The 57,671-nt window shown below is 70.6% G+C and carries 43 protein-coding genes and 1 tRNA gene (1 of these 44 cut by a window edge); 36 read left to right on the top strand and 8 right to left on the bottom strand.

The window, feature by feature from the left end; all coding sequences use genetic code 11:
• From ACFZBB_RS02195 to clpX, 3 genes are all read left to right on the top strand, one after another.
• Nucleotides 1–321, top strand: partial view of an ATP-dependent Clp protease proteolytic subunit gene (locus ACFZBB_RS02195; RefSeq protein WP_355349570.1) — the 3' portion only. The gene continues 282 nt to the left of window position 1, outside the view; the window shows 321 of its 603 coding nt (coding positions 283–603); its start codon lies beyond the left edge, outside the window; its stop codon occupies nt 319–321.
• Nucleotides 322–390: 69 nt separating this feature from the next.
• Nucleotides 391–1,065, top strand: coding sequence for an ATP-dependent Clp protease proteolytic subunit (locus ACFZBB_RS02190; protein ID WP_223187111.1), 675 nt, complete (start codon nt 391–393; stop codon nt 1,063–1,065).
• A gap of 165 nt (nt 1,066–1,230) precedes the next feature.
• A complete protein-coding gene (clpX, locus tag ACFZBB_RS02185; protein WP_188282316.1) occupies nt 1,231–2,514 on the top strand; it encodes an ATP-dependent Clp protease ATP-binding subunit ClpX in 1,284 nt (427 codons plus the stop codon).
• 127 nt (nt 2,515–2,641) lie between these two features.
• Here the strand turns inward: clpX and ACFZBB_RS02180 are convergent, their stop codons facing one another.
• Nucleotides 2,642–3,622 (bottom strand): hypothetical protein, encoded by a 981-nt coding sequence (locus ACFZBB_RS02180; protein WP_391116889.1) that lies wholly within the window; start codon nt 3,620–3,622, stop codon nt 2,642–2,644.
• A gap of 118 nt (nt 3,623–3,740) precedes the next feature.
• Between ACFZBB_RS02180 and ACFZBB_RS02175 the strand changes: the two genes are divergently transcribed.
• The 11 genes from ACFZBB_RS02175 (at nt 3,741) to ACFZBB_RS02125 (ending at nt 19,316) form a co-directional block, all read left to right on the top strand.
• Nucleotides 3,741–6,374 (top strand): valine--tRNA ligase, encoded by a 2,634-nt coding sequence (locus ACFZBB_RS02175; protein WP_391116887.1) that lies wholly within the window; start codon nt 3,741–3,743, stop codon nt 6,372–6,374.
• 114 nt (nt 6,375–6,488) lie between these two features.
• Nucleotides 6,489–8,051 (top strand): glutamate ligase domain-containing protein, encoded by a 1,563-nt coding sequence (locus ACFZBB_RS02170; RefSeq protein ID WP_391116885.1) that lies wholly within the window; start codon nt 6,489–6,491, stop codon nt 8,049–8,051.
• 13 nt (nt 8,052–8,064) lie between these two features.
• A complete protein-coding gene (locus ACFZBB_RS02165) occupies nt 8,065–8,436 on the top strand; it encodes a DUF4233 domain-containing protein (protein WP_391116883.1) in 372 nt (123 codons plus the stop codon).
• Nucleotides 8,437–8,629: 193 nt separating this feature from the next.
• Nucleotides 8,630–9,043: a nucleoside-diphosphate kinase gene (gene ndk, locus ACFZBB_RS02160; protein ID WP_188282321.1), complete on the top strand. Its 414-nt coding sequence runs from the start codon at nt 8,630–8,632 to the stop codon at nt 9,041–9,043.
• A gap of 264 nt (nt 9,044–9,307) precedes the next feature.
• Nucleotides 9,308–10,330 carry a rod shape-determining protein MreB gene (locus tag ACFZBB_RS02155; RefSeq protein ID WP_391117490.1) on the top strand — a complete coding sequence of 341 codons (1,023 nt, stop codon included), beginning with the start codon at nt 9,308–9,310 and terminating at the stop codon, nt 10,328–10,330.
• A 124-nt stretch (nt 10,331–10,454) separates the two neighbouring features.
• On the top strand, nt 10,455–11,441 hold the full coding sequence (mreC, locus tag ACFZBB_RS02150) for a rod shape-determining protein MreC (protein ID WP_391116881.1): 987 nt from the start codon (nt 10,455–10,457) through the stop codon (nt 11,439–11,441).
• Nucleotides 11,442–11,447: 6 nt separating this feature from the next.
• Entirely contained in the window at nt 11,448–12,104 is a 657-nt protein-coding gene (mreD, locus tag ACFZBB_RS02145; protein WP_391116879.1) for a rod shape-determining protein MreD, read from the top strand.
• Entirely contained in the window at nt 12,101–14,311 is a 2,211-nt protein-coding gene (gene mrdA, locus ACFZBB_RS02140) for a penicillin-binding protein 2 (RefSeq protein ID WP_391116876.1), read from the top strand. Before mreD ends, mrdA begins: the two co-directional genes overlap by 4 nt.
• The gene (gene rodA / locus ACFZBB_RS02135; protein WP_391116874.1) at nt 14,308–15,507 is read left to right on the top strand and encodes a rod shape-determining protein RodA; all 1,200 of its coding nucleotides are present in this window, start codon (nt 14,308–14,310) and stop codon (nt 15,505–15,507) included. The genes mrdA and rodA overlap by 4 nt, the downstream gene beginning before the upstream one ends.
• Nucleotides 15,508–15,600: 93 nt before the next feature.
• Nucleotides 15,601–17,160 carry a CHAD domain-containing protein gene (locus ACFZBB_RS02130; RefSeq protein WP_391116872.1) on the top strand — a complete coding sequence of 520 codons (1,560 nt, stop codon included), beginning with the start codon at nt 15,601–15,603 and terminating at the stop codon, nt 17,158–17,160.
• A 230-nt stretch (nt 17,161–17,390) separates the two neighbouring features.
• Nucleotides 17,391–19,316 (top strand): TIGR03960 family B12-binding radical SAM protein, encoded by a 1,926-nt coding sequence (locus ACFZBB_RS02125; RefSeq protein ID WP_391116869.1) that lies wholly within the window; start codon nt 17,391–17,393, stop codon nt 19,314–19,316.
• Between the two features lie 101 nt (nt 19,317–19,417).
• Here the strand turns inward: ACFZBB_RS02125 and ACFZBB_RS02120 are convergent, their stop codons facing one another.
• The gene (locus tag ACFZBB_RS02120; RefSeq protein WP_391116867.1) at nt 19,418–22,819 is read right to left on the bottom strand and encodes a CARDB domain-containing protein; all 3,402 of its coding nucleotides are present in this window, start codon (nt 22,817–22,819) and stop codon (nt 19,418–19,420) included.
• 531 nt (nt 22,820–23,350) lie between these two features.
• Between ACFZBB_RS02120 and ACFZBB_RS02115 the strand changes: the two genes are divergently transcribed.
• The 6 genes from ACFZBB_RS02115 to obgE all read left to right on the top strand — a co-directional run bounded on the left by ACFZBB_RS02115 (nt 23,351) and on the right by obgE (nt 32,654).
• Nucleotides 23,351–24,622, top strand: a complete 1,272-nt coding sequence (locus ACFZBB_RS02115) for a hypothetical protein (RefSeq protein WP_391116865.1) — start codon at nt 23,351–23,353, stop codon at nt 24,620–24,622.
• Nucleotides 24,623–24,839: 217 nt separating this feature from the next.
• Nucleotides 24,840–25,622 (top strand): TIGR03936 family radical SAM-associated protein, encoded by a 783-nt coding sequence (locus ACFZBB_RS02110; protein WP_355349564.1) that lies wholly within the window; start codon nt 24,840–24,842, stop codon nt 25,620–25,622.
• Nucleotides 25,623–25,838: 216 nt separating this feature from the next.
• Nucleotides 25,839–30,005 (top strand): Rne/Rng family ribonuclease, encoded by a 4,167-nt coding sequence (locus ACFZBB_RS02105; RefSeq protein WP_391116863.1) that lies wholly within the window; start codon nt 25,839–25,841, stop codon nt 30,003–30,005.
• Between the two features lie 448 nt (nt 30,006–30,453).
• A complete protein-coding gene (rplU, locus tag ACFZBB_RS02100) occupies nt 30,454–30,774 on the top strand; it encodes a 50S ribosomal protein L21 (protein WP_355348975.1) in 321 nt (106 codons plus the stop codon).
• Between the two features lie 14 nt (nt 30,775–30,788).
• Nucleotides 30,789–31,043 (top strand): 50S ribosomal protein L27, encoded by a 255-nt coding sequence (gene rpmA / locus ACFZBB_RS02095; RefSeq protein WP_031514533.1) that lies wholly within the window; start codon nt 30,789–30,791, stop codon nt 31,041–31,043.
• A 168-nt stretch (nt 31,044–31,211) separates the two neighbouring features.
• Nucleotides 31,212–32,654 (top strand): GTPase ObgE, encoded by a 1,443-nt coding sequence (gene obgE / locus ACFZBB_RS02090; protein ID WP_355348971.1) that lies wholly within the window; start codon nt 31,212–31,214, stop codon nt 32,652–32,654.
• A 42-nt stretch (nt 32,655–32,696) separates the two neighbouring features.
• On the opposite strand, the gene ACFZBB_RS02085 is transcribed toward obgE, so the two are convergent.
• Entirely contained in the window at nt 32,697–33,140 is a 444-nt protein-coding gene (locus ACFZBB_RS02085) for a GtrA family protein (protein WP_355348968.1), read from the bottom strand.
• Nucleotides 33,137–34,132: a glycosyltransferase gene (locus ACFZBB_RS02080; protein ID WP_391116860.1), complete on the bottom strand. Its 996-nt coding sequence runs from the start codon at nt 34,130–34,132 to the stop codon at nt 33,137–33,139. Before ACFZBB_RS02080 ends, ACFZBB_RS02085 begins: the two co-directional genes overlap by 4 nt.
• 428 nt (nt 34,133–34,560) lie before the next feature.
• Here ACFZBB_RS02080 and ACFZBB_RS02075 point away from each other — a divergent pair, with 428 nt between their 5' ends.
• On the top strand, nt 34,561–36,306 hold the full coding sequence (locus tag ACFZBB_RS02075) for a stealth conserved region 3 domain-containing protein (protein WP_391116858.1): 1,746 nt from the start codon (nt 34,561–34,563) through the stop codon (nt 36,304–36,306).
• Between the two features lie 38 nt (nt 36,307–36,344).
• Here the strand turns inward: ACFZBB_RS02075 and ACFZBB_RS02070 are convergent, their stop codons facing one another.
• Nucleotides 36,345–39,167, bottom strand: a complete 2,823-nt coding sequence (locus ACFZBB_RS02070; RefSeq protein ID WP_391116855.1) for a stealth conserved region 3 domain-containing protein — start codon at nt 39,165–39,167, stop codon at nt 36,345–36,347.
• Nucleotides 39,164–40,156: a hypothetical protein gene (locus ACFZBB_RS02065; protein WP_391116853.1), complete on the bottom strand. Its 993-nt coding sequence runs from the start codon at nt 40,154–40,156 to the stop codon at nt 39,164–39,166. The genes ACFZBB_RS02070 and ACFZBB_RS02065 overlap by 4 nt, the downstream gene beginning before the upstream one ends.
• A gap of 334 nt (nt 40,157–40,490) precedes the next feature.
• On the opposite strand from ACFZBB_RS02065, the gene galE (ACFZBB_RS02060) reads away from it, so the two are divergent.
• Nucleotides 40,491–41,462: a UDP-glucose 4-epimerase GalE gene (gene galE / locus ACFZBB_RS02060; protein ID WP_391116851.1), complete on the top strand. Its 972-nt coding sequence runs from the start codon at nt 40,491–40,493 to the stop codon at nt 41,460–41,462.
• A 313-nt stretch (nt 41,463–41,775) separates the two neighbouring features.
• Nucleotides 41,776–43,938, top strand: coding sequence for a PIG-L family deacetylase (locus ACFZBB_RS02055; protein WP_391116849.1), 2,163 nt, complete (start codon nt 41,776–41,778; stop codon nt 43,936–43,938).
• A gap of 98 nt (nt 43,939–44,036) precedes the next feature.
• On the opposite strand, the gene ACFZBB_RS02050 is transcribed toward ACFZBB_RS02055, so the two are convergent.
• Entirely contained in the window at nt 44,037–45,731 is a 1,695-nt protein-coding gene (locus ACFZBB_RS02050; RefSeq protein WP_391116847.1) for an FG-GAP-like repeat-containing protein, read from the bottom strand.
• Nucleotides 45,732–45,891: 160 nt separating this feature from the next.
• On the opposite strand from ACFZBB_RS02050, the gene galE (ACFZBB_RS02045) reads away from it, so the two are divergent.
• The 6 genes from galE (ACFZBB_RS02045) to ACFZBB_RS02020 all read left to right on the top strand — a co-directional run bounded on the left by galE (ACFZBB_RS02045) (nt 45,892) and on the right by ACFZBB_RS02020 (nt 52,029).
• Entirely contained in the window at nt 45,892–46,866 is a 975-nt protein-coding gene (gene galE / locus ACFZBB_RS02045; RefSeq protein WP_391116844.1) for a UDP-glucose 4-epimerase GalE, read from the top strand.
• 141 nt (nt 46,867–47,007) lie between these two features.
• On the top strand, nt 47,008–48,147 hold the full coding sequence (gene proB / locus ACFZBB_RS02040) for a glutamate 5-kinase (protein WP_391117488.1): 1,140 nt from the start codon (nt 47,008–47,010) through the stop codon (nt 48,145–48,147).
• A 183-nt stretch (nt 48,148–48,330) separates the two neighbouring features.
• Nucleotides 48,331–48,801, top strand: coding sequence for a hypothetical protein (locus ACFZBB_RS02035; RefSeq protein ID WP_355348939.1), 471 nt, complete (start codon nt 48,331–48,333; stop codon nt 48,799–48,801).
• A 69-nt stretch (nt 48,802–48,870) separates the two neighbouring features.
• A complete protein-coding gene (locus ACFZBB_RS02030; RefSeq protein ID WP_391116842.1) occupies nt 48,871–50,166 on the top strand; it encodes a glutamate-5-semialdehyde dehydrogenase in 1,296 nt (431 codons plus the stop codon).
• Nucleotides 50,167–50,259: 93 nt separating this feature from the next.
• Nucleotides 50,260–50,694 (top strand): hypothetical protein, encoded by a 435-nt coding sequence (locus ACFZBB_RS02025; RefSeq protein ID WP_188283116.1) that lies wholly within the window; start codon nt 50,260–50,262, stop codon nt 50,692–50,694.
• A gap of 66 nt (nt 50,695–50,760) precedes the next feature.
• Nucleotides 50,761–52,029 carry a hypothetical protein gene (locus ACFZBB_RS02020; RefSeq protein WP_391116840.1) on the top strand — a complete coding sequence of 423 codons (1,269 nt, stop codon included), beginning with the start codon at nt 50,761–50,763 and terminating at the stop codon, nt 52,027–52,029.
• Here ACFZBB_RS02020 and ACFZBB_RS02015 read toward each other — a convergent pair.
• Entirely contained in the window at nt 51,923–53,056 is a 1,134-nt protein-coding gene (locus ACFZBB_RS02015; protein ID WP_391116838.1) for a M48 family metalloprotease, read from the bottom strand. The genes ACFZBB_RS02020 and ACFZBB_RS02015 overlap by 107 nt on opposite strands.
• 144 nt (nt 53,057–53,200) lie before the next feature.
• On the opposite strand from ACFZBB_RS02015, the gene ACFZBB_RS02010 reads away from it, so the two are divergent.
• From ACFZBB_RS02010 to ACFZBB_RS01980, 7 genes are all read left to right on the top strand, one after another.
• On the top strand, nt 53,201–53,347 hold the full coding sequence (locus ACFZBB_RS02010) for a hypothetical protein (RefSeq protein ID WP_391116836.1): 147 nt from the start codon (nt 53,201–53,203) through the stop codon (nt 53,345–53,347).
• A gap of 2 nt (nt 53,348–53,349) precedes the next feature.
• Nucleotides 53,350–53,952 carry a nicotinate-nucleotide adenylyltransferase gene (gene nadD, locus ACFZBB_RS02005; protein ID WP_391116834.1) on the top strand — a complete coding sequence of 201 codons (603 nt, stop codon included), beginning with the start codon at nt 53,350–53,352 and terminating at the stop codon, nt 53,950–53,952.
• Nucleotides 53,953–53,983: 31 nt separating this feature from the next.
• Nucleotides 53,984–55,945 (top strand): LytR C-terminal domain-containing protein, encoded by a 1,962-nt coding sequence (locus ACFZBB_RS02000; protein WP_391116831.1) that lies wholly within the window; start codon nt 53,984–53,986, stop codon nt 55,943–55,945.
• Nucleotides 55,946–56,134: 189 nt separating this feature from the next.
• Nucleotides 56,135–56,569: a ribosome silencing factor gene (rsfS, locus tag ACFZBB_RS01995; protein ID WP_355348921.1), complete on the top strand. Its 435-nt coding sequence runs from the start codon at nt 56,135–56,137 to the stop codon at nt 56,567–56,569.
• Nucleotides 56,566–57,219, top strand: a complete 654-nt coding sequence (locus ACFZBB_RS01990; RefSeq protein ID WP_391117486.1) for a histidine phosphatase family protein — start codon at nt 56,566–56,568, stop codon at nt 57,217–57,219. The genes rsfS and ACFZBB_RS01990 overlap by 4 nt, the downstream gene beginning before the upstream one ends.
• 148 nt (nt 57,220–57,367) lie before the next feature.
• Nucleotides 57,368–57,440, top strand: a tRNA-Ala gene (locus tag ACFZBB_RS01985).
• A gap of 49 nt (nt 57,441–57,489) precedes the next feature.
• Nucleotides 57,490–57,671: hypothetical protein (locus ACFZBB_RS01980; protein ID WP_391116829.1), on the top strand; the 182-nt coding region annotated here is incomplete at its 3' end.

The following is a 57,671-nucleotide window of genomic DNA, read 5'->3' as shown; positions in this document are numbered from 1 at the left end:
ATGGGCCAGTTCCTGCTGACCGCGGGCACCCCCGGCAAGCGCTTCGCCCTGCCGAACACCCGCATCCTGATGCACCAGCCCTCCGCGGGTCTCGGCGGCTCCGCCACCGACATCAAGATCCAGGCCGAGCAGTTGCTGCACACCAAGCGCCGCATGGCCGAGCTGATCGCCCAGCACTCCGGGCAGAGCTTCGACCAGATCACCAAGGACTCCGACCGCGACCGCTGGTTCTCCGCCGAGGAGGCCAAGGAGTACGGCCTGCTGGACGGCGTCATGCTGTCCGCCACGGAGGTCCCGGGCGGTGGCGGCACCGGCGCCTGATCCGTTCAGGAACCCCAGCCGACAGCACCCAGCTTCCGCATCATCACCAGGACGGTGGACGTGAACAGCATGAACTTCCCCGGCAGCGGCCTGTACGAGCGCACCGAGGCCGAGCGGCCCGGTGTGTTCGGTGCCGAGGCCCGCTACATCATTCCGCGCTTCGTCGAGCGCACCTCGCAGGGCGTGCGCGAGTACGACCCGTACGCGAAGCTCTTCGAGGAGCGCGTGATCTTCCTCGGCGTGCAGATCGACGACGCGTCGGCCAACGACGTCATGGCGCAGCTCCTGTGCCTGGAGTCCATGGACCCCGACCGGGACATCTCGGTCTACATCAACAGCCCCGGCGGCTCCTTCACCGCGCTGACGGCGATCTACGACACGATGCAGTTCGTGAAGCCGGACATCCAGACGGTCTGCATGGGCCAGGCGGCGTCCGCCGCCGCGGTCCTGCTGGCCGCCGGCAGCCCCGGCAAGCGGATGGCGCTGCCGAACGCGCGGGTGCTGATCCACCAGCCGTACAGCGAGACCGGCCGCGGGCAGGTCTCCGACCTGGAGATCGCCGCCAACGAGATCATCCGGATGCGGCAGCAGCTCGAAGAGATGCTGGCCAAGCACTCCACGACGCCGATCGAGCAGATCCGCGACGACATCGAGCGGGACAAGATCCTTACCGCCGAGGAGTCGCTGGCCTACGGGCTGGTCGACCAGATCGTCTCGACCCGCAAGACCTCTGTGACGGTCTGAACACAGTCGGACAACGGACCGGGCGCGCGGGTGGCCCTCCTTGGACTCCACTGAGTGAGTACGTCCAAGGGGGGCCCACACGGGGGTCGCGGCAAGGTACCGTCGATGAGAGAAGCACCAGGCTCCGTTGATCTCGGCGGATCCCAGGCGAAGGGGAAACACCTCGTGGCACGCATCGGTGACGGCGGCGACCTGCTGAAGTGCTCATTCTGCGGAAAGAGCCAGAAGCAGGTGAAGAAGCTCATCGCAGGCCCTGGTGTGTACATCTGCGACGAGTGCATCGATCTCTGCAACGAGATCATCGAGGAGGAGCTGGCCGAGTCCTCCGAGGTGCGCTGGGAGGACCTGCCCAAGCCGCGGGAGATCTACGAGTTCCTCGAGGGCTACGTGGTCGGGCAGACGCCCGCGAAGAAGGCCCTGTCGGTCGCGGTGTACAACCACTACAAGCGGGTCCAGGCGGGTGAGAACGCCGGCCGCGGGCACGACGACGCGATCGAGCTGGCGAAGTCCAACATCCTGCTGCTCGGCCCGACGGGCTCCGGCAAGACGCTGCTGGCCCAGACGCTGGCCCGCATGCTCAACGTGCCGTTCGCCATCGCGGACGCGACCGCCCTCACCGAGGCCGGTTACGTGGGCGAGGACGTCGAGAACATCCTGCTGAAGCTGATCCAGGCGGCGGACTACGACGTCAAGAAGGCCGAGACCGGGATCATCTACATCGACGAGATCGACAAGGTCGCCCGCAAGAGCGAGAATCCGTCGATCACCCGCGATGTGTCCGGCGAGGGCGTGCAGCAGGCGCTGCTGAAGATCCTGGAGGGCACGACGGCCTCGGTGCCGCCGCAGGGCGGGCGCAAGCACCCGCACCAGGAGTTCATCCAGATCGACACCACGAACGTGCTGTTCATCGTGGGCGGTGCCTTCTCCGGTCTGGAGAAGATCATCGAGTCCCGCGCGGGCGCCAAGGGCATCGGCTTCGGTGCGACCATCCGCTCCAAGCGCGAGCTGGACATGGCCGACCAGTTCTCCGAGATCATGCCCGAGGACCTGGTCAAGTTCGGCATGATCCCCGAATTCATCGGACGGCTGCCCGTCATCACCAGCGTGCACAACCTCGACCGCGAGGCGCTCCTCCAGATTCTGGTCGAGCCGCGCAACGCGCTGGTGAAGCAGTACCAAAAACTCTTCGAACTCGACGGTGTGGAGCTGGAGTTCGAGCACGGCGCGCTGGAATCCATCGCGGACCAGGCGATCCTGCGGCAGACCGGCGCCCGCGGTCTGCGGGCCATCATGGAGGAAGTCCTCCAGTCGGTGATGTACGAGGTGCCGTCCCGCAAGGACGTGGCCCGGGTCGTCATCACGGCCGATGTCGTGCACTCCAACGTCAACCCGACGCTGGTGCCGCGTGAGCCGCGCATCGTCGGCAAGGGCGAGCAGAAGAGCGCGTAGCGCCACAGTACGAGCACACGCGAAGGGGGCGCCCGGTGGATCCGGGCGCCCCCTTTCGTCTGAGCGGAACGGCTCCGCGGAACGGCTGACCGCGGAACGCTCACGCCGAACGCGTCGGCGTACGGCGTCAGTTGAGCGGAACGCGCACGTCCCTGCGGACCTTCGCGGTGAGCGCCGCCGCCTCGTCGATCGGCATGCCGCTGCCGACACCGGTGGTGGCCGTCGCCAGGTCGACCGGCAGGGTGTAGCCGACGGTGCTGTAGTCGGCCCACAGGCAGATCGGTGTGGTGAACGACTTGCTGCCCTCGGTGTACTTGGTGTTCTGGCACGACATGACGGCGTCGTCCATGCCCGCGGGCTGCACCTTCTGCGGGCTGCCGACCAGTTCGGTCTTGCCGCCGCCGGATTCCTTGTCCTCGGCGGCCTGCTTCTTCAGGTCGGCGAACATGCCGTCGACCACCTTCTGCGGGTCCGCGACCTTGCCGTAGACACCGCTGAACTCCAGCAGCTTGCCGGTGAGTTCGGACCCGTTGGTGTAGCCCGAGCTGACCTGCTGGGGGTCGGTGACGCCGAGCGTCTTGAGCAGCGTGACGTCCTTGGCGTCGAAGCCGTCGCCGGTGCCCGCGTCCTTCGACTTCTTGTACGTCTCCGCGACGGTCTCGGGCGTGATGAGCTTGTACTGCTTGCCGTCGTTCTTGACGGTGCTCTTGCCGCCGCCGCCCTTGCCGCCGTTGGCGCTGTTGTCGCCGTCACTGCCCTTGGTGAGGAAGAAGACCCCGGCGCCGATCGCGACCAGCGCCACCACGGCGCCGATGATGATCCCGGTGCGCTTCCCGCCACCGCCCTGCGGCGGCACGGGCGGCTGGCCGCCGTAGCCGTACCCCGGCTGCTGCGGCGGCTGCCCGTACGGCGCCTGCTGCGGCGGGCCCTGCTGGGGGTAGCCGTAACCGGGCTGCCCCTGGGGCTGGCCGTACGGCTGCTGCGGCGGCTGGCCGTAACCACCTTGCTGCGGCGGCTGGCCGTAGCCGCCCTGCTGCGGCTGCTGCCCGTAGCCGCCCTGCTGGGGCTGCTGCCCGTACGGGTTCGGCGGCGGCTGGTTGTCACTCATGTCAGGTGGTCCCCTCGTTTACGACCGTCGGACCATCCTCGCCGATCCTTTATCGGGTTCTTACAGCGGGGGCGAAACGGATTCGTAACGGGATGGTCCGCCACCGTAGAATCGTGCCGTGACCGACAACTCTCAGCAGAGCCCCGACCGCGGGCCGCACAGCACCCCCGAACTGCCGACGACCTACACGCCGGCCGAGGTAGAGGGGGCGCTGTACGAGCGCTGGGTAGAACGCGGCTACTTCGAGGCGGACGCGAAGAGCGACAAGCCCGCGTACACCATCGTCATCCCGCCGCCGAACGTCACGGGCACGCTCCACCTGGGTCACGCCTTCCAGCACACGCTGATGGACGCCCTCACCCGCCGCAAGCGGATGCAGGGTTACGAGTCGCTGTGGCTGCCCGGCATGGACCACGCGGGCATCGCCACCCAGAACAAGGTCGAGCAGCAGCTCGCCGACGAGGGCAAGTCCCGGCACGACATCGGCCGCGAGGCGTTCGTCGACCGCGTCTGGCAGTGGAAAGAGGAGTACGGCGGCCGGATCCTCGGCCAGATGCGCCGCCTCGGCGACGGCGTGGACTGGTCCCGTGAGCGCTTCACCATGGACGAGGGCCTGTCCAAGGCCGTCCAGACCATCTTCAAGAAGCTGTACGACGACGAGCTGATCTACCGGGCCGAGCGGATCATCAACTGGTGTCCGCGCTGTATGACGGCGATCTCGGACATCGAGGTCGACTACCAGGACGACGACGGCGAGTTGGTCTCGCTGAAGTACGGCGAGGGCGACGAGACGGTCGTCGTGGCGACCACCCGCGTCGAGACGATGCTCGGCGACACCGCTGTCGCCGTCCACCCGGACGACGAGCGGTACCGGCACCTGGTCGGCAAGCGGATCAAGCTGCCGCTCACCGACCGGACGATCCCGGTCGTCGCCGACACGCACGTCGACCCGGAGTTCGGCACCGGCGCCGTCAAGGTGACGCCCGCGCACGACCCGAACGACTTCGCGATCGGCCAGCGGCACGGCCTGGAGTCGCTGACGGTCATGGACGAGCGCGCGGTCATCACCGCGCCCGGCCCCTTCCAGGGCCTGGACCGCTTCGAGGCGCGGTCCGCGATCGTCGAGGCGCTGCGCGAACAGGGCCGGATCGTCGCGGAGAAGCGTCCTTACGTCCACTCCGTCGGCCACTGCTCGCGCTGCAAGACCACCATCGAGCCGCGGCTGTCCCTCCAGTGGTGGGTCAAGGTCGAGCCGCTGGCGAAGGCGTCCGGCGACGCGGTCCGCGACGGCCGGGTCAAGATCCACCCGCCGGAGCTGAACAAGCGGTACTTCGACTGGGTCGACAACATGCACGACTGGTGCATCTCGCGCCAGTTGTGGTGGGGCCACCGCATCCCCGTCTGGTACGGGCCGAACGGCCAGCAGATCTGCGTCGGACCGGACGACGAGGTGCCGTCCGGCGAGGGCTGGACGCAGGACTCCGACGTCCTGGACACCTGGTTCTCGTCCGCCCTGTGGCCGTTCTCCACGCTGGGCTGGCCCGAACAGACGCCGGATCTGGAGAAGTTCTATCCGACCGACGTCCTGCTCACCGGGCACGACATCATCTTCTTCTGGGTCGCCCGGATGATGATGTTCGGCCTGTACGCGATGGACGGCACCCCGCCGTTCCACACCATCGCGCTGACCGGCCTGGTCCGCGACGAGTTCGGCAAGAAGATGTCCAAGTCCAACCCCAACTCGGTGGACCCGCTGGACTGGATGGACAAGTACGGCTCGGACGCCGTCCGTTTCACCCTGGCCCGCGGCGCCAACCCCGGCGCGGACGTGCCGATCGGCGAGGACTGGGTCCAGGCGTCCCGCAACTTCGCCAACAAGATCTGGAACGCCACGCGCTTCGCGCTGATGAACGGCGCCACGGTCCAGGGCCCGCTGCCCGCGCCCGAGGAGCTGTCGGCCACCGACCGGTGGATCCTGTCCCGGCTGAACACGGTCGTCGCCGAGGTCAACGGCCTGTACGACGACTACCAGTTCGCGAAGCTCAGCGACAGCCTCTACCACTTCGCGTGGGACGAGGTCTTCGACTGGTACGTGGAGCTGTCCAAGACGGTCTTCTTCGCGGGCGGCGACGGCGCCCGGGTCTCCGGGCGGGTCCTGGGCGAGGTCCTGGACGTGATGCTGCGGCTGCTGCACCCGATCGTCCCCTTCGTCACCGAGACGCTGTGGACGACGCTGACCGGCGGCGAGTCGCTGGTCGTCGCGGACTGGCCGAGCGACAGCGGCTTCCGGGACGCGGCGGCCGAGGCGGAGATCGCCGAGGTCCAGCGGGTGGTCACCGAGGTCCGTCGCTTCCGCTCCGACCAGGGGCTCCAGCCCGGCCAGAAGGTCCCGGCGCTGCTGACCCTGGACGGGACGCTGCTCGCGCCGCACGAGGACGCCATCCGCCAGGTGCTCCGGCTCCAGCCCGCGGGCGAGGACTTCCACGCCACCGCGACGCTGCCGGTCGCGGGCGCCACGGTCGCGCTCGACCTGTCCGGCACGATCGACGTTCCGGCCGAGCGCAAGCGGCTCACCAAGGATCTCGGCCTGGCCGAGAAGGAGAAGGCCGACGCCGAGAAGAAGCTGGGCAACGAGGCGTTCCTCGGCAAGGCGCCCGAGTCGGTGGTGGCCAAGATCCGTACGCGGCTGGCGACCGCAGAGGCCGACATCGCCCGGATCACCGCGCAGATCGCGGCCCTCCCCCCGGCCTGACCGCACCGAGGGCCGCCCGCCCCGAAGGGCCACCGTGTGCCACGGGCCCGGACCGCGCACCCGCGGTCCGGGCCCGTGGCCGTTTCCGCTCGCGGGCTCCGTAGACTGGGCGCTGTGAGCGAGCACCCGCACAACGGCGACGGCCCCGAAGACGACGCGTACGAAATCCAGGACACCGCCTACGACGTGGACGACGACGTCGAGGACGCGGACGGGGCGGCCGACGGTACCCTCCGCGAGGCCGACCTGGCCGTCATCGAGGCGGGCAGCCGTACGCTGCGGGCCGGTGTGAGCCCGGTCGCGGCCGAGGACGACGTACCGGCGAGGCCCGCGGACCCCGCCGTCGACCGGGAGCTGCGCACGGTCGAGGAGGAACTGCTCGGCCGCTGGCCCGAGACGAAGCTGGAGCCCTCGCTCGACCGGATCACGGCGCTGATGGACGTCCTCGGCGACCCGCAGCGCGCCTACCCGGCGATCCACATCACCGGCACCAACGGCAAGACCAGCACCGCCCGGATGATCGAACGGCTGCTGCTCTCCTTCGACCTGCGCACCGGCCGCTACACCAGCCCGCACGTGCAGTCCGTCACCGAGCGGATCAGCCTGGACGGCGCGCCGATCTCCGCCGAGCGGTTCATCGAGACCTACCGCGACATCCAGCCCTTCGTCGGCATGGTGGACGACGCGCAGCCGCACCGGCTGTCGTTCTTCGAGGTGCTCACCGGGATGGCGTACGCGGCCTTCGCGGACGCGCCGGTCGATGTCGCGGTGGTCGAGGTCGGCATGGGCGGCGGCTGGGACGCCACCAACGTGGTGGACGGCCAGGTCGCCGTGGTCACCCCGATCGCGCTCGACCACACCGACCGGCTGGGCTCCACGCCCGGCGAGATCGCGGTGGAGAAGAGCGGCATCATCAAGAAGGACGCCACCGCCGTCCTGGCCCAGCAGCCCGCCGACGCGGCGCAGACGCTGCTCAAGCGGGCCGTGGAGGCGGACGCGACGGTCGCCCGCGAGGGCATGGAGTTCGGCGTCGTGCACCGCGAGGTCGCCGTCGGCGGGCAACTGCTGACGCTGCGCGGCCTGGGCGGCGAGTACGAACAGGTCTTCCTGCCGCTGCACGGCGAGCACCAGGCGCACAACGCGGCGGTCGCGCTGGCCGCCGTCGAGGCGTTCTTCGGCATCGGCAGCACCCAGTCGCGCACCCTCGACATGGACACCGTGCGGGCCGCGTTCGCCTCGGTCACCTCGCCCGGCCGCCTGGAAGTGGTGCGCCGCAGCCCCACCGTGGTGCTGGACGCGGCGCACAATCCGGCGGGCGCCGCCGCGGCGGCGGCGGCGGTCGGTGAGGCGTTCGGCTTCACGCACCTGGTCGGTGTGGTCGGGCCGAGCGGCGACAAGGACGTACGCGGGCTGCTGGAAGCGTTCGAGCCGGTCTTCTCCGAGGTGGTCGTGACCCGTAACTCGACGCACCGCGCGATGGACGTGGACGAATTGGCGGCGCTGGCCGTCGAGGTGTTCGGGGACGACCGGGTGCAGGTCGAGCCGAGGCTGGACGACGCGCTGGAGGCGGCGATCACGCTCGCCGAGGACGAGGGCGAGTTCTCCGGGGCCGGAGTGCTGGTCACCGGTTCCGTCATCACCGTGGGAGAGGCCCGGCTGCTGCTGGGCCGCAAGTGAAGGGGGCGGGACGATGCGGACGCTGTGCGCGAGCACGCTGATCGGCGAGTTCTTCGTCATCGGCTTCGCCGGTCTGGTCGCGATGAAACATCCCGACCTGTCGATGGGCACCGTCTGGACGGTGTGCGGGATCGCCATGGCGCTGTGCGTGCTGCTGTGCGGGATGCTCACCCGGCCGGGCGCGCTGACCGTCGGCTGGGTGCTCCAGGCCGCGCTGGTGGTCAGCGGGTACTGGGTCGGCACGATGTTCTTCCTCGGCGTGATCTTCGCCGGTCTGTGGTGGGCGGCGATCCACTACGGGCGCAAGGTGGACGTCCTGAAGGCCCGGCACGCGGCGCAGGCCGAGGCGCAGGCACAAGACCGTGCGCAGGCCCAGGAGGCGTGACCCCAGCGACACCGTCCGTCCCGCCCGTCCCGGCCCGGTGTCCGCCGGGCGCCGCCCGCCCTTGTAGGCTCGTCATACTTCGCACCCCGCCGGCCGGAGCCCATACGGCCGCGCCCCCCGCGGCCGCACCCCGCCGGCCGTACGCCGCACCCGTACACCGAACCCGTAGACCGCACACAGCAGGAGCCGTCCCGTGTCGCAGCGCACCCTTGTCCTTCTCAAGCCGGACACCGTCCGCCGCGGCCTGATCGGCGAGGTCGTCGGCCGCATCGAACGCAAGGCGGGCTGGACCGTCGCCGCGCTCGAACTGCGCACCCTGGACCGCGGCACGCTGGAGCAGCACTACGCCGAGCACGTCGGCCGTCCGTTCTACGAGCCGCTGATGGACTTCATGGCATCGGGCCCCGCGGTCGCGATGGTCGTCGAGGGCGAGCGGGTCATCGAGGGCGTCCGCGCGCTGGCCGGCCCGACCGACCCGATCGCCGCCGCGCCGGGCTCCATTCGGGGGGACTTCGGGACGATTGTCCGGGAGAATCTGATCCACGCCTCGGACTCCGAGGAGTCCGCCGAGCGCGAGATCAAGATCTTCTTCCCCGGTCTGGCCTAATCCCGGGACCCGGCTGTTCGGGTACGGAGTACCGTTGCTGACGCCCCGTCGGACCAGGCGCCCGGGGGAATCCCGCCGCCCCAGGCATATGCCGTCGGCGATCGGGAACCAAACACCCCGACACGGCGTCACCATTACAGAGGTCCGCTGTGTGTTCTGATGACAATGACGTCGGAACCCCGACCCCGTGCCCCGCCGGGCGCGACTACGATGGAATCTCCGCTCAAGCTCGGGAAGGCCAGACGTATCCACATGGCGAACAACATGTCGTTCATCGGCCGTGACATGGCAGTCGACCTCGGGACGGCCAACACGCTGGTGTACGTCAGGGGCCGCGGGATCGTCCTGAACGAGCCGTCGGTCGTGGCCGTCAACACCAACACCGGCGGCATCCTCGCGGTCGGTTCCGAGGCCAAGAAGATGATCGGCCGCACCCCCGGCAACATCGTCGCGGTGCGCCCCCTGAAGGACGGCGTCATCGCCGACTTCGAGATCACCGAGCGCATGCTGCGCTACTTCATCCTCAAGATCCACAAGCGGCGGTACCTGGCCCGCCCGCGGGTGGTCGTCTGCGTGCCCTCCGGTATCACCGGAGTCGAGCGACGCGCCGTCATCGAGGCGTCCACGCAGGCCGGCGCCCGTACCGTGCACATCATCGAGGAGCCGATGGCGGCGGCGATCGGCGCCGGGCTCCCGGTGCACGAGGCCACCGGCAACATGGTGGTGGACATCGGCGGCGGCACCACCGAGGTCGCGGTGATCAGCCTCGGCGGCATCGTCACCGCCCAGTCCATCCGTGTCGCGGGCGACGAGCTGGACAACGCGATCATCCAGCACATCAAGAAGGAGTACAGCCTCCTGCTCGGTGAGCGGACCGCGGAGCAGATCAAGCTCACCATCGGTTCCGCCTTCGCCTCCAAGGACGACGACGAGCACACCGAGATCCGCGGCCGTGACCTGGTCAGCGGCCTGCCCAAGACCGTGGTGATCTCCGCGGCCGAGGTGCGCAAGGCCATCGAGGAGCCGGTCAACGCGATCGTCGACGCGGTGAAGACCACCCTGGACAAGTGCCCGCCCGAGCTGTCCGGCGACATCATGGACCGCGGGATCGTGCTGGCCGGCGGCGGCGCGCTGCTGCGCGGCCTGGACGAGCGGCTGCGGCACGAGACGGGAATGCCCATTCACATCGCCGAGTCGCCGCTGGACTGCGTGGCGTTGGGCGCGGGCAAGTGCGTCGAGGAATTCGAGGCACTCCAGCAGGTGCTCGACTCCTCTCCACGCAGATGAGGCACGGGCAGCACACGGGCTCACCGGTCGCCCGCAGCGACGGCGGGAACCCGCCCCACAAGCTCTGACCGGCCGCGGTGCACAGCGGCGGCAGGTCCGATGAGGAAGGCACGGACTGGCGCCCGTGAGGGACACACGAGAGAGCCGGCTTCTGCTGGTGCTGCTGGTGGTGATCGCGTTCGCGCTGATCACCGTGGACATCAGGGGCGGTGAGGACTCACCGCTCGACCGGCCACGGCAGGCGGCGCAGTCCGTCTTCGGCCCCGTCGAGAACTCCGTGTCAGGCGTTGTCGACCCGGTGGGCAACGCCATAGACGCGGTCCGCGACTCCGGCGGCCGCAACAGCACCATCAGCCGCCTGCAACACGAGAACGAGGCGCTCAAGCAGCAGCTCGGCAGCAAGGACGTCACCCGTAACCGGGCGGCGGAGCTGGACAAGCTGCTGAAGACCGCGGGTACCGGGCAGTACGCCATCAAGGGCGCGCAGGTCATCGCGATAGGAGCCGCCCAGGGATTCTCCTGGACGGTCACCATCGACGCGGGCAGCAAGGACGGCGTCACCCGCGACATGACGGTCATCGACGGTGACGGTCTGGTCGGCCGGGTCACCACCGTGGGACCCTCCACCTCCACGGTGCTGCTGGCCAACGACCCGGACTTCACCGTGGGCACCCGCATGGAGGGCTCCATGGAGCTGGGCTTCGCCACCGGCCAGGGCAACCAGCCGATGCGCGTGCAGCTCCTCAACGGCAAGGCCACGGTGCACAACGGCGACCGGCTGGTCACCTTCGGCTCCGAGGCGGGCAAGCCGTTCGTGCCGGGTGTGCCGGTCGGCAAGGTCGTCGGCGTCGACCCCTCGGGCGGCAACCTCACCAAGACCGTCCAGGTGCAGCCGTTCGTCGGCTTCACCCGGCTGGACATCGTCGGTGTCGTCGTCCAGGGCCCGCGCACCGACCCGCGCGACAGCGTGCTGCCGCCTAAGCCGGCCCCGTCGCCCAAGCCGAAGCCCAAGTCCACGCCCAAGCCCGGCTCGACCCCGACCGGCGGTGCCACCCCCGGCACCACGGCCGGCACCACGGAAAATACGACAAGCAACGGCAAGAGGGGCTGAGACACCGTGCGCCTCAACCGGATCGTGCTCTCCACCGTCCTCGTGGTGATCGCCATGGTCGCCCAGGTCAGCGTGCTGGCCCGGCTCCACCTGCCCGGCGCGGTCCCCGACCTGCTGCTGCTGACCGTGCTCGGCCTGGCCATCGCCTACGGCCACGTCGGCGGCTGCCTGATCGGCTTCGGCGCGGGACTGCTCGCCGACCTCGCGCCACCGGCCGACCACGCGGTCGGCCGCTACGCGCTGGTGCTGTGCGTCATCGGCTACCTGGCCGGACTCGCCAAGCCCGAGAGCGGCCAACTGCGCACGGCAGCCGGACCCATGCTCGTCGTGATCGGCGCGGCCGTCGGCACCACGCTGCTGTACGCGGGCGTCGGCAGTCTCGTCGGCGACACCGCGGGCGCCCATGTGGGCCTGCCCAAGCTGGTGTTCACCGCGACCATCTACGACCTGCTGCTCGCGCCCTTCGTGGTGCCGCTCGTGATGGCCCTGGCCAGACGCTTCGACCACGATCCGCTCACCGAGGACCCGACGGGCGGCTTCGGCGGCAGCGCGCTGCGCACCCGGCCCACCCGTACCAGGACCGGTTCCGGGATCAGCCCGCAGCGCGGCCTGTTCGGCCGGGCCAAGACGATGGCCTCGATGCCCAGGGGGGCCAGAAGGTGAGCAACATCCCGGAGACCGGGCGCACCTCCCGGGTCACGATCCGCCTGGTCATCCTCCAGATCCTCGTGGTGTCGCTGCTGCTCACCCTCGGCGGACGCCTGTGGTACCTCCAGATCCGCAACGGCCAGGAGTACGACCAGAAGGCCGCGAACAACCACATCCAGCAGGTCGTCACCCCGGCCGTCCGCGGCTCGATCCTCGACGACCGCGGTGTGCCGCTCGCCGACAACCAGACGCGCCTGGTGGTCTCCGCCTCCCGCACCGACCTGCTCAAGCAGCGCGACGACGGCCTGGCCGTACTGACCCGGCTCGCCGGTGTCCTCGGGCTGACCCCCAAGGACGTCACCGACAAGGTGCGCCTGTGCGACGCGAAGACGCCCAAGCCGTGCTGGAACGGCTCGCCGTACCAGCCGATCCCGATCACCGACGAGGCCACCACCCAGCAGGCGCTCCAGATCATGGAGCGGCGCGAGGACTTCCCCGGCGTCACCGCCGAGCCCACCGCCGTACGCCGCTACCCCGGTCCTTCCAAGGCGAACACCGCGCAGGTGCTCGGCTATCTGTCGCCGGTCACCGACGCGGAGCTGACCGCCTCGGAGAAGACCGACGCGCCGCTCCAGCGCTCCGACCAGATCGGCCGCTCCGGCCTGGAGAGCGTCTACGACGCGCAGTTGCGCGGCAAGGCGGGCGTGACCCGCTACGAGGTCGACAACCTCGGCCGGGTGATCGGCAAGGCGGGCGACACCCCGGCGCAGCCCGGCGCGAACCTGGTGACCAGCATCGACTCCAAGGTCCAGGCGCTCACCGAGAAGGAACTCGCGCAGGCCATGGCCGACGCGCGCACGACGTACGACAGCATCACCCACCAGAACTACAAGGCCGACTCCGGTGCGGCCGTCGTCCTGGACAACAGCACCGGCCAGGTCATCGCCATGGCCAGCGCCCCCACCTACGACCCCAACGAGTGGGTCGGCGGGATCTCCGCCAAGGACTACAAGGCGCTCAATGAGACCGAGTCCAACTTCCCGCTGCTCAACCGCGCCACGCAGGGCCAGTCGGCGCCCGGCTCCACCTTCAAGGTGGTGTCCACCTCGGCGGCCGTCAACGCCGGTTACGACATCAACGGCGGCTACCCCTGCACCTCGTCGATGACCATCGGCAACCAGGTCTTCAAGAACTTCGAGAACGAGAGCTTCGGCGACATCTCGCTCGGCCGCGCCCTGGAGGTCTCCTGCGACACCGTGTTCTACGGCATCGCGTACGACCAGTGGCAGAAGGACGGCGGCACCGACCCCAAGCACCCCAAGGACTGGTTCTACAAGACCGCCCACCAGTTCGGCCTCGGTGCCAAGACCGGCATCGACCTGCCGGGCGAGGTCACCGGCCGCGTCCCCGACCGTCAGTGGAAGCAGAGCTACTACGACGCGATGAAGGACTACTGGTGCAAGCTCAAGAAGACCAGTAAGAAGAACGACCTGGCCACCGCCATCGCGCGGGAGAACTGCACCGACGGTTACGTGCTGCGTGCCGGTGACTCCGTCAACTACGCGATCGGCCAGGGCGACACGCTCGTCACGCCGATCCAGATGGCCCGGATCTACGCGGCGCTCGCCAACGGCGGCACGCTGTACCAGCCGACCATAGGGAAGGCCGTGGTCAGCGCGGACGGCAAGACCGTCACGCCGATCAAGCCGAAGGTGGCGGGCAAGCTGCCCGACTCCAAGTCGACGCTGAAGTACATCAACAAGGCCACCGCGGGCGTCGTCACGGACGGTACGGCCAACTGGAAGTTCGCCGGCTGGCCGCAGGACAAGATCACGCTGCACGCCAAGACCGGTACCGCCGAGGTCTCCGGCAAGCAGACGACCTCGTGGCTGACCACGTACACCAAGGACTACACGATCGTGATGACGATCTCGCAGGCCGGTACCGGCTCCGGCGCCTCGGGCACCGCGGTCCGCCGGATCTACGAGGCGATGTACGGCATCGAGAAGGACGGCCCGAAGATCGACGCGAGCAAGGGCATCATGCCCAAGCCGGTCGCCGCGCTGCCGAAGATCTCCGGTGACGGCGTCGTCGTGCCCGCCTCCGACACCACCTTGACGCCGTCGCAGCACGGCACGCCGGGCGACCCGGGCCCGGTGCTCGCGGCCCTCACCCCGACCCGCACCGAGAAGCTGCTGCAAGGCAGGAAATCCTGGTCATGAGTGCCACCAACAGCTACTCGATCCGCCGCTTCACCCCCGAGCGGTCCACGCTGGGCAAGCTCCTCGCCCGCGACTCGATAGCGCGCCGGATGGACTGGGTGCTGCTCTTCGCGTCGCTCGCGCTGACCGCCATCGGCACGATGCTGGTGTACTCCGCGACCCGCAACCGCACCAACCTCACCCACGGCGACCAGTACTACTTCCTGATGCGGCACCTGATGAACGCCGGGATCGGCGCGGGTCTCGCGATCGGTGTCGTCGTCATAGGGCACCGCAGGATGCGCGGCATCGTGCCGTTCTACTACGTGCTGGCGATCCTCGGCATCCTCGCGGTGCTCAGCCCGCTCGGCTCGACCGTCAACGGCGCGCACTCGTGGATCGTGATCGGCGGCGGCTTCTCGCTCCAGCCGTCGGAATTCGTGAAGGTCGCGATCATCCTCGGCATGGCGATGGTGCTGTCCGCGCGGGTGGACGCGGGCGACCGCGAGCATCCGGACCACAGGACCGTGCTCCAGTCGCTGGGCCTGGCCGCGCTGCCGATCCTGATCATCATGATGATGCCGGACCTCGGCTCGGTGATGGTGATGGCGGCGATCGTGCTCGGGGTGCTGCTCTCCTCCGGCGCGTCCAACCGGTGGGTGTTCGGCCTGATCGCCGCCGGGATCGGCGGCGCCCTCGCCGTCTGGCAGCTCGGCATCCTCGACAAGTACCAGATCGACCGCTTCGCGGCCTTCGCCAACCCCGCCCTGGACCCGGCGGGCGTCGGCTACAACACCAGCCAGGCGCGGATCGCCATCGGTTCCGGCGGTCTGCTCGGCAAGGGCCTGTTCCACGGCAGCCAGACCACCGGCCAGTTCGTGCCCGAGCAGCAGACGGACTTCGTCTTCTCGGTCGCGGGCGAGGAACTGGGCTTCCTCGGCGCCGCCCTGATCATCGCGCTGATCGGCCTCATCCTGTGGCGGGCCTGCGCCATCGCCCGCAATGCCACCGACCTGTACGGCACGATCGTCGCCGCCGGAGTCGTCGCCTGGTTCGCCTTCCAGTCCTTCGAGAACATCGGCATGACGCTGGGCATCATGCCGGTCGCGGGTATCCCCTTGCCCTTTGTGTCGTACGGCGGATCATCGATGTTCGCCAACTGTGTGGCCATAGGTCTGTTGCAGTCCGTACGGATGCAGCGGCCGATGTCGGCGTGACGCGCGGGCCCGGCCGGTCGGAAGGGGTCCGCGGATCCCGTCCCGGCCGGCCGCGCCGTTGCTCGCGGGCGGGGCGCCCGGTTACCGTCGAGCATGGGTCAGCGAGTGCGCGAGACCGAACGCAAGTACGAGGCCGGTGACGGCCCCGGCCGCCCCCTGACGCCTCCCGACCTCGAAGGACTGCCGTCCGTCGCCGGAATCCGGCGCCTGGACCCCGTCCTCCTCGACGCCGTCTACTACGACACCGCCGGCCTCGCGCTGGCCGCCCACCGCACCACGCTCCGCCGCCGTACCGGGGGCGAGGACGCGGGCTGGCACCTGAAACTGCCCACCGGCGAGCCCGACACCCGCACCGAGGTCCGCGTCCCGCTGGGCGCCGCCGACGACGCCCCGCCCGAGGAGCTGCGCACCGAGGTCGCCGCGCTGCTCAGGGGCCGCCCGCTGAACCCGGTGGTCCGGCTGCGCACAACCCGGCACCGGACCCTGCTGCTGGACGCGGAGGGCGGCGCGCTCGCCGAGATCGCCCACGACGAGGTCACGGCGTACGTGTACGCGGCAGTCGAGTACGAGACCGGTGCGTACGAGACCGGCGCCGACGCGGGCGCGGGCGCGGACGGCCCGAGCTGGACCGAGACCGAGGTCGAGCTGATGCGCGGCCCGCCCGCCCTGCTGGACGCCGTCGAGGAACGGCTGACGGCGGCGGGGCAGCGCCGCTCGGCCTCCCGCTCCAAACTGGCCCGCGCGCTCGGCGACCGGCTCGCCGAACCGCCCGCGCCGCCCGGCACCCCCGCCACCGCGGGCGAGGTCGCCACCGGGTACCTGCGCGAACAGCTCACCGCGATCCTCGCGCTCGACCCGCTGGTGCGGCGCGACCAGGAGGACGCCGTGCACCGGATGCGGGTCGCCACCCGCAGGGCCCGCAGCGCCCTCAAGAGCTTCCGCAGGGAACTGGACCGCGGTGCCACCGACCCGCTCGGCGCGGAGCTGAAGTGGCTGGCCGCCGTCCTCGGCACCGAACGCGACCGCGAGGTGCTCGCGGACCGCGTGGACGGGCTGCTCGCCGAGGCCGACCCCGCGCTGGTCACCGCGGCCGTACGCGACCGGCTGCGGGGCCTGGCCGCCGACAGCCACGCGCGGTCCCACGCGGCCCTGGTCCGGGTGCTGAAAGGGACCCGCTACTTCGCGCTGCTTGACAGCCTGGAGGCGCTGCTCGTGCTGCCGCCGTTCCTGGTGTCGGCCGCCGCGCCCGCCCACGAGGCCGCCACCGCCGCCGTGGGCCGCGACCACCTGCGGCTGCGGCGGCAGATCCAGGCCGCGCTGGCGCTGCCGCCCGGCGGCGACCGCGACATCGCGCTGCACGAGGCCCGCAAATCCGCCAAGCGCGCCCGCTACTGCGGCGAGGCCGCGCAGCCGGTGGTCGGCAAGCGGGCCGCCGCCCACACCGGCCGGATGAAGTCCGTCCAGCAGCTCCTCGGCGAGCACCAGGACAGCGTGATGTGCCGGGCCGCGCTCGGCCGTACCGCGCGGGAGGCGCGGGCGGCTGGGGAGCCCACCGAGGCGTACACGGCGCTGATCGCGGCCGAGCGGGCCAGAGCGGCGGCCGTGGAGGCGGAACTGCCGGATGTCTGGCGGTCGGCGGACCGCGACATCTGAGCCGGGGCCTGGGTGCGGCGGGGCCGCCGTACAGAGGCCGGGCCTGGGTGCGGCGGGGCCGCCGTACAGGGGCGCGATGGGGGCGCCGTATATGGGCGGGGCCTGGGCGCGGTGGGGCCGTGACAGATGAGCGGGACCGGGCCGCCGTGAGACACGGGTACCCTTGAGGGTCACCCAGCCCCCACGCCGCCGGCCGGGGGAGTCCCAGCCGTCTGATGAGAGTCGCCGAGATGCCTGTCGAGTCGGTCTTCCCGCGCCTGGAAGCACTTCTCCCGCACGTCCAGAAGCCGATCCAGTACGTCGGCGGCGAGCTGAACTCCACCGTCAAGGAGTGGGACAGCACCGACGTCCGCTGGGTGTTGATGTACCCGGACGCGTACGAGGTGGGCCTGCCCAACCAGGGCGTCATGATCCTCTACGAGGTGCTCAACGAGCGCGAGGGCGTCCTGGCCGAGCGCACGTACAGCGTGTGGCCCGACCTGGAAGCGCTGATGCGCGAGCACGATGTGCCGCAGTTCACGGTCGACGCGCACCGCCCGGTCCGCGCCTTCGACGTCTTCGGCCTCAGCTTCTCCACGGAGCTGGGCTACACCAACATGCTCACCGCGCTCGACCTGTCGGGCATCCCGCTGCTCGCCGCCGACCGCACGCTGGACGACCCGATCGTGCTGGCGGGCGGCCACGCCGCGTTCAACCCCGAGCCGATCGCCGACTTCATCGACGCGGCCGTCATCGGCGACGGCGAGCAGGCCGTCCTGGAGATGACCGAGGTCATCCGCGCGTGGAAGGCCGAGGGCCACCCCGGCGGCCGGGACGAGGTGCTGCTGCGGCTGGCGAGGACCGGCGGGGTGTACGTGCCGCGCTTCTACGACGTGGAGTATCTGGCCGACGGCCGGATCTCCCGCGTCGTGCCCAACCGCAGCGGCGTGCCGTGGCGGGTGTCCAAGCACACCGTGATGGACCTCGACGAGTGGCCGTACCCCAAGCAGCCGCTGGTGCCGCTGGCCGAGACCGTGCACGAGCGGATGTCGGTGGAGATCTTCCGCGGCTGCACGCGCGGCTGCCGCTTCTGCCAGGCGGGCATGATCACCCGCCCGGTGCGCGAGCGGTCCATCACCGGGATCGGCGAGATGGTCGAGAAGGGCCTGAAGGCCACCGGCTTCGAGGAGGTCGGCCTGCTCTCGCTGTCCTCCGCCGACCACACCGAGATCGCCGAGGTCGCCAAGGGCCTCGCCGACCGGTACGAGGACGACAAGATCGGCCTGTCCCTGCCGTCCACCCGCGTCGACGCCTTCAACATCGACCTGGCCAACGAGCTGACCCGCAACGGCCGCCGCTCCGGTCTGACCTTCGCCCCCGAGGGCGGCTCCGAGCGGATCCGCAAGGTCATCAACAAGATGGTCTCGGAAGAGGACCTGATCCGTACCGTGGCCACCGCGTACGGCAACGGCTGGCGGCAGGTGAAGCTCTACTTCATGTGCGGGCTGCCCACCGAGACCGACGAGGACGTCCTCCAGATCGCCGACATGGCGAAGAAGGTCATCGCCAAGGGCCGCGAGGTCACCGGGCAGAACGACATCCGCTGCACCGTCTCCATCGGCGGGTTCGTGCCCAAGCCGCACACCCCCTTCCAGTGGGCCCCGCAGCTCGGCGTGGAAGAGACCGACGCCCGGCTGGAGAAGCTGCGCGACGCGATCCGCGGCGACAAGAAGTACGGCCGCAACATCGGCTTCCGCTACCACGACGGCAAGCCCGGCATCATCGAGGGCCTGCTCTCCCGCGGCGACCGCCGGGTGTCGGCCGTCATCCGGGCCGTCTACGAGGACGGCGGCCGGTTCGACGGCTGGCGCGAGCACTTCAGCTACGACCGCTGGCTGCGCGCCGCCGAGGCCGAACTGCCCGCCTTCGGCGTCGACCTGTCCTGGTACACCACCCGCGAGCGCACCGCCGAGGAGGTCCTGCCCTGGGACCACCTGGACTCCGGCCTCGACAAGGACTGGCTGTGGGAGGACTGGCAGGACGCCCTGGACGAGACCGAGGTCGACGACTGCCGCTGGACGCCGTGCTTCGACTGCGGTGTCTGCCCGCAGATGGACACCCACATCCAGGTCGGTCCGACGGGGCAGAAGCTGCTGCCGCTGTCGGTCGTGAAGTGACGGTCGGCGCCGCCGCGAGGTAGCGCGGCACGGCCCGTGGCCCCGCACGCAGGACGCGTGCGGGGCCACGGGTTTTTTTCTCGGGGGGCGAGAGCCTTCGGTTACGAGCCGTTGATCACGTACTGCGATCCGGGCTCGATGAGGACGTTGCCGTTGGCGGAGTTGGTGATGGTGACGTGGGACAGATTGGCGCTGCCCCGCGCGCCGCCCTGGGCGCGGATCCCGGCGCCGTTGTTGGACTTGTCGATGGTGACGTTGCTGATGGTGACGCCCGGCATGGCGCCGCCGCCGTTCTTGAACTGGATCCCGTCGTAGGTGGAGTCGGCGATGTCGGTGTCCCGGATGGTGACGCCGGTGATGTCACTGGTGGAGGCGAACAGGGTGATGGCCCCGAACTTCTGCGCCTCGCCCCAGAAGACGCCGCCGCCGCGCTGGATGCCGTTGTTGGCGATCAGCGTCTGACCGGAGAACGGCAGCGGGTCGTGGTCGGTGGCCAGCATGATCGCCGGGTAGTTCATCGTGTCGTAGACGAGGTTGTTCTCGATGGTGTTGCCGTAACCGCCGTAGATCGCCAGGCCGTTGGCGCGCCAGGGCAACTGGATGGTGTTGTTCACGAAGTGGTTGTCGTGCGCGATGTCGACGGACTGGTCCTTGACGTACTTGTTGGCCCAGACCGCGAGCGAGTCGTCGCCCGTGGTGCGGAAGGAGGAGTTGAAGACCTTCGAATTACGGGTGCCGTTGGTGAAGTTGATGCCGTCGGCGTAGGTGTCGCGGATGCGCATCCCGCTGAATTCGAGGCCGTCCGCCGGTCCCCACAGGGCGGGGATGTTGTCGTAGTCGCGGCCCACCCAGACACCGACGTTGGCGTGCTCGATCCACACGTTGCTGATCTTGGTGTTCTTGCCGAACCGGCCGTTGAGGCCCACGCCGCCCTCGGCGTTGCCGTCACCGCCGCGGATCCGGCCCGAGCCGAAGATCGCGATGTCGGAGATCTGCGTGTTGTTGTCGATGTCGAAGCCGAAGTTGCCCTCGTGCGGGTGGTTGATGCTGCCCACGGCGTCCTGCGGCTGGATCAGCGAGTAGAGCTGCGAGTACCACATGCCCGCGCCGCGGATCGTGACGTTGCTGATGCCGACCTGGTTGTACTGGCCGCGGTGCAGCGGGTCCTCGGTGAGGATCTTCTTCTCCTGGCGCCACTGGCCCGCCGGGATCCACACGCAGTTGATGACGCCGTTCTGGTTGTCGGTCACGGCCCGCTGGATCGCGGCGGTGTCCTCGATCCCGTCGTCCGGGATCGCGCCGTACTCGGTGATCGACGTGCACTCGGCGGGCTTGGCCTTCGGCGGCGCCACCTGCTCCAGGTCGATCAGGTCGATGACGTAGAACGACGCCGTGTCGGTCGCGTCCCGCTGGAGGCGGAATTTGGTGCCCACCGGATACGTCGTCGACAGCAGCGCGTTGGACTCGTCGAACAGCCGACGGGCGTCCGCCTGCGGGGAGTTGGTCAGCGCCTCGGGGCCGTCGGTGTTGCCGTACAGCCAACTGTGCTTCGAGGACAGGGTGATCTTCCGGTTGAACGTGTTGTTGATGTAGAGGCTGATCGTGGCCTCGATGCCGCCGCCGTTCGCGGCGTCGGGGATCGAGTTGCGCACCACGATCGAGTTGGTCGGGTTGGTGGAGGTGAACTCCACGAACTGACCGGTGGTGTTCAGCCGTACCGACTTGCGGCCCGAGGACTCGGTCGCGAAGTTGGTGTGGCCGAAGGTGCGCAGCGGGTCGGTCTCCAGGAGCGTGCCCTGGTACGTGGCGGCCTCGGCCTCGTACTCGGTGTACGGGACGGCGGCGCCGCGCCCGACCACGATCGAGCGGGAGAAGGTGTTGTTGTTCTCGTTGGTCTCGGTGACGACGTTGGTGGCGTCCGCGGTCGCGACGAGGGTGGCGCCGCCGCTGGTCGCGGTCCAGGTGCCGGTGACGTTCACGGTGACGGTCGCGCCCGCGGCGATCGCCGGGGTGCTGGTGTCGAGCGTGGTGCCGCCCACGGTGAGGCGGGTGACGGTGGCGACGCCCGTCGAGGTGGTGCCGCGGTTGTGCACCGAGACGGTGAAGGAGACGGCCGCGCCGACCGCGGGGCTCGCCGGATTGGAGGTGATGCCGAGCACTTCGAGGTCGGGGCCCGGCGCCTGCGCGACGACCAGTTTCGTCGGTGAGGCGAGGCTGTTGTTGTCCTTGCTCTGCTCGATGACGGTGCCATTGGGGTCGACCATGGCCGAGACGGTGTAACTGCCCACCGCCCGCTTGCCGACGGCGACCTGGACGGTGGCGGACGCACCGGCGGCGAGGGCGGCCACCGGGGCGCTGCCCGCGACGACACCGCCGACGCTGACATTGACGGTGGTCGCCGGGGACGCGGCGCTGCCGATGTTCTTCACGGTGGCGCTGACGTTCACGGTGTCGGTCTCGACCGGGGCGGTCGGGGTCCACGACAGCGCGGTGACGGTCAGGTCGGGGTTGGGCGCGGGTACGCCGATGACCTGCACCTCGGCGACCTGGCCGCCCGGGGCGCCGGAGTTGGAGAAGAACCCGAGCTGAAGGTCGGCGGCCCGGCCGGTGACCGGGATGGTCACGGTGTTCTGGTTGCTCGACGGGCTGAACGCGTAGTCGGCCCTGGCCTTCAGCGAGGTGAAGCCGGTCGCGCTCTGGCCGCGCCCGAGCACCTGGATGTTCTGCGTGCGCGGACCCCACGCGGCGTCGGGGTTGAGCTTGACGACGACGGAGGTGATGTCGGCGTCGGAGCCGAGCTTGACCGTCAGCGTCGACGGGAAGCCGTTGGACTCCCAGTAGCTGCCGGCCTGGCCGTCGTTGGCGTTGGACGCGACGAAGGACTGGGCCGTCGAGGACGCCTCGATCGGCTTGCCGCGCGCCAGGTCCTTGCCCGTGCCGTCACCGGGGCCCGGATCGCCGGGGCCGCCGGGGTCGGTCACCGTCGTGCCGTGGACCTCCAGCTCGGATATCTGCGCGGCCGGCCAGGCGGTGTTGGCGGTGATGTTCAGCCGTACGTAGCGGACCGTCGCGGCGCTGAAGTCGACCGTCACGGTGTTGGCGGAAGCCGGGTTGAAGGTGCGGCCCTGCGCGGCGGACAGCGTGCTGAAGGCGGCGCCGTCGGTGCTGCCCTGCACCGCGATGGTCTCGGTGCGCGCCTCCCAGCCGGCCGGCAGCTTGAGCACCACCTGGTCGACTGCGGCACCGCTGCCGCCGAGGTCGATCTGCACCCACTGCGGGAAGGCGTTGTTCGGCCCTTCCCAGTACGTGCCCTGGTTGCCGTCGGTGACGGCGGAGGCGGGGTATCCGCCCACGGCGCCGCTCGACGAAGCGGCCTTTCCCGAGGCGAGGTTGGGCCGGTCGGCCGCGGCGGCGGCCCCGGACAGTGGCAGGAGCCCGATGGCGATCAGACCGGCGGTGACCAGGCCGGTGATCAGCCGACGGCTGAGCTGTTTCCGTTTCATGTGTCCTCTGTTCAGTCGGAACGAGAGAGCGCGGACGACGCGCGGGACGCGCGGGGTTCGCAGGACGCGAGGCGGCTCCTGCCGTGAAGTTGCATACAGATGTGAAGAATTGAGAAAGCATTGACCAGCTTTTTGCGAGTCACATGGTGCGATCGTGTCACCTACTTGTCAACGGTTTACGCACGTCATTCGATTTGCTGACAAGACCCGCGCATGCCCAACACATGCCCGCCGCCGACGACTTGACGGGGCGAGACCTGCGCAAGGCCCCTGGCCCGCGCCGTGGCGGAGCGTTTTTGCGCGGTGCTGCGAGCCGCGCTTCGAGGCGTGCGTGGAGCCGTACTTGGAGGAGTGCTCGCCGGAGCACGTCGGGCCGCGCTCCGGCCCGTGTGCGCGGCCGTGCCGTACGGCCGTGACACGCGGCCGACCGCCGCCGCGCGACGTCTCCGGGCGGTATCCGCCGGGTGCCGATCCGGCTGCGGACACCGCGCGGTACGACAACCCGCCAAGCCCTGCGGGTAGGTTCACCGCATGGCTCTGGAACACCCGCGGGGGAGCGGCGACGGCTGCCTGACCGTCGCCATACGTATGCCGGTCCGTCTCGTCGCCTTCGCCGTCGTGCTGCCGCTGCGCCTGCTCTGGGACGCGCTCGCGACGGCCGGGCGCGCGACCTCGGCCGGACTGCGCTGGACGTGGCGCCGCCTGCTGCTCCCGCCGCTGCGGGTCCTCGGCGCCGCGCTCGCCCGGGCAGTGCGGACCCTGGTGGTGATCCCGGCCGTCTTCCTGACCCGCTACCTGGTCGTCGTCCCGGTCGTCGCCCTGTGGCGGTACGTGCTCGTGCCGCTCGGCCACGCCGCCGCCTGGACACTGCGGATGCTCGGCACGGGCACGGGACTGCTCGCGCACTGGCTGCTCGTCGTCCCCCTGACCGCCCTCTACACGTACGTGCTCGCGCCCGTCGGCCGCGCCGTCCGCTGGACGCTGCTGACTCTCGGCGCGGGCCTGGGCGCGGGCGCCTCCTGGCTCGGCCACTACCTCCTCGCCGTGCCCGCCCGCTGGCTCTGGCACTCCCTGCTGGTGCCCCTCGCCCTCGCGCTCGCCGCGGCCGTCGTCTTCTTCGTGCGGTACGCGCTGGTGTGGCCGCTTGCGGCGCTGTGGCGGTACGTGCTCACGCCGGTCGGCCGCGGCCTCGCGTGGACGCTGCGGATGACCTGGCTCGGCCTGCTCTGGCTGGTCAGAACCCTGGTCGTGCTGCCGGTCGGCTTCGTGTGGCGGCGCGTCGTCGTCCCCGTCGCACGCGAGGTCGGCGCGGCGCTCGGCCACGCCTGGCGGGTGACCGGCTATGTCTCGCGCGCCGTCGGCCGCGGCATCGCGTGGCTGGCCCGCGTGCTGATCGCCGTCCCCGCCGCCTGGGTCTGGAGCCGGACCGGCGCTCCCGTACTGCGCGCGGTACGGGCCGCGGGCCGCTGGTACCGGCGCGCGGTCTGGCAGCCGGTCAAGGAAGCGGTCGCCGACGCCCGCCGCTCGCTGCGCGAGTTGCGCGCCGAGACCCGCAGGGCGCTCTTCGGCGATCCGGTCGGCGCCGCCGAGCGGCGGCTGCCGCCGCGGCGGGCCGGGTACGAGCCGGGGGCTTTCGGCCCGGCGCCGGCCACGGACGCGGCCGAGGCGTCAGAGGCGCCCGATCCCGCCGACGCGCTCGTGGCGAGCGCGCTCGCCGCGCAAGCGCTGCCCCGGCCGGCGGCCCGCCACCGTAAGCGGCCCGGCCCCGACCTCGACAAGCTGCGTCCGCCGACCCACCGCTGAGCGGGGGACCGGCACCGGTTCTGGGCGTTCCCCCCGAGACTGTCGACCCCGAGTTGTCCACAGGGCGGGGGTCACCCGTCAACAGCAACGCGCGACGCGGCGTAACCTTGTGAAAGACAAGCGGGCCCGGTGACGGGCCCCCGGGACACGAGTACGCACGAGGGACTGAACGACACTGGGCAAGCGACAGCCCGAAGGTCCGCCGCCCGCACCGGCGGTGCAGCGCATTCGACTGCGCTACACCAAGCGTGGCCGCCTCCGGTTCACCAGCCACCGCGACTTCCAGCGCGCCTTCGAGCGGGCCCTGCGCCGCGCCGAAGTGCCGATGGCGTACTCGGCGGGCTTCACCCCGCACCCCAAGGTGTCGTACGCCAACGCCGCACCCACCGGCGTCGGCAGCGAGGCGGAGTATCTGGAGATCGCCCTCGCGCGCAGCGTCGACCCGGAGAAGCTGCGGCTGCTGCTCGACGAGTCGCTGCCCGCGGGACTCGACGTCATCGAGGCGGTCGAGGCCCGGACCTCGGGACTCGCCGAACGCCTGGAGGCGTCCGTCTGGCAGGTCAGGCTCGACGGTGTCGACCCGGCCGAGGCACGACAGGCCGTCGCGGCGTTCCTCGCCGCGGAGACCGTGGAAGTACAGCGCAAGACGAAGAACGGCATCCGCACGTTCGACACCCGCGGCGCCGTCACGCGCCTGGAAGTCGTGGACGACACGCCGGACAACGGCGCCGGGCACGACGCGGACATGTCCGAACAGGGTGCCGATAGGCCGCAGGACCGCGCCTGTGCGATACTGCGGCTGGTTGTACGGCACCTGACACCTGCCGTACGGCCCGACGACGTACTGTCCGGCCTCCACGCGACGGCCGACCTCGCGCCGCCGGTCCCCGCAGCGGTGACCAGGCTGGCGCAGGGGCCGCTCGACGAGGAGTCCGGCACGGTCACCGACCCGCTCGCGCATGATCGCGACGCTGTGACGGTACCTGCCGGGTCCGCGTAGCCACGTCGTCACGCGTCGCCGACGCACCAGGGAGCCACCCGGGTCCGGCGCCGCAGACCACATGAGACTTTCGTCGACCCGCCGACGCGGTGCCGACGAGCGACACAGCAGTTCCCGTGCGGCGCCCGCGCCCCCGGACAGCGGCACCGCGACCAAGCGGCCCGCCGCACCGGACATGGACGCGGCGCCCGGGAGCTCGACGGGAGCATTGCCCGAATGCACGACCAGACCGATTCCAACGAACCCACCCCCACATCCGAGCCCGCCGCCGAGGCCGCGCCGCCGCGCCGCCGCCGGGCCGCCTCCCGCCCCGCGGGCCCCCCGACCGACGCCGCCGGCAGCTCTGCCCCCGCCGAGCCCGCGGCCCAGGCCCCGGCTCCGGCCACCGACGACGCCGACGCGTCCGCGGCGCCCGCACCGCGCGCCCGCCGCCGCGCCACCCGCAAGGTCGCCGCTCCGGCCGTGACCGCCGGTGACGAGGCCGCCTCCGACGCCGCCACGGCCGCCCCCATGAGTTCCGAGGCCGCCGAGAGCCTGGCTCCGGCCTCCGACGACGCCTCCGCGTCCGAGGCAGCCGCCCCGCCGCGTGCCCGTCGTCGCGCCACCCGCAAGGTGGCGGCCCCGGCCGCCTCCACCGCCGACGAGACCGCCTCGGGCGCTGCCCCTGATGGCGGTACGGACACCGCTGCGACGTCCGGCTCCACCGCTGACGACACCGCCGCCTCCGACGAGGCCCCCGCCGCGCCGCCGCGCGCTCGCCGCCGTGCCACTCGCAAGGTGGCGGCCCCGGCCGCCTCCACCGCCGACGAGACCACCGACAGCGACACGGCCCCGTCCGACAGCGGTACGCCCGCCCCGGCGACCGCCGAGGCCGCCGCCGAGGCCCCCGCTGGGGACGCGGCCCCGCCGCGCGCCCGGCGTCGCGCCACTCGCAAGGTGGCCGCCCCGGCCGCCTCCACGGACGACAGCTCTCCCGACAGCGACACGGCCGCGTCCGACAGCGGTACGCCCGCCCCGGCGACCGCCGAGCCCGCCGCCGAGGCGCCCGCTGGGGACGCCGCTCCGCCGCGCGCCCGCCGCCGTGCCACGCGCAAGGTGGCCGCGCCCGCCGCCGACGGCACCGCGGGCGAGATCGCCGAGGCCCCCGCACCCGCGGCGCCCGTGGCGCCGCCCGCCCCGGCCGCCGAGCCGGAGCCGCGCGCCCGGCGGTCGCGCAAGCGCACGGCCGGAGCGCCTGCGGCGACGTTCTCCGCGGGCGACGGCTCCCGGCGGCTGAAGCCGGGCGCGCTGGCGCCCCGGGACGAGGCCGAGGCCGAGAGCGACACCGTCACCGCCAGTGCGCACGACACGCCGGAAGAGCGCTTCGAGTACACCGGGAAGGCGCTCCAGGACGGCGACGAGTGGAACGTCGAGGTCGACGACGCGTACGAGATCCGCGGCTACGGCCAGACGGTCGAGGAGGCGAACGCCAACGCGGTGGCCGCCCTCGCCGAGGCGTTCGGCATCCCCGTCGCGTCCATCACCCTTGAGGTCAGGACCGAGGAGCGCCCGGCGCGCGGACGCCGCAGGGCGTCGCGTCCGCCGACGGCCGTCTTCCAGCCGCCGGTGTTCCAGGCGCCCACGGCCGAGTCCGTGGCGGCCGGTGCCGTCGCGGAGGAGCCCGCCGTCGCCGACGAGGACGAGACCGAGGAGCGGGACAGCGGCCCGCGCCGCCGTCGCCGTCGCCGTGGCGGCTCCGCCGCGGAGCCGGTGACCGCCGAGGCGGCCACCGCCGTGGACGAGGACGAGGCCGAGACCGACGCGGACGACGAGCAGGACAACGACGCGGACGCCGACGGCGAGCACGACGGCGAGGACCGCCCGTCCCGCCGTCGCCGCCGCGGCGGTCGCCGCCGTCGCCGGGGCGAGTCCAGCGAGCACGAGGACGCCGCGTCCTCCGACGACGAGGACGAGTCGTCCGAGGGCGACGACGAGGAGGACTCCGCCGACGAGTCGGCGCACGACGACGACCACGGCTCGGGTTCCAGCACCAGCCGTCGCCGCAGGCGCCGTCGCCGTCGCGGTTCCGACTCCGGCGCCGATGACTCCGCCAACGGCGGCGACGACCCGGAGCGCACGGTCGTCAAGGTCCGCGAGCCGCGCCAGAAGTCGGAGTCCGGTGGTGGCACCGGCGCCGACGAGGTGCAGTCCATCAAGGGCTCCACGCGCCTGGAGGCCAAGAAGCAGCGCCGCCGCGAGGGTCGCGAGCAGGGCCGCCGCCGCGTGCCGATCATCACCGAGGCGGAGTTCCTGGCGCGCCGCGAGGCCGTCGAGCGCGTCATGGTGGTCCGGCAGAACGGCGAGCGCACCCAGATCGGCGTGCTGGAGGACAACGTCCTCGTCGAGCACTACGTCAACAAGGAGCAGGCCACCAGCTACGTCGGCAACGTCTACCTGGGCAAGGTGCAGAACGTGCTGCCGTCCATGGAGGCCGCGTTCGTCGACATCGGCAAGGGCCGCAACGCCGTCCTGTACGCCGGCGAGGTCAACTTCGAGGCGCTCGGCATGGGCAACGGCCCGCGCCGTATCGAGTCCGCGCTCAAGTCCGGCCAGCCGGTCCTCGTCCAGGTGACGAAGGACCCGATCGGTCACAAGGGCGCCCGCCTGACCAGCCAGGTCTCGCTGCCCGGCCGCTACCTGGTGTACGTGCCCGAGGGCTCGATGACCGGTATCAGCCGCAAGCTCCCCGACACCGAGCGGGCCCGGCTGAAGACCATCCTCAAGAAGATCGTCCCCGAGGACGCGGGCGTCATCGTCCGCACCGCGGCGGAGGGCGCCAGCGAGGACGAGCTGCGCCGCGACGTCGAACGCCTCCAGGCGCAGTGGGAGGACATCCAGAAGAAGGCCAAGAGCGGCAACGCGCCGACGCTGCTCTACGGCGAGCCGGACATGACCGTCCGCGTCGTCCGCGACATCTTCAACGAGGACTTCTCGAAGGTCATCGTCAGCGGTGACGAGGCGTGGAGCACGATCCACGAGTATGTCACCCACGTCGCGCCCGACCTGGCGGACCGGCTGTCGCGCTGGACCTCGGAGATCGACGTCTTCGCGACGTACCGCATCGACGAGCAGCTTCTGAAGGCGCTGGACCGCAAGGTGTGGCTGCCCTCCGGCGGTTCGCTGGTGATCGACAAGACCGAGGCGATGGTCGTGGTCGACGTCAATACCGGCAAGTTCACCGGGCAGGGCGGCAACCTGGAGGAGACCGTCACCCGCAACAACCTGGAGGCGGCCGAGGAGATCGTCCGCCAGCTCAGGCTGCGGGACCTCGGCGGCATCGTCGTCATCGACTTCATCGACATGGTCCTGGAGTCCAACCGCGACCTGGTCATGCGGCGGCTGCTGGAGTGCCTGGGCCGGGACCGGACCAAGCACCAGGTGGCCGAGGTCACCTCGCTCGGCCTGGTGCAGATGACCCGCAAGCGGGTCGGCCAGGGCCTGCTGGAGTCCTTCTCCGAGACCTGCGTGCACTGCAACGGGCGCGGCGTCATCGTCCACATGGACCAGGCGACCACCACCGGCGGTGGCGGCGGCAAGCGCAAGCGGCGCGGCAAGTCCGGCAACGGCGGCGCGGCGGGCGACGGTCACGACCACGAGCACGAGAACGAGCACGTGCTGGAGGCGGACGAGGCCGACTCGGCCGACGAACTGCCCGAGCTGGAGCCGATCGAGGTCGGCGAGGCCGAGTTGGTGCCGACCGTCGGCGACCCCGAGGAGGAGTGGTTCGGCACCGCGGCCGAGGCCGAGGCCGCCGCCCACGGCAGCCGTGGCCGCTCCCGGCGGCGCGGTGCCCGTAAGGCCACCTCGCCCGCGGGCGCGCCGCCCGCGGCCGACCACGAGCCGGAACCGGCCGTCGTGGTGGTCCCGGTCAGCGAGCCCGTCATCGAGCAGGCGCCGGCCGCCGAGCCCGAGGTCTCCACGGAGCCCCCGGCCCGCGCCCGTCGTCGCGCCACCCGCAAGGTGACGGCTCCCGCCGGGTCTCCCGCGGTCTCCGAGGACGCCGCTGTCGTGGTCGTCCCCGCCGAGGCCCCGACGGCCCCGGTCGAGGCCGCGCCCGAGCCCGAGGTCTCCACGGAGCCCCCGGCCCGCGCCCGTCGTCGTGCCACGCGCAAGGTGACGGCTCCCGCCGGGTCGCCTTCGGGCGCCGACGACGCCGCCGTCGTGGTCGTCCCGGCCGAGGCACCGGCCGCCGATGCCGCTGACGCGGAGCCCAAGAAGCGGGCGCCGCGCAAGGCCGCCACGAAGAAGGCTGCCGCCAAGAAGACGGCGACGAAGAAGGCCGCGGCCAAGAAGACGACCACGAAGAAGGCTGCCGCCAAGAAGTCGGCCGCCCCCTCCGAGTAGTCCGGCCCCACGTGGCCCGCGCCCTGCCCTGGGCGCGGGCCACGCGCGTCCACCCTGCGGGCGGGCTGTGCCCCGAAGGGGCGCGGGGAACTGCGCGCTCAGCCACGACGGTGGCGCGGCCTAAGAACCGGCCCCAGCGGGGCAGATGCTGTTGTTTCCGGGCTGACAGCCCGGTGGGGGCGGGCCGCGCAGTTCCCCGCGCCCCTAAAAACATGCCCTTGCGCATCGGCAGCGCACTTCGCCGGTGCCGTGACGGGGCGCGCGACCGTTCACGGGTGCGGGAGGGCGGATTTGACCGGGCCGGAGGCCCTCCGTAGTCTTGACCTTCGGCGTTTGTGCGCCCACTTCTGAGCAAATCCCTCCCGGTCCGCCGGGAGAGGCCCCCCGCGCACCATCGGGACGGCTGGCATCAGGGGTCCGATTTCAAGAGCGAGAGAGTGAGATCCGCGTGTACGCAATCGTGCGTAGCGGTGGTCGTCAGCACAAGGTGGCTGTCGGCGACATCGTTGAGGTTGACAAGATTCCCACGGGCAAGGTGGGCGACGCGATCGAGCTCTCGACGCTGCTCGTCGTCGACGGCGACGCCGTCACCAGCGACCCGTGGGTGCTGGCCGGTGTCAAGGTCGAGGCCGAAATCGTGGACCACCACAAGGGCCAGAAGATCGACATCCTGCGCTACAAGAACAAGACCGGCTACCGCCGTCGCCAGGGTCACCGCCAGCAGTACACGGCGCTGAAGATCACCGGCATCCCCACGGCTGCGAAGTAAGGGACTGAGGAGAGATGGCACACAAGAAGGGCGCATCGTCCACTCGGAACGGTCGCGACTCCAACGCTCAGCGGCTCGGCGTCAAGCGCTTCGGCGGCCAGGTCGTCAACGCCGGTGAGATCATCGTCCGCCAGCGCGGCACGCACTTCCACCCGGGCTCCGGCGTCGGCATCGGCAAGGACGACACGCTGTTCGCCCTCTCCGCCGGTGCGGTCGAGTTCGGCACCAAGCGTGGGCGTCGTGTAGTGAACATCGTTCCGGCCGCCTGATTCAGGCACCGTAGAGCGACACAGTTTCACCTCCGAGGGCGGACCTCGCTTCCCGACCAGGGAAGCGGGGCCGCCCTCGGCGTGTTACGTCTTGGAACGCGTGAAAGCGCGCGTACCGCACCACCCCGTGCACATCCGCACCACCCCGTACGTATCTGGAGGAATGCCATGACCACCTTCGTGGACCGCGTCGAGCTGCATGTCGCCGCGGGTAACGGAGGCCACGGCTGCGCCTCCGTTCACCGGGAGAAGTTCAAGCCGCTGGGCGGCCCCGACGGCGGGAACGGCGGCCGGGGCGGCGACGTGATCCTCGTCGTCGACCAGGACGTCACGACGCTGCTCGACTACCACCACAGCCCGCACCGCAAGGCGACCAACGGCAAGCCCGGCGAGGGCGGCAACCGGTCGGGCAAGGAGGGTACGGACCTGGTGCTGCCGGTGCCCGACGGCACGGTGGTGCAGGACAAGGACGGCAATGTGCTGGCCGACCTCGTCGGCCAGGGCACCACCTTCATCGCGGGCCAGGGCGGTCGCGGCGGCCTCGGCAACGCGGCGCTGGCCTCGGCCCGCCGCAAGGCGCCCGGCTTCGCGCTGCTCGGCGAGCCCGGTGTGGCGCGGGACATCGTCCTGGAACTGAAGACGGTCGCGGACGTGGCGCTGGTCGGCTACCCGAGCGCGGGCAAGTCCTCACTGATCTCGGTGCTGTCGGCCGCCAAGCCGAAGATCGCCGACTACCCGTTCACCACGCTGGTGCCCAACCTCGGTGTGGTGACGGCTGGTTCGACCGTCTACACGATCGCGGACGTGCCGGGTCTGATCCCCGGCGCCAGCCAGGGCAAGGGTCTCGGCCTGGAGTTCCTGCGGCACGTCGAGCGCTGCTCGGTGCTCGTGCACGTGCTGGACACCGCGACGCTGGAGTCCGACCGCGACCCCGCCAGCGACCTCGACATCATCGAGGAGGAACTGCGGGCGTACGGCGGCGGGTTGGAGGACCGGCCGCGGCTGATCGTGCTCAACAAGATCGACGTGCCCGACGGGCGCGACCTCGCCGAGATCATCAGGCCGGAGCTGGAGAGCCGCGGCTACCAGGTCTTCGAGGTGTCGGCCGTCTCCCACGAGGGGCTGCGCGAGCTGTCGTTCGCCCTGGCGAAGATCGTCGCCGAGACGCGGGCCGCCAAGCCGGTGGAGGAGTCCACCCGCGTCGTCATCCGCCCGCAGGCCGTCGACGACGCCGGGTTCACCGTCACCCACGACGGCGAGAGCCTGTACCGCGTGCACGGGGAGAAGCCCGAACGCTGGGTCCGCCAGACCGACTTCTCCAACGACGAGGCCGTCGGCTACCTCGCCGACCGCCTCAACCGCCTCGGCGTCGAGGACGCCCTCCTCAAGGCCGGCGCCAACGCCGGCGACGCCGTCGCCATCGGCCCCGACGAGGACGCCGTCGTCTTCGACTGGGAGCCCAGCATGGCCGCCGGCGCCGAAATGCTCGGCCGCCGCGGCGAGGACCACCGTTTCGACGCTCCCCGCGCCGCCGTCACCCGCCGCCGCGACAAGCAGGCCGAGCGCGACGACGCCGAAGAGGAATACCACGGCTTCGACCCGTTCAAGTAAACGCGGGACCGGCCCCCTGGGAAGGGGGCCGGTCGGGGTGGGTCAGGCGTCCGCGTGGGCCGGGGAGGGGCGGTTCGGATCGGGCTCGGCGAGCGCGGACGGCGGGGTCAGGATGCGGCGGCTCAGGAGGTATGTGAAGGGGATGGCGGCTGCCGCGGCGGCCAGCGGGGCGATCTTGTCGTTCATGCCCGCCCACTCCACGAGGGCGTAGACGCCGACGCTCGTGACCACGTAATTGGTCAGGTTGGTCAGCGGGAAGAGCAGGAACTTCCGCCAGGTGGGCCGCGTCCGGTACGTGAAGTACGTGTTCAGGAAGAACGACCCGATCATGCTGAGCACGAACGCCAGGGTGTACGCGGCGAAGTACGGCATCCACGGGTGCAGGGCCAGGTAGAAGCCGTAGAAGGTGGCGGTGTTGACCCCGCCCACGAGGGCGAACCGCACGATCTGGAGCAGTTGCGGTGAGCGGGTGCCTGCCAGGCTCAACGGATCTCCATCCGGGGCAGCGACGCGCTCGTCGGTGCGGCGCCGGCCTGCCGTGCCACCCCGAAGGCCCGCGGCGCGTTCGTCTCCTTGACCAGGAAGTGCGGCCGTCGCTTGGTCTCGTAGTAGATGCGCCCAATGTACTCGCCTATCAACCCCAGCATCAGCATCTGGAGCCCGCCCAGACCGACGACGGCGACGAGCAGCGTCACATAACCGGGCGCGTCGGGTCCCTTGATCATCGCCATGACGGTGACGACCACGGCATACGCCGCCGCGATGGCACTGAGCGCCATTCCGAGATAGATGGCCAGCCGCAGCGGCCGGTTGTTGAACGAGATCAGCCCGTCCATGCCGTAATTGATGAGCGCGCCGAAGTGCCACTTCGTCTCGCCCGCCTCACGCGCGGCGTTGCGGTAGTCGAACGTGACGGTGTCGAAGCCGATCCAGGAGAAAAGGCCCTTGGAGAAGCGGTTGTACTCCGGCATCGCGAGCAGCGCGTCGACCGCGCGCCGCGACAGCAGCCGGAAGTCCCCGACGCCGTCGGTCAGTTCGACGTCCACCCACTTGTTGATCATCCGGTAGTACAGCCGACTGGCGGCCGTGCGCAGCTTCTTGTCGCCCTCGCGGGTGCGCCGCGCGATCACCTGGTCGTGTCCGGCGCGGTGCAGCTCCAGCATGCGCGCGATCAGCTCCGGCGGGTGCTGGAGGTCGGCGTCCATCACGACCACCGCGTCCCCGGTCGCCTCCTTGAGCCCGGCCAGGATGCCCGCCTCCTTGCCGAAGTTCCGGCTGAAGGACACGTATCGCGTGCTCGCCTCGCGGTTCTCGGCCAGGGCCCGCAGCCGCTCCAGTGTGCGGTCGGAGCTGCCGTCGTCGACGTAGCACAGCTCGTAATCGACGGAGAGCGCCGTGAGGGTCTCCCGGATGCGTACGTCGAAGAGCTCGATCACGGCTTCTTCGTTGTAGCAGGGAACTACGATCGACAGTCGCATGAGATCACTTTCGGCGCCGTACGCGGATGCAGGGCGGATGCGGGTGCGGATTCAGGTCGAGTGCTGGGTAAGTGCTGAGTGAGTGCGGTCCCGGCGGACGGATCCGCACGTGATTCCGCACGCTCTGCGTCAGCGTAGGACGGCCTGTGGCCCTGCTTTGGGCGCCGAACAAGGCGTCGGGGAAAGTTACGCGAAGCGCCCTTGCGGCTCAATGCAGAATTCACCCAACGATGGGCAACCGAATTCCTGATTCCGCATTACGTGTAACGTCGCGCGCGGCCGGAGTTCCGGACAGGTATACCGCACGCGGCCCCTTGGAGAACGCAAGGCATACTTGAGGTATCGGCCCGGACCACCGTACGGGCCGTCGTCGTACGTCAACGGCCCGCGTCGCGGCGGGCCCCGCAATCGATGAGGAGCCGCCCGCCGTGCGTAATCCCGAGGCACCCCGACTGCTGGGGGTCTACCGACGAGCAGTACCGGAGAGCGCCCGACGGAAGATCGCCTCCCGCGTCGACTCGGACTTGCGCAAGCAGGTGAAGCTGCGCATCGCGGGCGCGACCGCCGCCGCCGAGCGGGCCAGGGCGGCCAGGGTCGGCAAGCGCCACCAGGCGCTGGTGGACCGTCCGGACCGCACGGTGATCACGGTCAACCGCGAGGCGAAGGTCGCGCTGATCGTCCCCGGCGTGACCCCGCTGGTGGCCCGCAGGGCCAACCTCGACGCGGTCCTCGGCTGCCTGTCCGCGGCCGGTCTCGACCACTTCTGCGTACGCGGCCGCTCGCACACCGCCTCGGCTGTGGCCGTCCACGAGAGCGACCGGGAGGCGGTGCTCGCCGCGCTGACCGCGCTGTGCGCCGAGGAGCCCGGCTACGTGACCGCGGTCAAGGGGAACTCCCCGGTGCCCGAGGAGTCGCTGCCGGGCTACGAGCAGCCGTCCTGGCGCCGTCTGGCGGGTGCCGGGGTCTTCCGCCTCACCTGGTACCGCACCGACGAGAGCAAGGGGCTGGCGCTCGGCACCCGCTACGGCTGCGACATCGAGTTCTGGCGCGAGGAGGACGGCGCGCTCGTGGCGCCGCGCCCCGGCAAATTCGCCGAGGCCGTCCCGGCCGACGCCAAGACCGTGCAGGCGCCCGAGGCGTTCTTCACCGACCTGGCGCCGCGCGACACCGGCGCGGGCCCGCGCTTCGAGGTCCGTACCCGCGAGCACTTCGCGATCCACACCACCGACGAGATCCGCTTCCCGGTCGACGTCGTCTACACCTGGGTGGACGGCGCGGACCCGGCGTGGTTGCGCCGCCGCGCGGACTTCACCGGCGAGGCGTACCACGACGAGGCGGCCAACGCGGCGCGCTACCTCAGCCGTGACGAACTGCGGTACTCACTGCGCTCGTTGCACATGTACGCGCCATGGGTCCGGAAGATCTTCCTGGTCACCGACGACCAGACGCCGTCCTGGCTGAAGACCGAGCACCCCGGCATCGAGGTGGTCAGCCACCGGCAGATCTTCCGCTCGCCCGGCTCGCTGCCGACCTTCAACTCGCACGCCATCGAGAGCCAACTGCACCACATCGAGGGCCTGTCGGAGCACTTCCTGTACTTCAACGACGACGTGCTGCTCGGCAACGAGGTGACGCCGCAGGATTTCTTCCTCGCCAACGGCCTGACGAAGTTCTTCCCCTCACCGGCGCTGGTGCCGCTGGGCGAGAAGACGGAGGCCGACCCGCCGGTCGCGGCGGCCGGGAAGAACAACCGGCGGCTGATCGAGGAGCGCTACGGCGCCGTCCTCGTGCAGAAGATGAAGCACATGCCGCATGCCCTGCGGCGCAGCGTCCTGGACGAGATCGAGGACGAGTTCGCCGCCGAGTACCGGCACACCGAGTCCAGCCACTTCCGCAGCATGGACGACATCTCCGTCGCCTCGTCGCTGCACCACTACTACGCCTTCCACACCAGGCGCGCGATCCCGTCCAACGACCTGCCGTACACCTACCTGGACCTGACCCACCCGTGGACCGAGACCCGGCTCGGCCGGCTGCTCGCCAACCGCGACAAGACCGTCTTCTGCATCAACGACACGGTCTCCACGGAGAACGACGCGACCGGCCAGAAGGACCTGATCACCCCGTTCCTCGACGCGTACTTCCCGGTGCCGAGCCCCTTCGAGAAGGAGTAGCCCGGCACCGGGCGGGCTGTCGCCGGCGCCTGCCCCGTTCAGTCCCGCTCGAAGCGGGACTTCACGGGGTAGTAGGCGTTGAGGAAGGCGTACATCACGCGCGCCTGCTCCTCGGCGGGCACCTCGGCGTCGGGCGACTCGCCGATGCAGAAGACATCGTAATTTCGGGACGCCAGCAGTCGGCCGAGCACCGAGTGGTGATCGTAGTTGCCGACGTTGACGTAGCTGCACGAGATCCTGCCGGGCGCGCAACGGCCGGTCAGATAGCCGTAGTGGTGGTGCAGCGACGACGTGATCGACAAGTCGCTGTTGCCGCGGAAGGGGTTGGCCGCGGTCCTGGCCACCTCCTCCGGGAACTTCTCGCCGATCTCCGCGAGCACGCTGCGGCGCAGCGCGTGCGGCGTGTGCAGGAAGCTCTGCGTGGCAGTCCGTCCGAAGGCGTCCTCCAGCAGCTTGCGGTTGTTCTTGGCCGCTGCGAAGTAGCCCTCGTCCTCGTCCGACGGCTCGGTCGGCGGTACGGCGGTCGGCGACCGGAAGAAATTCGCCATGCCGTTGCTGAGGAAGAACAGCTCGGGTGTGACCGGGCGGCCCATGAAGACGTCGTCGTTGAGGTAAAGGAAGTGTTCGGACAGGCCCTCGATCCGGTGGATCTGGCTCTCGATGGCATGCGAGTTGAAGGTGGGCAGGCAACTCGGGTCGGCGAAGATGTCCCGGTGGCTCACCACCTTCACATCGGGGCACGACGTGTCGAGCCAGGCCGGCACCTGGTCGTCGGTCACCAGATAGACATTGCGCACCCAGGGCGCGTACATCTCCAGCGACCGCAGTGAGTAGCGCAGTTCGTCGCGGTTGCGGAACCTCACGTCGCCGTTGTCGACGTCCGTGTTCTCCGAGACCGGCAGTCCGCGTCGGCGGCGCGCCTCATTGCGGCGGTCCTGCCATGCGGTGTCGTCGCCGTCCACCCAGGTGTAGACGACGTCGATGGGCTGGTCGACATCCCACATCAACTGCTTGGTGAACTGCGAGAGCGTCGGGTAGTCCCGCTCGCCCACCCGCAGCTTCGCGGTGGGTTCGAGGGACGGCAACCGGCGCCCAAGCAGCGTCGTGGCCCGTGGGGTGGAACGCCAGCCGTCTTCCTCGTCGACGGACCAGAACTCCACGCTGCAGCCGTACGCGGGCCCGTAGCGCAGGGTACGGCTGCCGGTGACCACCGGTTTGAAGATCCGTAGCCCGGCCACCTCGCCGACATCCCGCAGCCGTTCCGCCAGCACCGCTCCGGGCGCGGCGCCACGCGGGGAGATCAGCTCGGCGTAGACAGCCTTGCCGTGCAGCGCGGTGGCCAGCGCCTCAAGCACCCGGGGCCGTTCCTCGACCGGGACCGCGATCCGGTGCTGGACGCCGTCGGCCCGCAGCAGGACGTACGGAATGCCGACGTCCTCAAGGACGGTGGCGCTGATCTCCAGGTTGGTCGCGAGCATTTGGGGCCCGTTGACGTCGTCGCGGACCTCGGCAAGCCGCCCCGCGGAGCGCACCAGTTTGCGGTCCTGCGCCTGGATCATCACCTCGCGGGCCTTCTGCTCGTCGGTGGAATTCGCCAGCGGCGACACGGGCGCGGCCACGGTGAAGTTGCGCGTGCCGCCCGCCACCACCCGCAGCGCCGCCCGGTCGGCACGTCGTCCCAGGCGCTGCGGGTTGTCGCGCTCGGCCACCAGCCGGGTGAACAACTCCTCCCAGCGGGCGGTGATGTCCTCACCGCCGAAGCGCTCGTAGACGCCCTCGCGCGCCGCCTTGCCGAAGGCGTGCCGAGTCTGCTCGTCGCCGATCAGCCGGGCCATCGCCTCGGCCAGCAGGTCGATCTCACCGGGCGGCACCAGCAGCCCGTCCACGTTGTGCCTGATGATCTCGGCCGGGCCGGTGACGATGTCGTAGGCCACTACCGGCACACCGGCGGCGAACATCTCCAGGAGCACCAGCGGGAAGGCTTCGTTGCGCGAGGGCAGGACGCAGAGCCCGGCCTTGGCCCACTCCTCGTCCATCTGCTGCGAGCGGCCCACCAGTTCGACCCGCAGTTGCAGGCCGAACCCTTCGACGAGCTGGCGCAGCCGCACTTCCTGGGGGCCGTCGCCGAATATCCGGAGCTTCCAGTCGGGGAAGTCGCCGGAGATCTGGTGGAACGCCTGGATGGCGTGGTTGAGCTGTTTCTCCGGGGTCATGCGGGCGGCCAGCACGATGACCTTGTTCTGCAGGTCGGAGCGCGGCCGGTAGCCGTCGGACACCGCGTTGGGAATGGTGACGAGTTCGGGCGCCGCGTCGCCGAGCGAGTCGGCGAACCAGTCGTTCGTGCGCTCGGTCAGCGACACCAGGGCGTCGATCCGCGGGCCGTACACCAGCAGCGGTTCACCGGCTACGCCGCGCAGTTGGGAAGCGCGGTGCTCTTCGTGCACGGTCACCACACGGGCCGGAGCCAGTTCCGCGGCGGCGGCCATCAGGGCCGGGGAGGTGGTGACCAGCACATCGCAGTCGAGCGCGGGCAGCGCGGCGGTCATCTCGATGTCGGAGAGCTGGTCGAAGGTGTTCTCCCAGACCGGCTTGATCAGTTCGCTGGGCAGCGACTGCAGCGTCCTGCACGCTTCCTCGTCCAGCGTGCTGCGGCGTACCGGACGCCCGTAGGCGCCGGTCCTGTCCACCAGATAGCGCCGCTTGATCTGCTTCGCCTCCGCGAAGAACGGCTCCAGGCGGGTCTTGAAGACACTCAGCACTTCGACTTCGTGCCGGGCGGAGAGATGGATCGCCTGGGTGTAGGCGGCCATTTCCGTGCCGCCCATCTCGTCGCCCCAGGTGAGCAGAAATGTGATCTTCATGCGTCCTCGTTGGTTCCGATGGCCGCGCAGGCCACCGCAAGGGCACCGGCAGGCGTGAGATAGACGTGCGCACGGGTCAAGGAACCGTCGTCCAGGGCGATGATGCGAAATGGAGTCCGGAAGACCTGCTTGGGATGGCGCACCTGGGTGAGCCGCTTGGCGAGCTTCAGCTTGGCGCGCCCGCCGCGCAGTTGGACGTCCCAGGTGCGCTGGACGCCCGGACCGTCGGTCATGGCTCGCAACGGCAGGTCGAAGGTGAAGCTGTCGCCGTCCCAATCGAGCGCCGCCGGGACGGATTTGTTGGCTCCCCGGCGTACGACCTCGGCGGTGTACTCGGTCACCGGGTGCCGTGCGGCCAGCAGTCGGCCGTGCACGGTCACCCGGTCCCAGAGCAGGTCGAATCTGACGAGTTCGGCCTGGTGGGCGGGGGCTGTGACCTTGAGCATGGCGCGGCCGTCCACCGAGCGCACCGGCCGGAAGACCGCGCCGCTGGACTCGGACGGCGAGGTCGGGAGCATCGGGCCGTTCACCGCGGCGAACGCCAGGGCGGTCAGGTCGGATCTGGTCTCACGACCGCCCTCGTCCGTGACGACGACACAGAACCGCCAGAGCCCCGCGCTGAGCAGCAGCCCGCGCCCCGTGTCGTTCTCACCTTCGGTGTAACGCAGCGGTACCGTCGCGGTGAGCAGCAGGGACGTGTCGGACTCCGGCTCCAGGGCGAGGTCGACACTGACCCGATGGTTGCCGTGGATCAGTTCGAGGCGGGCCGCGGAAGGGTCGGCGGTGTGCCGGGAGACGGGCACCGCGAGGTTCAGCGTGCGGCCGCCGAGCACTGAGAGGTGGACCGGGGTGATCATCGGTCGCGATCTGATGCCTGTACCGAGTGCGGGCACAGTGTTCATCCGCTCGACCTTGCGGCGGGCTCGTACCGCCAGGGTGCGGGCGCGCTTTACCGCGCCCACCGCGTAGGGCAGGAGCGAATCACTCACGGCGCACGTGTCTCCCATTCTCATTGGTCAGCCAACGCATCCTGTCAAGGATGCCAAACATCAGCAAGTTGGCCGAATGTTGCAATTCCTGACCATGGCTGTTCACCTGCGGGTCAATCGAATGTGTGAAATGGATCACTGGTTCCGCTGGAGCCGTGTCACTGCCACCCGCTGTGAGTCGAGGCGGTGGAAATGATCGCACAGCGGGTGAACGCTGCGGGAACGTCGAGTCGATTCCCGGAGTCGTCCGTGCGGCCCCGCTTGCCGTGCGGGCCCGAAGCGGCGGCTCGGTCCGGCAGGTCTTCCCCGTGGCCGCCGTTGGTAGGGTTCGGCCATGACCTGGATGATTACCGGCGGCGCTGGTTATATCGGTTCGCACGTTGTCAGGGCGCTCGTTGCCGACGGACAGCAGGTGGTCGTCGTCGACGATCTGAGCACCGGAGATCCGGAACGCCTGCCGGCCGGTGTGCCGTTGGTGCGCGGCACCGTCCTGGACCGGGCGCTCCTCGACCGGACGCTGAGTGAACACGATGTCCAGGGCATCGTGCACATCGCGGCGAAGAAGCAGGTCGCAGAATCCGTCGAGCGCCCGCTGTGGTACTACCGGGAAAACGTCGAGGGTCTGCGGACCGTACTCGAGGCCGCCGTCGAGGCGCGGGTGCAGCGGTTCGTCCTGTCGTCTTCCGCGGCCGTATACGGAATGCCCGACGTGGACCTGGTCACCGAGCAGACCCCGTGCGAGCCGATGAGCCCGTACGGCGAGACCAAGTTGGCCGGCGAGTGGCTGGTCACCGCCGTCGGGCGGGCGCACGGGATGGCCACCGCGTCGTTGCGCTACTTCAACGTCGCGGGCGCGGCCGCCCCCGAGCTGGGTGACCCGGGGATCTTCAACCTGGTGCCGATGGTCTTCGACCGGCTCTCCCGCGGCCAAACTCCGCTGATCTTCGGCGACGACTACCCGACGCCGGACGGCACCTGCATCCGCGACTACATCCACGTCGAGGACATCGCGTCCGCGCACGTCGCCGCCGCCCGCCGGCTCACCGAGGACTCGAAGGCGGCCCTGGTGCTGAACATCGGCCGGGGCGAGGGCGTCTCCGTGGCCGAGATGGTCGGCATCATCCAGGAGATCTCGGGGCACACCGGGATCGCCCCGGAGGTCACCGCGCGTCGACCCGGCGACCCGGCCAGGGTCGTGGCGTCCGCCGACGCGATCGGCAGGGAACTGGGCTGGAAGGCCGTCTACGACGTGCGCGAGATGGTGGCCTCGGCCTGGGCGGGCTGGCAGTTGCGACACCCGGAGTAACCGGGGCGCGCCATTCCGATTCGGGGAGTCGGACTCACTCACGGTGAGTCCGACTCCCCGTTTTTCATGCGGCTGACCAGCCGGTTCCGCAGGTCAATGCATTCCGGCCTTTTCGGCTTTTGCTTCCGGTACTTGCCTGACCCGGGCATGTGATGACGGTCACATCGAAGCGAAGAAACCCCGGCTCGAAATTGTCCCTCTTGTGCAGCGGGTGGTCGAAATGATCACACGAGAGGTGAACGGAGCCGGAACGTTGGACCGAATGCTGGAACAAGGAAGCAGGGGTCCCGGACGCCGGGTCGTGGTGGGTTCGATGGCGGGCGCACTCGCGGCGGTCACGGTCGCGGGCTGTACGGGTCGGAGCACCGCGGCCAAGCCGAAGATGACGGGAGCGCCGGTCGTCTTCGGGCCGCCCCCGACCGGCGGTGTACTGCCCGCCTCCGCGCGGGTCACCTTCGGCGCCCCCACCGCACCGCTCGTGATGCAGGTGGTCGCGCACCCCGACGACGACCTGTACTTCATGAATCCGGACACCGCCGCCACCATCGACCGTCATGTGCCGGTCGTCACGGTCTACGTGACCAGCGGCGACTCCTTCGGCGTGAACCGCGTCCCCGGCCACCCGCGCCCGCTGGCGAACGTACCCGCGTACGTCTCCGCGCGGCAGCAGGGGCTGCGGCAGGCGTACGCGCGGATGCTCGGCGCGGAGATCTTCACACCGTGGACGCGTACCGCGCTCGCCCTGCCTCACGGCGGCGCCGCCGAGGTCAATACCCTCGAACACGACGGCAGGCGGGCCGAGTTGGTCTTCTTGCGGATCGACATGCACACTCCGGTGCGCGGCGGCGGCACCTTCGGCATCGACAAGCTCTGGGCGGTGGACGGGACGGTACGGACGGTACCGCTGCCCGACGGCCCGGTACGTGCCGCCCACACCTTCGATCGGCAGACGCTGATCGACACCCTCGCCTTCCTGTTCACCACCTTCCGGCCGACGCTGATCCGCACCATGGACCCCGACCCGGACATCCAGGTCCACAACGCGCAGTACCCGCGCGACAGCGACCAGGTCGGCTACTCCGACCACCGTGACCACACCGCCACCGCGCTGTTCACCTGGCGGGCCATGGCGCAGTGGACCGAGAAGGCCGCGGCGAGCGGCGGCCCGGTCCCGACCTTCCTCACCGAGGCCTACCGCGGCTACTACAACCAGCGCTGGCCGCACAATCTCCCGCAGGCCGCCGTCCGCTTCAAGGCGGAAGTGCTCGATGTGTACGGCGGCGCTCCGGGCTGGAAGTGCGGCGACGCCGGCGGCTGCGGTGACTACAGCGTCGGCCAGGGCGACGCGCTGAAGTCCCCGCGCGGCTGGGTCCGCAGCACCCACTACCGCTACCCGACCTCTGGTCCGCAGGCGGTGGCCGCCAAGGACGGCAGGCTCACCGTGTACGGCGTGCTCGGCACCCGGGCGGCCCGCTGGACAGAGACCGCACCGGCAAGCGGACATTGGAACGCGCCTGAGGACCTCGGTGGGGGCCCGCTGACCCCCGCGCTCAGCGTCGTCACCGACAAGCACGGCCACCATCTGCTGTTCGGCCTGCGCTTCTCCGGTCTGTCGGGCACACCGGGCGACAACACCCGGGAGGTCGTACTGCTCGACCAGCAGGTGGATGCCTCGGGCAAGTCCGCCGCCGCAGACGGCGATCGGACGATCCGAGGCTGGCGCAGCCTCGGCAGCCCCGAGGCGAATCCGGTCCGCAGCCGCAGGGTCGGGCCGCCGACCGCGGTGATCGGCAAGGACGGCCGGATCCACGTCTTCGTCCGCAACGCCTCCAAGGGGCTGAGCACGCGGGTCCGCGACGCCTCCGGGCAGTGGTCGCCGTGGCAGCAACTCGCCGGCGGCCAGGTCCAGGAGGGCCTGACCGCGACCGTCGACCACGACGGCCGGATCCACGTCTTCGCCGCGGGCCACCAAGGGGTGCACCAGTGGACTCAGTCCACCCCGAGCGCCGAACTGGTCGGCCGTCCCCTGCGGCACACCGGTGTGCCCGGCGAGGTGCCCGAAGCGGTGACCGCAGCGGACGGTTCGCTGCTGCTGGCCTTCCGCAGGCCGGAGACCGCCGAGATCGTGGTCGAACGCCTCACCGCGGGACGGCATGGTCGCTGGATTCCGGCCTCCGCCGTGCGCGACGCGGGCTTCGGCCCGGTCGCCCTGCTCAGCGGCCGGGGCGCGGAGACCAACCCGCTGCTGGCCGTACGGGCCGACTTCGGCAACGCGCTGCTGGTGCACGGTGAATACGGCAAGGGACCGGCCGCCGCCACAGCCAGTACCCCGGCGGAGCCCTTCGCGGTCGGCCGCCCCGACGTGCTCGTCGCGGGCACCGACCGTACGGCCCTGGTCTCCTTCACCGTGAACGCCACCCCGGGCGTCACCCGCGTCCACGGCACCGGCACGTTCACCCAACTGGCCACGAGATAGCACGGGTTGTCGGCCGTGACGCGCGAGGGCGCCCGCACCTGGAAGGTGCGGGCGCCCTCGTCCGTCCACTCAACAGGCGGCAGACACCACAGGACGTCTCAGAACAGGCGGCTGTAGCCGTTCCAGCCGCCGCCCTGCTTCACCGCGGCCTTGAACTGGCCCGTGCCGGTGGAGCTGTAGCTGAACAGATTGCCGCCGGCGTCCACACCGAGCAGGTCGGCGCGGCCGTCACCGTCCATGTCGCCCGGCGACGCCAGCTTGTTGTAGCGGTTCCAGCCCGTGCCGATCTTGACGCGGGTCTCGAACGGGCGGGAGCTGACGCCCGTCCCCTTGTACAGGTAGAGCGTGCCGTCGCTGGTGCGCGCGACGATGTCCGCCAGGCCGTCACCGGTGAAGTCACCGGCGCCCACGATGGCGTTGTACACACCCCAGCCGGGACCGACCAGCAGGCGGCCGGTCAGCGCCGCGCCGTTGCCCTGACCGCGGTAGAGGTACAGGTTGCCCGAGGTGTCACGGGCCAGCAGGTCGCCCTTGCCGTCACCGTTGAGGTCACCGGGGCCCACGAAGAGGTTGTAGCCGCCCCAGCCGGTGGCCAGCGGGCTGCTCATGTCGGATTCCAGGTTCCACAGGTTGGTGCCGTCCCGGAACAGCAGGTCGGCGTACCCGTAGTCACCCAGCGACGAGGCCAGCGCGAAGGTGTTGTACCCCGCCCAGCCGCCCGGGTCACTCACCTGCTGGCGCGCGGCGAGCGTCCCGTTGTTGTTGGTGTAGTACCAGTAGAGGGTGCCGCCGGTCGACAGGCCGTAGAGCTCCTTCTTGCCGTAGGCCGGGTTGGAACCCGCGCCCGCGAACAGCTCCACGTTCCAGTTGTTGCCGCCGCCCTGCTTGGGCGCGAAACCGCCCGCGCCGTTCTGCCGGTAGAAGTAGAGAGCGCCGGTCGTGGCCCTCGCCAGGAGCGAGCCGTCACCGTTGCCGAGGAGCTGGTTGTACGCGTTCCAGCCCGGGCCGATGGCGACGCGGGCCGCGTACGGACCGGAGGCGTTGCCCGTACCGGCGTAGAAGTACAGCGTGCCGTCCGTCTTGCGGGCGATCAGGTCGCTGATGCCGTCGCCGTTCATGTCACCGGGGCTGGTGAGCTGGTCGTACTGGTTCCAGCCGGAACCGATGAGCGCCTTGCTCTTGAACGGAGCGGAAGCGTTGCCGGTGCCCTCGTACAGATAGAGCTGACCGGCCGGCGTGCGCGCGACGATGTCGGCCTTGCCGTCCCCTGTGATGTCGTCGGTCGCGACCAGCTTGTTGTAGACGTACCAGCCGGTGCCGGTCCACCGCGCGCCGCCGTTGGGGAAGCTCGCCGCCCCGAAGTACGACAGGCGGCCCGAGTTGGTCAGCGCGAGGACGCCGGTGCCCTGCCCGTCCAGGCTGCCCGGGGTGAGGACGTCCTTGTACAGGGTGCCGTCGCTGCTGGCGCCGAGGTCGACTTCCTTGCTGGCCAGTGAGTTGTAGTAGTGCCGGTTGTTGCCCCGGTAGAGCTGGTCGAGGACGCCGTCCCCGTCCGGGTCGTACCGCAGCGGCCCTGCGGCCGCCTTCGTGGAGTACTGCTTGGCCTGCTTCGGCAGCGTGAGCGTCGGCGCGGGCCCGCTGGGCGCCGTCGGCCGGGTGATCCTGTGCTGCGGGCCGCTGTCGGCCTGCGCGTTCGTGCTCAGCGCCAGAGCGCCGAGAGCGAGAACACCGGTGGTGCACACCGCGACAAGGCGGCGGCGCTTCGAAAAGCGCACCGGCTGTGCTTCGGACACATTCCCCCCTGGGATGTGAGTGTGATGAATGCCGAACCCGATGCGAAGACCCGTCCGGTTCGGACGCGGCGAGTCTAGGTGAGGGGTCGGACAGACCTTAGACCGCATGCCGATCAAGCGCCCCTGAATTCACCGTGGTAACGCCTACTAGACTGGGGCGATGACCTGGCTGATCACCGGCGGAGCCGGATACATCGGATCGCATGTCGTCACATCGATGGTGGCCGGCGGAGAAAAGGTGGTCGTCCTCGACGACCTCACCGCCGGTGACACCGAACGGCTGCCGTCCGGAGTTCCGTTGGAGCGCGCCAGCGTCCTGGACCGGGCCGCGCTCGACCGGGTGCTGGCCGCGCACGCGGTCGAGGGCATCGTGCACATCGCCGCCCGCAAGCAGGTCGCCGAGTCCGTCGAGCGACCGCTCTTCTACTACCGGGAGAATCTGACCGGCCTTCAGACCCTGCTGGAGGCGGCGGTCGACGCGCGCGTGCGGCGCTTCGTCTTCTCCTCCTCCGCCGCGGTGTACGGCATGCCGGACGTCGAACTGGTCACCGAGGACACGCCCTGCGCGCCGCTGAGCCCGTACGGCGAGAGCAAGCTCGCGGGGGAGTGGCTGATCGCCGCGGTCGGCCGGGCGCACGGCATGGCCACCGCGTCGCTGCGCTACTTCAACGTGGCGGGCACCGCCGCGCCCGAGCTGGGCGACCGCGGCGCCGCCAACATCGTCCCGCTGGTCTTCCAGCGGATCTCGCAGGGCCGCCGCCCGCTGATCTTCGGTACCGACTACCCGACGCCCGACGGCACCTGCGTGCGCGACTACGTCCACGTCCAGGACGTGGCCGGCGCGCACCTGGCCGCCGCCCGCCGCCTGACCCGCGACCCCGAGGCGTCGCTGGTGCTGAACATCGGCAGCGGCCAAGGCGTCTCGGTGGCCGAGATGGTCGACCTGATCCGCGAGGTCTCCGGTCACACTGAGCTGGAACCCGAACTGGCCCCGCGCCGCGCGGGCGACCCGGCCCGTGTCGTGGCCTCCGCCGAGGCGATCGGCAGGGAGCTGGGCTGGACCGCCCAGTACGACGTGCGCGCGATGGTCACCTCGGCCTGGGCGGCCTGGCAGCTCCAGCACCCGCCGCGGTAGCCGGTCCTCCGGAGGCGATCCGGAAACGGACCGGAGACGGCCGGGGGCCGGGGCGCGCGACGGCACCGGCCGGAGCGCCGGTTCGGGACAGGCGTGACAGCGGCGATACGAGGGACGTACGTGACAACGGCACGGCAGGACGTGGTGGAGGCCCGCAGGGTCGTGGTCAAGGTCGGCTCGTCGTCGCTGACCACGGCCGCCGGGGGACTGGACGCCGACCGGGTGGACGCGCTCGTCGACGTCCTGGCCTCGGTCCGCGGCTCGGGCACGGGCGCGAGCGCGGGACCGGCCGGCCGACCGGACAAGGAGATCGTCCTGGTCTCCTCCGGCGCCATCGCCGCGGGACTCGCCCCGCTCGGCCTGGCCAGCCGCCCCCGCGACCTGGCCAGGCAGCAGGCCGCCGCCAGCGTCGGCCAGGGCCTGCTCGTCGCCCGCTACACCGCCTCCTTCGCCCGGTACGGCGTCCGCGTCGGCCAGGTGCTGCTCACCTCGGACGACGTCAGCCGCCGCGCCCACTACCGCAACGCCTACCGCACCCTCGACCAGCTGCTGGCCATGGGTGCCCTCCCGGTGGTCAACGAGAACGACACCGTCGCCACCGACGAGATCCGCTTCGGCGACAACGACCGGCTCGCCGCCCTCGTCGCCCACCTCGTCCGCGCCGACCTGCTGGTCCTGCTCTCCGACGTCGACGGCCTCTACGACGGCGACCCGCGTACGCCGGGCGCGACCCTGCTCACCGAGGTCGGCGGACCCGAGGACCTGGCGGGCGTCACCATCGGCAGCGCGGGCAAGGCCGGGGTCGGCACCGGCGGCATGGTCACCAAGGTCGAGGCCGCCAGGATCGCCGCCGAGGCGGGCATCCCCGTCGTCCTCACCTCCGCCGTGCACGCCGCCGACGCGCTGGCCGGGCGCCCCACCGGCACCCACTTCCACCGCACCGGCAAACGCTCCGCCGACCGGCTGCTGTGGCTCGCGCACGCCTCCACCCCGCGCGGCGCGCTGCGGCTGGACGCCGGGGCGGTCCGCGCGGTCACCGAGCGGCACAGCTCGCTGCTGCCCGCCGGGGTCACCGCCGTGGACGGCGACTTCGTCGCGGGCGACCCCGTCGACCTGCTCGACGAGGCCGGGCACGCGGTCGCCCGCGGACTGGTCAACTTCGACGCCCGTGAACTGCCCCGGCTGCTCGGCCGCTCCACCCGCGACCTCGCCGTCGAACTCGGCCCCGCCTACGAACGCGAGGTCGTCCACCGTGACGACCTGGTACTTCTGCGCCCCTGAGGCCCCGGAACCCTTGACTCCCCGGTCAATGTCCGGGGATCTCCTCAGGACCTTGGTTCGGGCCTTCTTGCCGAAAACGCCCCCGCGGCCCGCCGGAGCCTGGTCAACTTTGATGCGGAGGAGTCGTCAGCGCTTACCGGTGCGGACGGCGCTCGCGGAACGCAACCCACAGGGAGGCCGCCGGTGAGACGAGGGCGCCCAGGGCCATTGACCAGGGGTACGGGGGAACGCACGCTGGTCAGCGTCGGCAACGACATCAGTGACGACATCGACGGGGACCCCGAGCGGGAAGCGCTTCCCGCCGAACGAGCGATATCCCGGCTGTGGCACGTCACGCTCAGCGTCTCGGGCCCCGAGACCCCGCTGACCGAGGTCAGACGCGGTCTGGAGCAGCTCGCCCACGACCACCCCTTCCTGCTCACCAGCCGGTACGCCACCGACCACGCGGAGATCCGCTACTGGGAGGAGGCCCGCGACCTGCACGACGCCGCCGCCATCGCGCTGCGGCTGTGGGGCGAGCACCGCTCGACGGCGGGCCTGCCGCCCTGGGAGACCGTCGGCCTGGAAGTCATCGACCGCGCGACCTACCACCAGCGCGTCGCGGAGGGCTACGGACCGCCGCCGGCCGTCCCGGTGGGCGTACACCCGTTCTAGGGCCCGTCCCCGCGGAGCACTGTCGCGGGACCTGCCAACCGGCCGGTGGCGGGCCGGTACCCTGCTTCCATGACCCACCCGCCGCTGCCCTCGCCGCTGCCCAAGTCCCCCGTGCTGCTCGCCGCGTACCGCGCGCGGGCCGCCGCCGCGGACCTGGCCCCGCTGCCGCGGTCCGTCAAGGACGACGCCCTGCTGGCCATCGCGGACGCGCTGATCGTCCGCACTCAGGAGATCGTCGCGGCCAACGCCGAGGACGTGGCGCGGGCCCGCGCCGCCGGGACGAGCGACACCGTCGTGGACCGGCTCACCCTCACCCGTGAGCGGGTCGCGGCCATCGCCGCCGACGTCCGGCACGTGGCGGGGCTGCCCGACCCGGTCGGCGAGGTGCTGCGCGGGTCCACCCTGCCCAACGGCCTGGAGCTGCGGCAGGTCCGCGTCCCGCTCGGCGTCGTCGGCATCATCTACGAGGCCAGGCCCAACGTGACGGTCGACGCCGCCGCGCTCTGCCTGAAGTCGGGGAACGCGGTGCTGCTGCGCGGCTCGTCCTCCGCGTACGCCTCCAACACCGCTCTCATCACGGTGCTGCGCGACGCGGTCGGCGGCGCGGGACTGCCCGCCGACGCCGTCCAGCTCGTGCCCGGCGAGAGCCGCGATTCCGTCACCGAGCTGATGCGCGCCCGCGGCATGGTCGACGTGCTGATCCCGCGCGGCGGCGCCGCCCTGATCCGTACCGTCGTCGAGGGTTCGACCGTTCCGGTGATCGAGACCGGCACGGGCAACTGTCATGTGTACGTGGACGCCGAGGCCGACATCGACATGGCCGTCGAGGTGCTGATCAACTCCAAGGCACAGCGCCCCAGCGTCTGCAACTCGGCGGAGACCCTGCTGGTGCACCGCGACATCGCCGACCGCTTCCTGCCGCGCGCGCTGGACGCGCTCGCCGAGGCCGGGGTCACCGTGCACGGCGACCCGCGGGTGCAGGCGCTGGCCGAGAGCAGCGGCAGCAAGGCCACCGTCGTGCCCGCCACCGCGGAGGACTGGGAGACGGAGTATCTGTCCTACGACATCGCCGCCGGGGTCGTGGAGAGCCTGGACGCGGCCGTCGAGCACATCCGGCTGTGGTCCTCCGGCCACACCGAGGCCATCGTGACGTCCTCGCAGGCCGCCGCGCGCCGCTTCACCCAGCGGGTGGACGCCGCCGCGGTGCTGGTCAACGCCTCGACCCGGTTCACGGACGGCGGCCAGTTCGGCTTCGGCGCCGAAATCGGCATCTCGACCCAGAAACTGCACGCCCGCGGCCCCATGGGACTGCCGGAACTGACCTCCACCAAGTACGTCGTCACGGGTGACGGACACGTCCGCTGACACCCGCCGACACGCGGAAGTGTCCTCCGGACGGCCCACAGACAGTCCGGATTCCCCTGCCCAAAGGGCCAACTTCCGCATTACTCTGGACAGATGCCGGACGATGACGAGTTCGCCTCCGTAGTCCTCGACGAAGAATTCGTACGGTCCGCTCTGTTCCATGAGCCCTCGGCCAAGGAACGGATGCTTGCCGTCGCCGAAGGTCCCGCGCTACCGCCCGGCTGGCCGGGTAGGAATCGAGCCGGTGCTCACGCCGCTGTCCCCGAACTGGACGAAGCGGGAGTACCGGATTCCGACGACCTCTACCCGGCCGGACGGCCGTACCGCGGGAGCAGTACCCGCTGGCACCGTCCGGTGGCCTGGGCCCTGGCCGTGGTCATGGGCATAGGGGTGGTCGCCCTGACCTTCGCCGCGGTCTACCGCGGCGCGGGCGGCGCGACCCGACCACCGGTGGTCCCCCCGCCGTCCAGCGGCCCGGTCGGCACGCAGAGCAGCCTGCCTCCGGTCGCCGCGAACCGGCTTCCCTGATCTCCTGTCATAAGTTGACCGGTACCAGGGCGTTTATTCGCACGCCCAGAGACTTAACCTTGTGATATGAGCGGGCCTGGAAATCCTCCTGAGGGCACGCCCGAGGGCGTCCCCGGGGGCGGTGAGGACGAGTACCGATCCGTCGTGTTCGACGAGTCGTTCGTCCGGGCTGCCCGGATCCAGGAGTTCTCCGCCCAGGAGCGGCTGGACGACGCCGACCGGGCGGTCCGCGTCCGGCACGCGCTGCCGCGCGGTCTCGCCCGGCAGGCGGTCGCCCTCATCACGCTCATCGTCGTCGCCTTCGGCTTCGCGATCTACATGGGCGTCAGGCACCCCTACAAGGGCCGCGGCCAGGACGCCACGGAACAGCTCAGGGCCACCGTCATCCCGCTGGTCCCGTCCGGCAAGGTCGCCTCGGTCTCCGCGAGCGAGCCCTTCCGCGGACAGCGCGCGGAGGCGTACCGGGTCGGCGCCGAAGGCATCACGATGCCCGCGATCCACCGGATCGGCGACTACGGCGTGGGCGAGGTGACGCAGGCCTTCAGCACCGCGAAGCTCTATCTGACCGACTCGTCGATCAGTCAGGAGACGGTCACCGGCGGCGATGTGAGCAGTGTCCGCGCCCTGCTCGACCCCGGACAGCTCGACCAGTTCGACAGCAGCCTGACCCGGCCGTACACCGACGGCACCCACGAGGCGACCGGCTGGCTGGTCCGCTTCGACCCGGCGGCGCGGGTGCGGCTGGTCCGGGACGGCATCCGCGTGCAGGGCACCCTGGACGCCACCGAGACCGGCGACGACGAGCTGGAGATCGCCGCGGACCACACCTTCGTCTACGCGCTGTACCGGCCGGGATTCGCCGACAACGCCGTGTCGCTGTTCACCGTGCGCCGCCAGATGCGTTTCCGCTTCAGCCACGCCGACCTGCGCCAGCGCCAGATCCAGGTCGTCCAGGCCGATGTGGCGGCGGGACCGCTGGCCTGCGGCGCGGCCGTACAGAACTACTTCCGGCCGATACTGGCCGGGCAGTCGGCGCCCGGCGCGGTCGCCGGAGCCGATCCGTACCGCCACGACCGGCCGGTCGGCGCGGTCTGCGCCCCGCTGACCGACGCCACCACCGGGCAGCGGTCCGCCACCGCGAGCGCGACGGCACCGGGCGTGCGGCCGGACGTCACATGGCTGCCGCCGGGCGCCACGGGCACGCCCGGCGCGCCGGGAAACCCCTCGGTCAGCCCATCCCCGGTTGCGGCTCGGCCGGCGGCCCCGAGTCCTCGGGCGAGTCGCCCGAGCCTTCTGACGCCCCCGCCGCCCCGTTCGTCGAGCCCGAGCCTGTGAAGCGGTCGCGCAGCTTGCCGCCGATGTCGCCCGCCCCGGACGAGATGTCCCGGATCAGCCCCATCAGCGGGTCCTTGCTGCTCTTCACCGTGTCGGCGTAATGCGTCGCGGACTCCTTGAAGGAGTCGTACACCGAGGTGTCCTTGTCCTCCTCGCGCCGCGGGTAGTGGCCGTCCATCAGCCGCTGGTAGTCCCGGCTGCCCGCCCACTTGCGCAGCTCGGCGGCGCGCACCGTGGTGAACGGGTGACTGCGCGGCAGCACATTGAGGATCTTCAGCACCGAGTCGCGCAGATCGCCCGCCGCCTCGAACTCGTCGGCCTGCTTCAAGAACGCGTCCACGTTCATCTCGTGCAGATGGTTGCCGCCCGCGATCTTCATCAGACCGCGCATCGACGCCTGCACGTCCTGACCGACCAGCAGACCGGCGCGGTCCGCGGACAGTTCCGACTTGCGGAACCACTCGCGCAGCGCGGTGACGATCGCCAGGATCGCCAGATTGCCCAGCGGGATCCACGCCACGCGCAGCGCCAGGCTGGTGAGGAAGAGCAGTATCGTCCGGTACACCGAGTGGCCGGACAGCGCGTGGCCCACCTCGTGGCCGACGACCGCCCGCATCTCCTCCTCGTCGAGCAGCTCGACCAGGCCGGTGGTGACCACGATGATCGGCTCGTCCATGCCGATGCACATCGCGTTGGGCTGCGGGTCCTGCGTCACGTACATCGCCGGGACCTTCTCCATGTCCAGGATGTAACAGGCGTCCCGCAGCATCGCGTTGAGATGCGCGAACTGCTCGTCGCTGACCCGCACCGAGTCCGACAGGAACAGCAGCCGCAGCGACCGCTCGGGCAGCAGACCGCTGAGCGCCTTGAAGACCGTGTCGAAGCCGCTGAGCTTGCGGAGCGCCACCAGCGCGGACTTGTCGGCCGGGTGCTCGTACGCCCGCGACGAGATGCCGGGGAAGCGCTTGCGGTTGCGCCCCGGCAGGTTCTTCTGACCGTCCTGCGTGTCGTTCGGTCCATTCGGCACGGACATACTGGCCCAACCCCCTGATAGCCAACCGGTACATACTCTGGACGCGCGGAGCCTGCGCGAAGTTCCCTTCCGCCCGCCCGTACGATGTGCCGAGAGTCTTCTCCCCCGTCCCCGATATCGCAAAGGGTCCCGCTGATCATGTCGTCCAACGCAGCCTCCGCCCTGACCACACTCGCCGAGGGGGGCGGCAACCACAACAGCCTCAGCCCGTACCTGACCGGCTTCGGCGCACTGGCCGCCCTGCTGCTCCTGCTGTGGATCGTGACCCGCTTCAACCGGGACTGACCATGCCGGACGCGAAGCACCGCATCGGGGTGATGGGCGGTACCTTCGACCCCATCCACCACGGTCACCTGGTCGCCGCCAGCGAGGTCGTCAGCCTCTTCCACCTCGACGAGGTGGTCTTCGTGCCGACCGGCCAGCCGTGGCAGAAGAGCGACCAGAAGGTGTCGGCCGCCGAGGACCGCTACCTGATGACGGTGATCGCCACCGCGTCCAACCCGCAGTTCTCGGTGAGCCGCAGCGACATCGACCGCGCGGGCAAGACGTACACCATCGACACCCTGCGCGATCTGCGCGCCGAGCACCCGGGCGCCGAGCTGTTCTTCATCACCGGTGCCGACGCGCTCTCCCAGATCTTCTCCTGGCGGAACGCGGAGGAACTGTTCTCTCTCGCGCACTTCATCGGGGTCACACGCCCCGGGCATACGCTGTCGGACCCGGGCTTCCCCGAGGGCGGTGTCTCGCTCGTGGAGGTCCCGGCGCTGGCGATCTCCTCCACGGACTGCCGCCAGCGGGTGGCCAAGGGGGATCCTGTCTGGTACTTGGTTCCGGACGGTGTAGTGCGCTACATCGACAAACGCGCGCTGTACCGGGACACGACCGGGTAGCTCCGCAACGAACCACGTGAAGGGGTTCCTCGTGAACGACGCAAACCCCCGTTGGCAGCAAGCCGAGGGCGGTCCTGAGAACGAGAGAGACCCTTACGCGCAAGACCCTTACTACCAGCAGCAGTCCTACGGTTACGACCCGTACGCACAGCCCCATCCCGCGCAGCAACAACAGGGGCAGCAGCCGCAGCAGCAGGCCGCTCAGCAGGCGCCGCCGCACGTCCCCCAGCAGCAGCCGCACCCCGGTTACCAGGACCCCTACTACGGCGACCCCTCGCAGACCTACGCCGGCCAGCAGCAGGGCTGGATCCCGCAGCAGCCCCAACAGCCGTACTACGAACAGGGACCGGGCCCCGGCGGCTACGGCCAGGGCCAGGCGCCGGGCCAGAGTCAGGGCCAGGGACAGGGTTACGGCGCGGGGCAGCCGCAGGCGTACGACACCGGGCAGCACACCGTCTACGAGACCGGCCAGCAGCCGCCCGTGTACGACACCGGCCAGCACGCGGTCTACGACACGGGCCGACAGCAGCCGGTCTACGACACCGGCCAACAGCAGCCCGTCTACGACACGGGCCAACAGCCGGTCTACGACACCGGCCAGCACGCCGTGTACGAGACCGGGCAGCAGCCGCCCGTGTACGACACCGGGCAGCAGCAGGTCTTCCACGAGGAGCCCGGGACGCGGCAGGCGCCGGCCGCCGCGGGCGGGGCGAAGGGGCCCGACGGGCAGTATCTGACCGAGCAGTTCGCCTTCATCGACGAGGACTCGGAGGAGTCGGAAGAGGTCATCGACTGGCTGAAGTTCTCCGAGTCGCGCACCGAGCGCCGCGAGGAGGCCAAGCGGCGCGGCAAGAACCGCAAGGTCGGCCTGATCCTGCTGGTCGTGCTCGCGATGCTCGGCGGCGTCGGCTACCTGTGGCAGGCGGGCAAGCTGCCCGGCCTCGGCGACTCGAAGAGCCCGGCCGCGGCGGCGGGCGGCGCGCAGAAGCGCGACGTCATAGTCGTGCACCTGATGCCGGTCGACAAGGGAGCGCCCGCCACCGCGCTGCTGGTGGACAACGAGACCAAGGGCCGCGGTACGACGGTCCTGCTGCCCAACTCCCTCAACGTCACCACCGAGGACGGCACGTCGACCACCCTGGACAAGGCGGTCGGCGACGGCGTCGGCCCGACCAGGGACGCCCTCAACTCGCTGCTCGGCTCCGACATCAAGGGCACCTGGCGGCTGGACACCCCGTATCTGGAACTGCTGGTCGACTCGCTCGGCGACGTCTACGTCGACACCGACGCCGAGGTGAAGGGCACCGGCAAGGACAAGGACAAGACGCTGGTCCGGCAGGGCAAGCAGACCGAGCTGACCGGCCAGGCGGCCGTCGCGTACGCCACCTACCTCGCGCCGGGCGAGCCGCAGACCAAGCAGCTCAGCCGCTTCGGGCAGGTCATGCAGGCGCTGCTGAAGAAGATGCCCAGCGACGCGGCGTCCGCGACCAAGACCGTCCAGTCGCTGGCCCAGATCCTCGACCCGTCGCTGACCGACCAGCAGCTCGGCGCGTCGCTCGCGCAGCTCGCGGAGCTGGCCAAGACCGGCGCGTACGACACGGCGATGCTGCCGGTGCAGAAGGACGGCACGCTCACCGCGAAGACCAGCGACAGCGTCGTCAAGGACATCCTCGGCGGCACGGTCAAGACCTCCGACGCGACGGCGCAGGCCCGCGTGCAGATCAAGGACGCCACCGGGGACAAGAAGTCGGGCCCGATGGCGCAGGCCGCGATCGTCAACGGCGGCACGTACACCTATGTGCCGGGCGGCACGGCGGACAAGTCCCAGGCCCTCTCGCAGATCGTCTACGGCGACGACGCGCGGCTGGCCGCGGCCAAGGACGTCGCGTCCACACTGGGGCTGCCCGCGAGCGCGGTGAAGAAGGGCACGGTGCCGGCGACCGCGGACATCTCGGTGGTGCTCGGCAAGGACTACAAGCAGACGGGCCAGTGAGCGCCCGCCGCGGGCTCCGGTCGCCGGTGATCGGCGCATGGTGATCGGAGCATGGTGATCGGTCCGCGGTGATCGGCGCATGGTGACCGGCCCGCAGTGATCGGCGCATGGTGATCGAAAAGGGGTCGGGGGCTGTCCGAGGGTCGTGAGACCCTTGGGTGACCAGCCCCCGACCCGAAAGTCTCCTCAGTGACCGCCACGGACCGTTCCATCGAGCTGACCCGTACCGCCGCCCAGGCCGCGGCCGACAAGCTCGCGCACGACATCATCGCCTACGACGTCAGCGACGTCCTCTCCATCACCGACACCTTCCTGGTGGCCTCCGCGCCCAACGACCGACAGGTCAAGGCCATCGTCGACGGCATCGAGGAGACCCTGGCCAAGGAGCTGGACGCCAAGCCGGTACGGCGCGAGGGCGAGCGGGACGGCCGCTGGGTGCTGCTCGACTACATCGACATCGTGGTGCACGTGCAGCACTCCGAGGAGCGGGTCTTCTACGCCCTGGAACGGCTGTGGAAGGACTGCCCGGAGATCGAGCTGCCGCAGGACGCGGTCGCGACCCGCGGCAAGGGTGCCGAGCACGCCCAGGCTCAGGAGGCGCAGGACGAGGGAGACCTGAACTGAACGGGAACAAGGGCGGCCGTGGCCGCCGGATCGTGCTCTGGCGGCACGGCCAGACGGCCTGGAATCTCGAACAGCGCTTCCAGGGCAACACCGACATCGAGCTGACCGCCGAGGGCACGGCGCAGGCGCGCCGCGCCGCCCGGCTGCTCGCGGCGCTGCGGCCGGACGCGATCATCGCCTCCGACCTGCGCCGGGCCGCGGGCACCGCCGCGGAGCTGGCCGCGGTGACCCACCTGCCGGTCACGCACTACGAGGGCCTGCGCGAGACCTTCGCCGGAGCCTGGCAGGGCCTGACCCACACCGAGATCGTCGAGCGCTACGGCGAGCAGTACGCGGCCTGGAAGCGTGGCGAGCCGGTGCGGCGCGGCGGCGGCGAGCTGGAGACCGAGGTCGCCGACCGGGCCGCCCCCGTGGTGCTGACCGCCGCCGACAAGCTCGGCGACGACGGCGTCCTCGTCGTCGTCAGCCACGGCGGCACCATCCGCACCACCATCGGACGGCTGCTCGGCCTGGAGTCCACGAGCTGGGAGTCGCTCGGCGGCCTGACGAACTGCTGCTGGTCCGTCCTCGGCGAGGGTGCCCGCGGCTGGCGGCTGCTGGAGCACAACGCGGGCACACTGCCGGAACCGGTCCTCGGCGACGACACCTGAGCGCGCGCCGGACCGTGCTCGCGGCGGCCTCCGAACGGGCCTCGACCGAGTCCGGGACGCGTCCGCGCGCGGCGGTACAGCGGATTTCGTTTCCGGCGCGCTCACCGGCTATGCTTCTTCTCGTCGCCGGGGAAACCCGCGCTGACGCGGGGCTGTAGCTCAGTTGGTAGAGCGCTTGCATGGCATGCAAGAGGTCCGGGGTTCAATTCCCCGTAGCTCCACAAGGTCGAGGGCGGAGTGTGCTCGCGGAAAGCGCGAGCCACTTCGCCCTTGTCGTTTCTGCTCGGCTGCGCCTCGCGCTGCGGGGGCTTCGCCACCCGCACCCCCGTGAGGCCGGCGGGGCTGGATGCCGAGGTGGAAAGCGCGAGCCACTTCGCCCTTGTCGTTTCTGCTCGGCTGCGCCTCGCGCTGCGGGGGCTTCGCCACCCGCACCCCCGTGAGGCCGGCGGGGC

Source organism: Streptomyces sp. NPDC008139 (assembly GCF_042957025.1).
Taxonomy (GTDB): domain Bacteria; phylum Actinomycetota; class Actinomycetes; order Streptomycetales; family Streptomycetaceae; genus Actinacidiphila.
This window is presented reverse-complemented; position numbering and strand designations above follow the sequence as displayed.

Excerpts from the sequence above, each read along its gene's own strand:
- ACFZBB_RS02190 (WP_223187111.1), top strand. The coding sequence starts at position 391 with ATGAACTTCCCCGGCAGCGGCCTGTACGAGCGCACCGAGGCCGAGCGG.
- ACFZBB_RS02180 (WP_391116889.1), bottom strand. The coding sequence starts at position 3,622 with ATGAGTGACAACCAGCCGCCGCCGAACCCGTACGGGCAGCAGCCCCAG.
- ACFZBB_RS02165 (WP_391116883.1), top strand. The coding sequence starts at position 8,065 with ATGCGGACGCTGTGCGCGAGCACGCTGATCGGCGAGTTCTTCGTCATC.
- ACFZBB_RS02155 (WP_391117490.1), top strand. The coding sequence starts at position 9,308 with ATGTCGTTCATCGGCCGTGACATGGCAGTCGACCTCGGGACGGCCAAC.
- rodA (WP_391116874.1), top strand. The coding sequence starts at position 14,308 with ATGAGTGCCACCAACAGCTACTCGATCCGCCGCTTCACCCCCGAGCGG.
- ACFZBB_RS02130 (WP_391116872.1), top strand. The coding sequence starts at position 15,601 with ATGGGTCAGCGAGTGCGCGAGACCGAACGCAAGTACGAGGCCGGTGAC.
- ACFZBB_RS02125 (WP_391116869.1), top strand. The coding sequence starts at position 17,391 with ATGCCTGTCGAGTCGGTCTTCCCGCGCCTGGAAGCACTTCTCCCGCAC.
- ACFZBB_RS02120 (WP_391116867.1), bottom strand. The coding sequence starts at position 22,819 with ATGAAACGGAAACAGCTCAGCCGTCGGCTGATCACCGGCCTGGTCACC.
- ACFZBB_RS02115 (WP_391116865.1), top strand. The coding sequence starts at position 23,351 with ATGGCTCTGGAACACCCGCGGGGGAGCGGCGACGGCTGCCTGACCGTC.
- ACFZBB_RS02105 (WP_391116863.1), top strand. The coding sequence starts at position 25,839 with ATGCACGACCAGACCGATTCCAACGAACCCACCCCCACATCCGAGCCC.
- rpmA (WP_031514533.1), top strand. The coding sequence starts at position 30,789 with ATGGCACACAAGAAGGGCGCATCGTCCACTCGGAACGGTCGCGACTCC.
- obgE (WP_355348971.1), top strand. The coding sequence starts at position 31,212 with ATGACCACCTTCGTGGACCGCGTCGAGCTGCATGTCGCCGCGGGTAAC.
- ACFZBB_RS02080 (WP_391116860.1), bottom strand. The coding sequence starts at position 34,132 with ATGCGACTGTCGATCGTAGTTCCCTGCTACAACGAAGAAGCCGTGATC.
- ACFZBB_RS02070 (WP_391116855.1), bottom strand. The coding sequence starts at position 39,167 with ATGAAGATCACATTTCTGCTCACCTGGGGCGACGAGATGGGCGGCACG.
- galE (WP_391116851.1), top strand. The coding sequence starts at position 40,491 with ATGACCTGGATGATTACCGGCGGCGCTGGTTATATCGGTTCGCACGTT.
- ACFZBB_RS02055 (WP_391116849.1), top strand. The coding sequence starts at position 41,776 with ATGGCGGGCGCACTCGCGGCGGTCACGGTCGCGGGCTGTACGGGTCGG.
- galE (WP_391116844.1), top strand. The coding sequence starts at position 45,892 with ATGACCTGGCTGATCACCGGCGGAGCCGGATACATCGGATCGCATGTC.
- ACFZBB_RS02030 (WP_391116842.1), top strand. The coding sequence starts at position 48,871 with ATGACCCACCCGCCGCTGCCCTCGCCGCTGCCCAAGTCCCCCGTGCTG.
- ACFZBB_RS02025 (WP_188283116.1), top strand. The coding sequence starts at position 50,260 with ATGCCGGACGATGACGAGTTCGCCTCCGTAGTCCTCGACGAAGAATTC.
- ACFZBB_RS02020 (WP_391116840.1), top strand. The coding sequence starts at position 50,761 with ATGAGCGGGCCTGGAAATCCTCCTGAGGGCACGCCCGAGGGCGTCCCC.
- ACFZBB_RS02010 (WP_391116836.1), top strand. The coding sequence starts at position 53,201 with ATGTCGTCCAACGCAGCCTCCGCCCTGACCACACTCGCCGAGGGGGGC.
- nadD (WP_391116834.1), top strand. The coding sequence starts at position 53,350 with ATGCCGGACGCGAAGCACCGCATCGGGGTGATGGGCGGTACCTTCGAC.